The 55,462-nt window shown below is 66.8% G+C and carries 53 protein-coding genes and 1 pseudogene (1 of these 54 cut by a window edge); 26 read left to right on the plus strand and 28 right to left on the minus strand.

From position 1 onward, the window contains the following. Positions 1-82 precede the first annotated feature (82 nt). Together AC06FA_RS17150 and AC06FA_RS17155 are read right to left on the minus strand one after the other, a co-directional pair. On the minus strand, positions 83-1,039 hold the full coding sequence (locus tag AC06FA_RS17150; protein WP_478069338.1) for a sodium:calcium antiporter: 957 nt from the start codon (positions 1,037-1,039) through the stop codon (positions 83-85). A gap of 72 nt (positions 1,040-1,111) precedes the next feature. Then, complete coding sequence (locus AC06FA_RS17155; RefSeq protein WP_478069339.1) at positions 1,112-1,753, minus strand: hypothetical protein; 642 nt, start codon at positions 1,751-1,753, stop codon at positions 1,112-1,114. A 122-nt stretch (positions 1,754-1,875) separates the two neighbouring features. Here AC06FA_RS17155 and AC06FA_RS17160 point away from each other — a divergent pair, with 122 nt between their 5' ends. After that, positions 1,876-2,394 (plus strand): hypothetical protein, encoded by a 519-nt coding sequence (locus AC06FA_RS17160; RefSeq protein ID WP_478069340.1) that lies wholly within the window; start codon positions 1,876-1,878, stop codon positions 2,392-2,394. A gap of 90 nt (positions 2,395-2,484) precedes the next feature. Here AC06FA_RS17160 and hmgA read toward each other — a convergent pair whose 3' ends face one another. After that, positions 2,485-3,789 (minus strand): homogentisate 1,2-dioxygenase, encoded by a 1,305-nt coding sequence (gene hmgA, locus AC06FA_RS17165; RefSeq protein WP_478069341.1) that lies wholly within the window; start codon positions 3,787-3,789, stop codon positions 2,485-2,487. Positions 3,790-3,893: 104 nt separating this feature from the next. After that, a complete protein-coding gene (gene hppD / locus AC06FA_RS17170) occupies positions 3,894-5,006 on the minus strand; it encodes a 4-hydroxyphenylpyruvate dioxygenase (RefSeq protein WP_478069342.1) in 1,113 nt (370 codons plus the stop codon). 129 nt (positions 5,007-5,135) lie between these two features. On the opposite strand from hppD, the gene AC06FA_RS17175 reads away from it, so the two are divergent. Further along, positions 5,136-5,630, plus strand: a complete 495-nt coding sequence (locus tag AC06FA_RS17175) for a MarR family winged helix-turn-helix transcriptional regulator (RefSeq protein WP_108751109.1) — start codon at positions 5,136-5,138, stop codon at positions 5,628-5,630. Positions 5,631-5,701: 71 nt separating this feature from the next. Here the strand turns inward: AC06FA_RS17175 and AC06FA_RS17180 are convergent, their stop codons facing one another. The 4 genes from AC06FA_RS17180 to AC06FA_RS17195 form a co-directional block, all read right to left on the minus strand. Beyond that, on the minus strand, positions 5,702-6,841 hold the full coding sequence (locus AC06FA_RS17180; protein WP_478069343.1) for a hypothetical protein: 1,140 nt from the start codon (positions 6,839-6,841) through the stop codon (positions 5,702-5,704). Positions 6,842-7,012: 171 nt separating this feature from the next. Beyond that, a complete protein-coding gene (locus tag AC06FA_RS17185) occupies positions 7,013-7,624 on the minus strand; it encodes a thioredoxin family protein (protein ID WP_478069344.1) in 612 nt (203 codons plus the stop codon). A 17-nt stretch (positions 7,625-7,641) separates the two neighbouring features. Next, positions 7,642-9,141, minus strand: a complete 1,500-nt coding sequence (locus tag AC06FA_RS17190; RefSeq protein WP_478069345.1) for a peptide MFS transporter — start codon at positions 9,139-9,141, stop codon at positions 7,642-7,644. 180 nt (positions 9,142-9,321) lie between these two features. Continuing rightward, a complete protein-coding gene (locus AC06FA_RS17195) occupies positions 9,322-10,197 on the minus strand; it encodes a tryptophan 2,3-dioxygenase (RefSeq protein ID WP_478069346.1) in 876 nt (291 codons plus the stop codon). 335 nt (positions 10,198-10,532) lie between these two features. Between AC06FA_RS17195 and pdhA the strand changes: the two genes are divergently transcribed. The 5 genes from pdhA to AC06FA_RS17220 all read left to right on the plus strand — a co-directional run bounded on the left by pdhA (position 10,533) and on the right by AC06FA_RS17220 (position 15,880). After that, positions 10,533-11,615 carry a pyruvate dehydrogenase (acetyl-transferring) E1 component subunit alpha gene (gene pdhA / locus AC06FA_RS17200; RefSeq protein WP_478069347.1) on the plus strand — a complete coding sequence of 361 codons (1,083 nt, stop codon included), beginning with the start codon at positions 10,533-10,535 and terminating at the stop codon, positions 11,613-11,615. Beyond that, positions 11,608-12,675: an alpha-ketoacid dehydrogenase subunit beta gene (locus tag AC06FA_RS17205; RefSeq protein WP_108751115.1), complete on the plus strand. Its 1,068-nt coding sequence runs from the start codon at positions 11,608-11,610 to the stop codon at positions 12,673-12,675. Before pdhA ends, AC06FA_RS17205 begins: the two co-directional genes overlap by 8 nt. Before the next feature lies 1 nt (position 12,676). Beyond that, positions 12,677-13,030: an SH3 domain-containing protein gene (locus AC06FA_RS17210; RefSeq protein ID WP_478069348.1), complete on the plus strand. Its 354-nt coding sequence runs from the start codon at positions 12,677-12,679 to the stop codon at positions 13,028-13,030. After that, positions 13,027-14,421 (plus strand): dihydrolipoamide acetyltransferase family protein, encoded by a 1,395-nt coding sequence (locus tag AC06FA_RS17215; RefSeq protein WP_478069349.1) that lies wholly within the window; start codon positions 13,027-13,029, stop codon positions 14,419-14,421. Before AC06FA_RS17210 ends, AC06FA_RS17215 begins: the two co-directional genes overlap by 4 nt. Positions 14,422-14,884: 463 nt before the next feature. Beyond that, complete coding sequence (locus AC06FA_RS17220; protein ID WP_478069350.1) at positions 14,885-15,880, plus strand: hypothetical protein; 996 nt, start codon at positions 14,885-14,887, stop codon at positions 15,878-15,880. Positions 15,881-15,909: 29 nt separating this feature from the next. Here AC06FA_RS17220 and AC06FA_RS17225 read toward each other — a convergent pair whose 3' ends face one another. The 3 genes from AC06FA_RS17225 to AC06FA_RS17235 all read right to left on the minus strand — a co-directional run bounded on the left by AC06FA_RS17225 (position 15,910) and on the right by AC06FA_RS17235 (position 17,812). Continuing rightward, a complete protein-coding gene (locus tag AC06FA_RS17225; RefSeq protein ID WP_478069351.1) occupies positions 15,910-16,296 on the minus strand; it encodes a VOC family protein in 387 nt (128 codons plus the stop codon). A 167-nt stretch (positions 16,297-16,463) separates the two neighbouring features. Continuing rightward, complete coding sequence (locus tag AC06FA_RS17230; protein ID WP_478069352.1) at positions 16,464-17,177, minus strand: helix-turn-helix transcriptional regulator; 714 nt, start codon at positions 17,175-17,177, stop codon at positions 16,464-16,466. Further along, positions 17,177-17,812, minus strand: coding sequence for an NAD-dependent epimerase/dehydratase family protein (locus AC06FA_RS17235; RefSeq protein ID WP_478069353.1), 636 nt, complete (start codon positions 17,810-17,812; stop codon positions 17,177-17,179). Before AC06FA_RS17235 ends, AC06FA_RS17230 begins: the two co-directional genes overlap by 1 nt. Positions 17,813-17,918: 106 nt before the next feature. Here AC06FA_RS17235 and AC06FA_RS17240 point away from each other — a divergent pair, with 106 nt between their 5' ends. Then, entirely contained in the window at positions 17,919-19,457 is a 1,539-nt protein-coding gene (locus AC06FA_RS17240) for a GGDEF domain-containing protein (RefSeq protein ID WP_478069354.1), read from the plus strand. 73 nt (positions 19,458-19,530) lie between these two features. On the opposite strand, the gene AC06FA_RS17245 is transcribed toward AC06FA_RS17240, so the two are convergent. Beyond that, positions 19,531-20,457, minus strand: a complete 927-nt coding sequence (locus tag AC06FA_RS17245) for a DUF808 domain-containing protein (RefSeq protein WP_478069355.1) — start codon at positions 20,455-20,457, stop codon at positions 19,531-19,533. Between the two features lie 209 nt (positions 20,458-20,666). Between AC06FA_RS17245 and AC06FA_RS17250 the strand changes: the two are divergent. Both AC06FA_RS17250 and AC06FA_RS17255 read left to right on the plus strand, forming a co-directional pair. After that, positions 20,667-22,313, plus strand: a pseudogene (locus tag AC06FA_RS17250) (ABC1 kinase family protein); the annotation flags it as partial. 231 nt (positions 22,314-22,544) lie between these two features. Next, a complete protein-coding gene (locus AC06FA_RS17255) occupies positions 22,545-24,650 on the plus strand; it encodes a phosphoglycerol transferase I (protein WP_478069356.1) in 2,106 nt (701 codons plus the stop codon). 516 nt (positions 24,651-25,166) lie between these two features. Here the strand turns inward: AC06FA_RS17255 and AC06FA_RS17260 are convergent. Together AC06FA_RS17260 and AC06FA_RS17265 are read right to left on the minus strand one after the other, a co-directional pair. Continuing rightward, positions 25,167-27,599 carry a DUF3772 domain-containing protein gene (locus tag AC06FA_RS17260; protein ID WP_478069357.1) on the minus strand — a complete coding sequence of 811 codons (2,433 nt, stop codon included), beginning with the start codon at positions 27,597-27,599 and terminating at the stop codon, positions 25,167-25,169. A 225-nt stretch (positions 27,600-27,824) separates the two neighbouring features. Further along, a complete protein-coding gene (locus AC06FA_RS17265) occupies positions 27,825-28,073 on the minus strand; it encodes a hypothetical protein (protein ID WP_108751125.1) in 249 nt (82 codons plus the stop codon). Positions 28,074-28,256: 183 nt separating this feature from the next. Here AC06FA_RS17265 and AC06FA_RS17270 point away from each other — a divergent pair, with 183 nt between their 5' ends. From AC06FA_RS17270 to AC06FA_RS17280, 3 genes are all read left to right on the plus strand, one after another. After that, positions 28,257-28,751: a lipocalin family protein gene (locus tag AC06FA_RS17270; protein WP_478069358.1), complete on the plus strand. Its 495-nt coding sequence runs from the start codon at positions 28,257-28,259 to the stop codon at positions 28,749-28,751. A 12-nt stretch (positions 28,752-28,763) separates the two neighbouring features. Continuing rightward, positions 28,764-29,972 (plus strand): NAD(P)/FAD-dependent oxidoreductase, encoded by a 1,209-nt coding sequence (locus tag AC06FA_RS17275; RefSeq protein ID WP_478069359.1) that lies wholly within the window; start codon positions 28,764-28,766, stop codon positions 29,970-29,972. A 204-nt stretch (positions 29,973-30,176) separates the two neighbouring features. Further along, positions 30,177-30,665, plus strand: coding sequence for a hypothetical protein (locus tag AC06FA_RS17280; protein ID WP_478069360.1), 489 nt, complete (start codon positions 30,177-30,179; stop codon positions 30,663-30,665). A gap of 73 nt (positions 30,666-30,738) precedes the next feature. On the opposite strand, the gene AC06FA_RS17285 is transcribed toward AC06FA_RS17280, so the two are convergent. Then, entirely contained in the window at positions 30,739-31,173 is a 435-nt protein-coding gene (locus AC06FA_RS17285; protein ID WP_478069361.1) for a PepSY domain-containing protein, read from the minus strand. A gap of 144 nt (positions 31,174-31,317) precedes the next feature. Here AC06FA_RS17285 and AC06FA_RS17290 point away from each other — a divergent pair, with 144 nt between their 5' ends. From AC06FA_RS17290 to AC06FA_RS17300, 3 genes are read left to right on the plus strand one after another with little or no spacing between them, the layout of a single operon-like run. After that, complete coding sequence (locus AC06FA_RS17290; protein ID WP_234412201.1) at positions 31,318-31,614, plus strand: PepSY domain-containing protein; 297 nt, start codon at positions 31,318-31,320, stop codon at positions 31,612-31,614. Beyond that, on the plus strand, positions 31,614-32,273 hold the full coding sequence (locus AC06FA_RS17295; RefSeq protein ID WP_478069362.1) for a response regulator transcription factor: 660 nt from the start codon (positions 31,614-31,616) through the stop codon (positions 32,271-32,273). The genes AC06FA_RS17290 and AC06FA_RS17295 overlap by 1 nt, the downstream gene beginning before the upstream one ends. Next, a complete protein-coding gene (locus tag AC06FA_RS17300) occupies positions 32,270-33,589 on the plus strand; it encodes a sensor histidine kinase (RefSeq protein WP_478069363.1) in 1,320 nt (439 codons plus the stop codon). The genes AC06FA_RS17295 and AC06FA_RS17300 overlap by 4 nt, the downstream gene beginning before the upstream one ends. A gap of 374 nt (positions 33,590-33,963) precedes the next feature. Here AC06FA_RS17300 and AC06FA_RS17305 read toward each other — a convergent pair whose 3' ends face one another. Together AC06FA_RS17305 and speA are read right to left on the minus strand one after the other, a co-directional pair. Next, on the minus strand, positions 33,964-34,284 hold the full coding sequence (locus AC06FA_RS17305) for a DUF6122 family protein (protein ID WP_478069364.1): 321 nt from the start codon (positions 34,282-34,284) through the stop codon (positions 33,964-33,966). A 43-nt stretch (positions 34,285-34,327) separates the two neighbouring features. Further along, positions 34,328-36,217, minus strand: a complete 1,890-nt coding sequence (gene speA / locus AC06FA_RS17310) for an arginine decarboxylase (RefSeq protein WP_478069365.1) — start codon at positions 36,215-36,217, stop codon at positions 34,328-34,330. Positions 36,218-36,396: 179 nt separating this feature from the next. On the opposite strand from speA, the gene speE reads away from it, so the two are divergent. Continuing rightward, positions 36,397-37,251: a polyamine aminopropyltransferase gene (speE, locus tag AC06FA_RS17315; RefSeq protein ID WP_478069366.1), complete on the plus strand. Its 855-nt coding sequence runs from the start codon at positions 36,397-36,399 to the stop codon at positions 37,249-37,251. 128 nt (positions 37,252-37,379) lie between these two features. Here speE and AC06FA_RS17320 read toward each other — a convergent pair whose 3' ends face one another. Beyond that, a complete protein-coding gene (locus AC06FA_RS17320) occupies positions 37,380-38,285 on the minus strand; it encodes an aspartyl/asparaginyl beta-hydroxylase domain-containing protein (protein WP_205515562.1) in 906 nt (301 codons plus the stop codon). Between the two features lie 223 nt (positions 38,286-38,508). On the opposite strand from AC06FA_RS17320, the gene AC06FA_RS17325 reads away from it, so the two are divergent. The 3 genes from AC06FA_RS17325 to AC06FA_RS17335 all read left to right on the plus strand — a co-directional run bounded on the left by AC06FA_RS17325 (position 38,509) and on the right by AC06FA_RS17335 (position 42,060). Further along, on the plus strand, positions 38,509-39,435 hold the full coding sequence (locus AC06FA_RS17325) for an alpha/beta fold hydrolase (protein WP_478069367.1): 927 nt from the start codon (positions 38,509-38,511) through the stop codon (positions 39,433-39,435). Positions 39,436-39,641: 206 nt separating this feature from the next. Continuing rightward, positions 39,642-40,301, plus strand: coding sequence for an RIO1 family regulatory kinase/ATPase domain-containing protein (locus tag AC06FA_RS17330; protein ID WP_108757406.1), 660 nt, complete (start codon positions 39,642-39,644; stop codon positions 40,299-40,301). Positions 40,302-40,821: 520 nt separating this feature from the next. Beyond that, positions 40,822-42,060, plus strand: a complete 1,239-nt coding sequence (locus AC06FA_RS17335) for an alkaline phosphatase family protein (protein ID WP_478069368.1) — start codon at positions 40,822-40,824, stop codon at positions 42,058-42,060. 237 nt (positions 42,061-42,297) lie between these two features. Here AC06FA_RS17335 and AC06FA_RS17340 read toward each other — a convergent pair whose 3' ends face one another. Further along, positions 42,298-42,636, minus strand: a complete 339-nt coding sequence (locus AC06FA_RS17340; RefSeq protein WP_108751139.1) for a P-II family nitrogen regulator — start codon at positions 42,634-42,636, stop codon at positions 42,298-42,300. Positions 42,637-42,772: 136 nt separating this feature from the next. Between AC06FA_RS17340 and ubiK the strand changes: the two genes are divergently transcribed. Then, positions 42,773-43,024 carry a ubiquinone biosynthesis accessory factor UbiK gene (gene ubiK / locus AC06FA_RS17345; RefSeq protein ID WP_108754433.1) on the plus strand — a complete coding sequence of 84 codons (252 nt, stop codon included), beginning with the start codon at positions 42,773-42,775 and terminating at the stop codon, positions 43,022-43,024. 72 nt (positions 43,025-43,096) lie between these two features. Here ubiK and AC06FA_RS17350 read toward each other — a convergent pair whose 3' ends face one another. Then, positions 43,097-43,426, minus strand: a complete 330-nt coding sequence (locus tag AC06FA_RS17350) for a hypothetical protein (RefSeq protein WP_478069369.1) — start codon at positions 43,424-43,426, stop codon at positions 43,097-43,099. Positions 43,427-43,630: 204 nt separating this feature from the next. On the opposite strand from AC06FA_RS17350, the gene AC06FA_RS17355 reads away from it, so the two are divergent. Continuing rightward, on the plus strand, positions 43,631-45,136 hold the full coding sequence (locus tag AC06FA_RS17355) for a YifB family Mg chelatase-like AAA ATPase (protein WP_478069370.1): 1,506 nt from the start codon (positions 43,631-43,633) through the stop codon (positions 45,134-45,136). Between the two features lie 42 nt (positions 45,137-45,178). Here the strand turns inward: AC06FA_RS17355 and AC06FA_RS17360 are convergent, their stop codons facing one another. Genes AC06FA_RS17360 through AC06FA_RS17370 form a run of 3 tightly spaced genes read right to left on the minus strand, consistent with a single transcriptional unit; the run spans position 45,179 to position 48,357 of the window. After that, the gene (locus AC06FA_RS17360) at positions 45,179-45,898 is read right to left on the minus strand and encodes a tyrosine-protein phosphatase (RefSeq protein ID WP_478069371.1); all 720 of its coding nucleotides are present in this window, start codon (positions 45,896-45,898) and stop codon (positions 45,179-45,181) included. A gap of 12 nt (positions 45,899-45,910) precedes the next feature. Further along, positions 45,911-46,075: a hypothetical protein gene (locus AC06FA_RS17365; RefSeq protein WP_478069372.1), complete on the minus strand. Its 165-nt coding sequence runs from the start codon at positions 46,073-46,075 to the stop codon at positions 45,911-45,913. 17 nt (positions 46,076-46,092) lie between these two features. Then, positions 46,093-48,357, minus strand: a complete 2,265-nt coding sequence (locus AC06FA_RS17370) for a TonB-dependent receptor (RefSeq protein WP_478069373.1) — start codon at positions 48,355-48,357, stop codon at positions 46,093-46,095. Positions 48,358-48,511: 154 nt separating this feature from the next. Between AC06FA_RS17370 and AC06FA_RS17375 the strand changes: the two genes are divergently transcribed. Continuing rightward, a complete protein-coding gene (locus AC06FA_RS17375; protein WP_478069374.1) occupies positions 48,512-49,195 on the plus strand; it encodes a TetR/AcrR family transcriptional regulator in 684 nt (227 codons plus the stop codon). Positions 49,196-49,237: 42 nt separating this feature from the next. Here the strand turns inward: AC06FA_RS17375 and AC06FA_RS17380 are convergent, their stop codons facing one another. From AC06FA_RS17380 to AC06FA_RS17400, 5 genes are all read right to left on the minus strand, one after another. Further along, a complete protein-coding gene (locus AC06FA_RS17380; RefSeq protein ID WP_478069375.1) occupies positions 49,238-49,717 on the minus strand; it encodes an SMI1/KNR4 family protein in 480 nt (159 codons plus the stop codon). Positions 49,718-49,726: 9 nt separating this feature from the next. After that, positions 49,727-50,446 carry a GNAT family N-acetyltransferase gene (locus tag AC06FA_RS17385; RefSeq protein ID WP_478069376.1) on the minus strand — a complete coding sequence of 240 codons (720 nt, stop codon included), beginning with the start codon at positions 50,444-50,446 and terminating at the stop codon, positions 49,727-49,729. 43 nt (positions 50,447-50,489) lie between these two features. After that, positions 50,490-51,011: a DUF6622 family protein gene (locus AC06FA_RS17390; RefSeq protein WP_478069377.1), complete on the minus strand. Its 522-nt coding sequence runs from the start codon at positions 51,009-51,011 to the stop codon at positions 50,490-50,492. 102 nt (positions 51,012-51,113) lie between these two features. After that, on the minus strand, positions 51,114-51,977 hold the full coding sequence (locus tag AC06FA_RS17395) for a methylenetetrahydrofolate reductase (RefSeq protein WP_478069378.1): 864 nt from the start codon (positions 51,975-51,977) through the stop codon (positions 51,114-51,116). Further along, on the minus strand, positions 51,977-52,888 hold the full coding sequence (locus tag AC06FA_RS17400) for a LysR family transcriptional regulator (protein ID WP_478069379.1): 912 nt from the start codon (positions 52,886-52,888) through the stop codon (positions 51,977-51,979). Before AC06FA_RS17400 ends, AC06FA_RS17395 begins: the two co-directional genes overlap by 1 nt. Positions 52,889-52,963: 75 nt before the next feature. On the opposite strand from AC06FA_RS17400, the gene msuE reads away from it, so the two are divergent. The 3 genes in view from msuE to AC06FA_RS17415 are tightly spaced (at most 48 nt apart) and all read left to right on the plus strand, a layout consistent with a single transcriptional unit that may run on beyond the window. After that, positions 52,964-53,554 (plus strand): FMN reductase, encoded by a 591-nt coding sequence (gene msuE / locus AC06FA_RS17405; RefSeq protein WP_478069380.1) that lies wholly within the window; start codon positions 52,964-52,966, stop codon positions 53,552-53,554. A 15-nt stretch (positions 53,555-53,569) separates the two neighbouring features. Next, a complete protein-coding gene (locus AC06FA_RS17410; RefSeq protein ID WP_478069381.1) occupies positions 53,570-54,547 on the plus strand; it encodes a DUF1852 domain-containing protein in 978 nt (325 codons plus the stop codon). A 48-nt stretch (positions 54,548-54,595) separates the two neighbouring features. Continuing rightward, a protein-coding gene (locus AC06FA_RS17415) for a methionine synthase (RefSeq protein WP_478069382.1) crosses the window boundary here: on the plus strand, positions 54,596-55,462 show its 5' portion. It continues 168 nt past the right edge of the window; 867 of the gene's 1,035 nt are visible here — the first part of the coding sequence; the start codon lies at positions 54,596-54,598; its stop codon lies off the right edge, out of view.

Raw genomic sequence — 55,462 nt, forward strand, 5'->3', positions numbered from 1 at the left:
CCCGCCGCCGGAACCGGAGCGGGAAGAGGAAACCAGCGCGCGTTGAGGGTAGGTGCCGACCGTTGGTCCGCACGCTCCTGGATCACGCGCTGGTCAGGGCGATTTCCAACCCCACCCATGCCACCAGCGCGCCCAGCAGGATCGCGCCTTCCACGCGGCTGATCTTCAGGTCGCCGCGCAGCATGGGGTACAGCACCAGCGCGAAGGCCAGCAGCGCCGGCAATTCCAGGCGCACGAACGAGGCCGGCAGGGCCAGCGGCTGCAGCAGACCCATCGCGCCGATCACCAGCAGCAGGTTCACCACGCTGGACCCCAGCACGTGGCCCAGCACCATGTCGCCCTGGCCACGACGCGCGGCGGCGATGGCCGCGGCCACCTCCGGCAGTGCGGTGCCGATCGCCACGGGCAGCAGGCCCACCAGCAACGGGGACCAGCCCAGGGCGGTGCCGAAGTCCGCCGCTGCACCGACCACCAGGCGCGCGCCCCAGTACAGCGTCAGCGCAGCGATCAACACCCGCAGCACGTTCAACGGCAGGCTGGTGCGGCTGAGCGCGGATTCGGCGATGACCGCCTGCACCTCAGGGCCTTCCAGGCGCCCACGGCGCAGCAGCACGGCCTGCACGACGACGAAGCCAGCCACCAGCACGCCGGCCTCCCAGCGCTGCAAGCGGCCATCCAGGCCGAACACGATCAGAAGCAACGCCGCAGCCAGCAAGGACCACCACAGCACGGCCTGCAGGCGCGCGCGCAGCAGCAACGGTGCGGCAATGGCGGCCACCGCCAGGGTCAGGCCCAGGTTGGCAATGCTGCTGCCCACCGCGTTGCCCAGCGCCAGCTCAGGCTGGCCGACCCACAGCGCGCGCGCATTGACCGCCAGCTCCGGCAGCGAGGTAGCGATGCCGAGCAGCAACAGGCCGGCGGTGAAGGCACTGGCGCCGAAGCGCTGGGCCAGGCCGGATACGGCCTTGACGATGGAGTCCCCACCCAGGGCCAGCAACAGCAGGCCGAGCAGGAACCAGGCAATGGCTATGACGATCATCGAGCACTCCCCAGCGGTCGTGGCGCGATTCTACGCGCAGCGCCCCGCTACAGGGGCGCCGCGGCGCAAGCATCAGCCGCAGCCTTCGGCGTAGTCCACCTGCGGGGTCTTGCCAACGCGCCACGCGCCCACCTTGCCATCGGCGCCCAGCGCGAAGTCGACCACCGCCCCACCCTCCTGCGCCGGCCGCACGCGCAGGTGCTGGGCCTTGTCGTCGTACTTGTCCGGCACCACGTCGCCGCGATCCGGGTACAAGGTCTGCAGTTCCCCCAGGGTCATGCCCACCCGGCCACCGCCCGGCGCCACGATGGCGCTGCTGCGCACGTCGTAGCGCACCAGCTTGCGACCTTCGATCATCAGGCGCGGGTCTTCGGCATCCTGCGGGCGCAGGAAGTAGCAGCCGTCATTGCTGTCATCGGCCGGCAGCGGCTTTCCAGCGGCATCGGTGCCCAACCCCTGCAGGGGGCTTCCATAGCCACTGCGGACCTCGGCAATGCCGGCGCCCAGCGCCACCCCGCCGAAGCCATCCAGCCGCGCCGGGCTGTCAGTGCGCGGGTCCACCGGCGAGGCGGTGGCCAGGTCAGCATCGGCGGGCACCGAGGCGTCCTTGGCCGGAGCGGTGGCGGCAGGCTCGGAAGGTGCGGCCGGTTCCGGCGTGCGGTTGCAGGCGGCCAGCGACAACAGCAGCAGGCCAGCCAGGGGCAGGTGTTTCATGGGTGGTTTCCTGGGCACGGTGTGCAGGCACGCTAGCGCAGCGCGCGTGCAGGCGCTGCATTGTCATCGCCGTTTCATGCCGCCCGTTCAGGCTCGGCGTGCACCGACTTGGCTGTCCTTCCATGCAACCGCGCAAGACCGACCTCGCCCGAACCGCGCTGCAGGCCCACCGCGCGCCGCTGGACATGCGCCAGCGCCGGTTGCTGATCCTGTGCGACGGCCAGCGCAGCATTGCCGATCTGACCGCCCTGATCGGCCAGGAGGCGCCGGCGATGGTGATCCAGCTGATCCAGGGCGGCTATCTGCAGACAGGGCCGGAAGCGGCGGTTGCTGTGGCGCCGGCGGTAACTGCCGCGCGTGACCCTGCTCCGGCCATGGCCGGAATCGAGCGCCGCCGCTCGTTGGCGGCCGCGCGCATCTACCTGCTGGGCATCCTGGAAATGCAGCGCAATGCACAGGCGGCGGCGTTGTTCCGCGACCTGCAGCAGGCGCGCGCGGAAGACCAGGTGCTGGCGGTGCTGCGCGCCGCGCTGGGCGTGCTGCCCGGCATGACCTCGGCAGGCTATTGCGAGCGCGTGCGGCAGCGGTTGTTGGAAGCGCTGCCGTTGGAGCATTGCGTGGGGTTTGCGGCCACGGCGTAGGTAGAGTCGACCGTTGGTCGACTGCGCTTGCCTGAAAATCCCGCGCTGCGCGCGTTAGTCGACCAACGGTCGACTCTACCCCGCCGGCCCCTACGCCGAACGGAAATTGTTGCGCAAGCCGTTCCAGCACTGCTGGTAATCGCCCTGGCGATGCGCGGCGGCCAGCGCCTGTGCGCTGGGGCGTATCACCGCGCGGGTCTCGAACATGAAGGCCATGGTGTCCTTGATGACATCGGCATTGGACAGGTCGGCGTTGGACGCCTTGTCGAAGGTCGGCGCATCGGGGCCGTGGCCGCTCATGCAGTTGTGCAGCGACGCACCGCCAGGCACGAACCCTTCGGCCTTGGCGTCGTAGGCACCGTGCACCAGGCCCATGAATTCGCTGGCGATGTTGCGGTGGAACCACGGCGGGCGGAACGTGTTCTGCGCCACCAGCCAGCGCGGCGGGAAGATGGCGAAATCCATGTTGCTGGTGCCGGGCGTGTCGCTGGGCGAGTGCAGCACCAGGAAGATGGACGGGTCCGGGTGGTCGTAGCTGATCGAGCCGATGGTGTTGAAGCGGCGCAGGTCGTAGCGGTACGGCGCGTAATTGCCGTGCCAGGCCACCACGTCCAGCGGTGAATGGTCGATCGGCGCGCGCCACAGGCGGCCGTCGAACTTGGCGATCAGTTCGAAATCGCCGTCGATGTCTTCGAAGGCGGCATGCGGGGTCTCGAAGTCGCGCGGGTTGGCCAGGCCGTTGGCACCGATCGGGCCCAGGTCCGGCAGCTTCAGCAGTGCACCATGGTTCTCGCAGACATAGCCACGGCTGGGGCCGTCGGGCAGCTCGACGCGAAAGCGCACGCCGCGCGGGATCACCGCGATCTGCTGCGGCTCGATCTCGATCACGCCCAGCTCGGTCAGCAGGCGCAGCGCGCCCAGCTGCGGCACGATCAGCAGTTCGCCATCGGCGCTGTAGAAATAGCGGCCCACCATGTCCCGGTTGGCGGCATACAGGTGGATGCCCACACCGGCGTGCGCATCGGGTGAGCCGTTGCCACCCATCGTGTACAGGCCTTCGACGAAGTCGGTCGGCAGTTCCGGCAGCGGCAGCGGGCTCCAGCGCAGCTGGTTCGGCGATGCCGGCTGCGCGTTGTAATCGCATTGCAGCCGCGACTGCGCGAACGGGGTGAACTCGCCATGGGTCACTGCCGGGCGGATGCGGTACAGCCAGCTGCGGCGGTTGCTGCCGCGCGGCGCGGTGAACGCCGTACCCGACAGCTGTTCGGCGTACAGGCCGTGGGCCACTTTCTGCGGCGAGTTCTGCCCGACCGGCAGCGCACCCGGCACGGCTTCGCTGGCAAATTCGTTGCCGAAGCCGGACTGGTAGCCGCGGGCGGTGATGGCGGTGGACATGGGGAGCTCCTGGTAGCTGCGCGGCCGGAACGGGAAACAGCCGAGCATGGCTCGGCTCTACAGGTGAGCAGACGCCGGGCATGGCCCGGCGCTACTGTCGAACGTTACAGCACGCCGCGGCGGATCTGGTCGCGCTCGATGCTCTCGAACAGCGCGGTGAAGTTGCCTTCGCCGAAGCCTTCGTTGCCCTTGCGCTGGATGATCTCGAAGAAGATCGGGCCGATGCAGTTCTGGGTGAAGATCTGCAGCAGCTTGCGCTGGTGGGTTTCCGGGTCGGCGTCGATCAGGATCTTGTTCTTCGCCAGGCGCGCCACGTCTTCACCGTGGTTGGGCACGCGCTGGTCGATCACGTCGAAGTAGGTTTCCGGCGTATCGAGGAAATCCACGCCCTGCGCACGCATGGCTTCGACGGTTTCGTAGATGTTGTCGGTGAAGCAGGCGATGTGCTGGATGCCCTCGCCCTTGTAGGCGTCCAGGTATTCGTTGATCTGGCTCTTCGGATCGGACGATTCGTTCAACGGAATGCGCACGATGCCGTCCGGCGCGGTCATCGCCTTGGACACCAGGCCGGTCTTCAGGCCCTTGATGTCGAAGTAGCGGATTTCGCGGAAGTTGAACAGGCGCTCGTAGTAGTCCGACCACTGCTGCATGTTGCCGAAGTACAGGTTGTGGGTCAGGTGGTCGATGAAGGTCAGGCCGAAGCCGAACGGATGCAGGTCGGCACCGGCCACGGCTTCGTAGTCGCCATCGAAGATGCTGCCGGCGGCGCCGTAGCGGTCCACCAGGTACAGCATGCAATCGCCGATGCCCTTGATGACCGGTGCGTTGACCGCCTTGCTGTCCGGCTTGAACGCCACCGCTTCGGCGCCATTGCCCAGCGCGGTCTGGTAGACCTCAGCGCCCGGCTTCTGGAAGCGGATGGCGAAGCCGCAGGCGCAGGGACCGTGCTTTTCGGCGAAGTCGGCGGCGAACGAATCGGGGTCTTCATTGACCAGGAAGTTGACGTCGCCCTGGCGATAGACGGTAATCGGGCGCTGCTTGTGCTTGAGCACCGCGCTGAAGCCCATCCTGCGGAAGTAGTCGTGCAGTTCCTGGCCACGGCCGGCCGGGGCGGCGAATTCGACGAACTCGAAACCGTCGATGCCCATCGGGTTTTCGAAGGTGGTGACCTGCATGCCGGGGTTCGGGTGCGAGGCGGTCGGGACGGCGGTATTCATGGCGTGGCTCCGAATCGGTGCCGCATCGGCACAAACCAGGTGCGGGCGGGGTTGGACCCGGCGAGAATGCAGGGTACGGACCCAACCTTTATAGTTACAACTGAAACCACCAGCAAGGTGCACCGCAGCATGAACCCAGCCGATCCCGCCTCCACCCGCGTGCGTGCCTCGCACGTCCTGCTCGACCTGGAACAGTTCCTGCCATATCGGCTGAGCGTGCTGTCCAACCGGGTCAGCGGCAACATCGCCAAGCTGTACGGCGACCGCTATGGCCTGGCCATTCCCGAGTGGCGGGTGATCACCATCCTGGCCCTGTACCCGGGCTCGTCGGCCAGCGAAGTGTCCGACCGCACGGCGATGGACAAGGTCGCGGTCAGCCGGGCCGTGGCGCGGCTGCTGGAGCGTGGCTTCATCAAGCGCGAGACCCATGGTGACGACCGCCGCCGTTCGGTGCTGGCGCTGTCGGCGGCCGGCTTCGAGGTGTACGAGACGATTGCACCGCTGGTGATCGAGATCACCCGCAAGCTGATGTCGGTGCTGAGCGAGGAAGAAGAGCAGGTGCTGGAAAAGCTGATCCTGCGGCTGGCCGGGGACGGCCTGGAGCGGATGGGCGAAGGGGTGTAACCGCACCGATCCTGCCGCTGTTCCGGGGTCAGAGCCCTTTCCTGCGGAAAGGGATCCGACCCCGAGCGGGCTCAGCTCAGGTGCTTGCGCCGGGCGTGGATCCACGGCACCGCCAATGCGGCGATGGCGCCGCCGGCGAACCCCAGCGAGGCGGCGACGGTCGCCGCTTCCACCGCGCCCGGCAGGGCCAGCGCGGCGGTCACCAGCAGCAGCGAGGGCAGGCCGACGAAGGTGCCCAGGAAGAAGGTCCAGCGCGGCGACCAGGTGTTGAGCTGCAACAGGCTGACAGGCTGCCAGGCGTCCCCCGCCGTGTCTTCGGCAATCTTCGCCACCACCTTGGCCAGGTCCACTTCCGGCACCAGCTTGCCGGGGCGGGCCGCGGCAATCGCTTCGGCCACCGCATCCACCGGCGGGAAACTGGCCGGCCACGCCGCCGGCGCAGCCACGCCGTAGGCGGTCAGCAAGGGCACGCTCAACCATGGCGCCAGCAACGGCCGCAGCTTGCGCCGGCCGTACACGCACCAGATCTGCGGCTGGCCGTGGGCGGTCACGCTGTACAGCGCCAGTTCCCCCGGCGGCGGATAGCCGAGCATGGTCACCCGCGCGGCCAGACTGTCCTGGTCCATGGCGCGCAGGAAGCCGGGGCGGCTGCGCCCTTCCTGCATCCAGGCCAGGCCCAGTGCGCCGACCAGCCACGCTTCGGCCACGTCCTTGCTGCCCGCGCTGGCGCGCTCATCACTGGCCAGGTACCAGGCCAGCGATTTCGGTTCGGCCACGTCCTGCACACCCCACCGGCTGTCATCGCCCAGCACGTGGCGCACCGGCAGGCGGGCGGGGGCGGTCTCGCCGCGTTCGCCAGTCTGCAGGAACGGCAGCACGCCCTGGATGAAGCTGGACAGATCGATGGCGCGCAGGCCGGTGCCCTGCCATTCGGCGGGCAGCAGGCCGGTCAGCTGGCCTTCGGCGGCAAGCCGGTCGAGGCGGGCCTTCTGCTCCACCAGCTTCTGCACGGCGCCCTTCAGCACCACGTTGTCGGGCAGCGCGATCTGCGGCAGGCGGTAGCGCGGCGGCGCCAGGTCCAGCGGGTCTTCGCCGGTACCGGCATCGTCCAGCAGGGTTTCCTGCGCGGGCAGGCCTACGCCTTCGGAAGCCGCGCCGTCGGCCGGTGTGCTGGCGGGGTCGGGCGATCGGGTGGCGTGGTCGCTGTGCATGGGCGCTCCTGCGGGTGGGGGCCGCAGTCGATTCGACTGAGGTCCTTGCCGTTAGCGGCCATGGGGGGGATTTCTGTAACCGCTTGGCAGTCGAGCATGCACGGTCGTCGAGCAAGCACGGCAGTCGAGCATGCAGAGCAGTCGAGCAAGCTCGACTCTACGGATTCGGGGTCAGCGGGGGGGCGCCCACTTTTCCAGGAAGGCGATGAAGCGGGCGCGGCTGTAGCCCTTGCCGTCGGCCTTGGGCTTTTCCAGTTCGCCGGTGAACTGCGACTGCAGCAGGGTGCCGTCGGCATCCAGCACGAACAGGTGCGGGTAGCCCTTCACCTGCGGGTACTGCGACAGGAACGCGGTGTTCTCGTTCTCTTCGCTGTAGTGCACCTTCATCCAGACGTAGTTGGCATCGCGCAGGCGGCGCACGTCGGCGTCGCCTTCGATGAACTGGTCCATCAGGTGGCACCACGAACACCACTCGCCGCCCACGTCCAGGATGATGCGCTTGTTGCCGCGCTGTGCTTCCACCTTGGCCGTTTCCAGATCGGCCTGCGGGTCGCGGGCCGGATCGAAGCTGGCGTTGAGGCCGGCAATGGCGGCGATATCGGCCGCCGCCGGGGTGTTGCCCGAGGCCACCGGCACGCTGGGGTCAGCGGCCGGTGGCTCGGTGGGGCGGGTATCGAGGGGCTGGGTGGGCTCGCTGGCGGCAGGCGGAGCGGGTTGCGCACAGGCGGCCAACAGCACCGCACTCAACATCGCCACCCCTGCCCCGCCGAAACGCTTGCGCATGCCCACTTTCCTCGCGATTACTTGACGCCGTGCATCAGCTTGTTGATCAGCGGCGCGATCAGGAACAGGACCACGCCCGAACCGATCAACGCCCAGAACCCGAAGGTATACCCCTTCAGGGCCGATTCGATCGTCATGCCGCCTTCACCGCTGACCGCACCGGCGAAGATGCCCGACAGGTTGTTGCCGATGCCGGTGGACAGGAACCAGCCACCCATGCCGAAGCCGACCAGGCGCACCGGGGCCAGCTTGGTCACCATCGACAGGCCGATCGGCGACAGGCACAGCTCACCGACCGACTGGATCACGTAGACCATGAACAGGGTCCAGAACGGGATCTTGCCGTCCACCACCATCTGCGACAGGGCGAACATCAGCAGGGCGAAGGCGGCGCCGTTGAACAGCAGGCCCAGGCCGAACTTGCGCGGAATGGACGGATTGGCGCGGCCCATGGCCACCCAGATCCAGGCAATGATCGGCGCCAGGGTGATGATGGCCACCGAGTTGACCGACTGGAACCACGCGGTCGGGAAGACCCAGTCACCGAACTTGCGGTTGACGATGTTCTCGGCCAGGAAGGTGAAGGAGCTGCCGGCCTGTTCGAAGAACATCCAGAACATCACGTTGAAGGCGAAGATGATCAGCATGGCGATCACGCGGTCGCGCTGCACCTTGCCCTCGCGGATGCCTTCCACCAGCAGCAGGATGGCCAGGGCGGTGAACATGGCGCCCAGGATCCAGGCCAGCGCGGTGGCGCCGGTGGCCAGCAGGAAGTAGGCCACCGGAATGGCGACCACGGCGCCGATCAGCACCATCACGATGCGACCGAAGCCTTCGGCACCGGCCGGCGGTGCGCCAATGCCCTTCAGGCCGGCACGACCGATGTAGAACCACACCAGCGAGATCAGCATGCCCACGCCCGAGGCGATGAACACGATCTTGTACGACGGCATTTCCGAGGTACCGAACACCTTGCGTGCCAGCCATTCGGTCAGCACCGGGGCGATCATCGCGCCGATGTTGATGCCCATGTAGAAGATGGTGAAGCCGGAGTCGCGGCGTTCGTCCTTCAGGCCGTACAGCTTGCCCACCATGGTGGAGATGTTCGGCTTGAACAGCCCGTTGCCGACGATGATCGTGGCCAGGCCGAGCTTGAAGATGTGTTCCTGCGGCAGCGAGATCATGAACAGGCCGGCGGCCATGATGATCGCGCCGGTCAGGATCGAGCGCTGGTAGCCCAGCACCCGGTCGGCCACGTAGCCACCGAAGATGGCCGCGGCGTAGACCAGCGCCAGGTAGGCGCCGTAGATGCGGCTGGCATCGCCTTCACCGGCGGCATTGCCGCTGTAGAACTGCGAGACGATGTACAGCACCAACGCCCAGCGGATGCCGTAGAACGCAAAGCGTTCCCAGAATTCGGTCATGAACAGCATCCACAGCGGGCGCGGGTGGCCCAGCGTGGTCTTGAAGTCCGGCAGCGCCGGTTCTGGGGTGTTCGCAGTGGCGTTTAGGCTCATGCGGGTTTCCTGGTTCGGTGGATGGGCGGCACATCCGCTGTGCGCTGGAGCAACGCGCGAGGATCACCGACTTCTGGCGTTCACGTCAAATACACGCCGTTTGAGGCAGGTCTCGGCCTGCTCGCTGAACTTGCATCTGAAACGATCCAGCCGGTCGCGGCGGACCAAGCTGAATGGGGATCAAGCCTGATCGGCCGGGGGGCCGGCCTGCAGGGTGCTGCGCACCTGGAACAGCTCGGGGAAGAAGGTCAGCTCCAGCGCCTGTCGCAGGAAGCCCACTCCGGACGAGCCGCCGGTGCCGCGCTTGAAGCCGATCACCCGCATCACGGTGCGCATGTGGCGGAAGCGCCAGAGCTGGAACGCGGTTTCCAGGTCCACCAGGTCCTCGCACAGCGAATACTCGCGCCAGTAGCGGTCGGTGTCCTGGTAGATGCGCTCGAATACCGGCTGCAGGGCGTCGTCGGCCACGTGCGGCTGGGTCCAGTCGTGGGTGTCGTACACCGCCGGGACGGCATGGCCGAAGCGGGCCAGGTACTTCAGGAATTCCTCGTACAGGCTGGGCGCTTCCAGCACGGTGCGCAGCTGCGCCTGCCCAGCCGGGTCGTGCTCGAACACCTGCAGCATCTGCGCGTTCTTGTTGCCCAGCAGGAACTCGATGTAGCGGTACTGCAGCGACTGGAAGCCCGAGGACGGGCCCAGCACGTCGCGGAAGCCCATGTATTCGGACGGGGTCAACGTTTCCAGCACCGACCACTGCTCGGTCAGCTGGCGCAGCACCTGCTTGCTGCGGGCCAGCACCTTGCGGCACTGCCACACCTCGTCGCGCTGCAGGAAGCCGATCGCCGCACGCAGCTCGTGGCCCAGCAGCTTCAGCCACAGCTCCGAGGTCTGGTGCTGGATGATGAACAGCATCTCGTCGTGGTGCGGCGGATTGGACAGCGGCTGCTGCGCGCTCAGCAGCTGGTCCAGCCGCAGGTAACCGCCATAGGTCAGGCGCCCCTGCAGATCGGTGTGGATGCCAGCTTCGAGATCGCGTTGGTTGTTGTCGACGGACATGGGCGGGACCAGATCAGGGGCGGCAAGGGTAGCGCGTTGCCGCCGCGCTGGCAGCGGCAGTGACCGTACCGGGGCGTGCGGTGGCCCGTGGAGCCAGCCGCGAGCCCCCGGCTGCGCGTGGAACCGTTTGCGCCGTTGCGCCAGCAGTCAGCCAAAGGCGTATTCTGATGCTTTGCAGCAACGACTGAATACGTTGTTGTTATTGGCCCCCCACCCGTCGGCAGGGGTACAACGGGGAATCGCCGTGTTGCGCCGCAGGAAGGCTATTTCGTACGCCTTCCTTAACATGGCGATTCATATCATTTGTAACTTCTCTGTCGAAGGTGCAGTACGCAATGACGGTAGCCGCCGAGTTCAAGATCGAATACCTGCAGTACCTGGACGCGGACGGCAAGCTCGTCCGCAACGACCTGCCCGCATCCCTGAAGGATCCGGCTGTCCTGGTGCCGCTGTTCAAGCAGATGCTGTACGTGCGCACGTTCGACAGCAAATCCATCGCGCTGCAGCGCACCGGCAAGCTGGGCACCTATGCCGCCTGCCTGGGCCACGAGGCCGCGCACGTGGGCATTGGCGCCGCGATGAAGCAGGGTGACGTGTTCGCCCCCAGCTACCGCGAGTACGGCGCCATGTTCATGCGTGGCGTGCGCCCGTACGACGTGCTGATGTACTGGGGCGGCGACGAGCGCGGCAACGACTACACCGGCAACGCGGTGAAGGACTTCCCGTTCTGCGTGCCGATTTCCACCCAGTGCCTGCATGCCGCCGGTGCTGCGCTGAAGTTCAAGCTGAACAACGAAGCGCAGATCGCGGTGGCGGTGTGCGGCGACGGTGGCAGCTCCAAGACCGACTTCTACGCCGCGCTGAATTCGGCCGGTGCCTACAAGCTGCCGCTGATCCTGTGCATCGTCAACAACGGCTGGGCCATCTCGGTACCGCGCTCGGCCCAGACCGGTGCCGAAACGCTGGCGCAGAAGGGTCTGGCCGGTGGCCTGCACTGCCTGCAGGTGGACGGCAACGACCTGATTGCGGTGCTGGCCGCGATGGAACAGGCACGCGAACGCGGCCTGGCCGGCGAAGGCGGCACGGTGCTGGAACTGATGACCTACCGCCTGTCCGACCACACCACCGCCGACGACGCCCGCCGCTACCGTGACGACGCCGAAGTGAAGGACGCCTGGACCCGCGAGCCGATGCTGCGCCTGCGCAAGTACCTGGTCGCCCAGGGCGTGTGGAGCGAAGAAGAAGAAAAGACCTGGGTCGAGCAGTGCGCGGCCAAGGTGGACGAGGAAGTGAACCAGTACCTCAACACCCCGGTGCAGCCGGTCGAGGCCATGTTCGACTACCTGTATGCCGATCCGCCGGCGGACCTGCTGGCCCAGCGCGCGGCTGCCATTGCCCTGGAGCAGCGCCATGGATGAGATCAAGCACGGCGCTTCCGCTTCCCAGGCCAATGCCGCCGACAGCGCCGCTGTCGCCGGTGGAGACATCGCAATGACCGCTACCCCCATCACCCTGATCGAAGCCATCACCCAGGCGCTTGCCTGGGAGCTGGAACACGACCCGTCGGTGCTGGTGCTGGGCGAGGACGTGGGCGTGAACGGCGGCGTGTTCCGCGCCACCGCCGGCCTGCAGCAGCGCTTCGGTTCGCAGCGCATCCTCGACACCCCGCTGGATGAAACCACCATTGCCGGCCTGACCGTCGGCCTGGCCGCGCAGGGCATGAAGCCGGTGGCCGAAGCCCAGTTCGATGGCTTCGTCTACCCGATGGTGGACCACATCATCTGCCACGCCGCGCGCCTGCGTACCCGCACCCGTGGCCGCCTGCACTGCCCGATGGTGCTGCGCGTGCCGTGGGGCGGTGGCATCCGCGCGCCGGAACACCACAGCGAAGCCAACGAATCGATCTTCACCAACGTGCCGGGCCTGCGCGTGGTGCTGCCGTCCAGCCCGCAACGTGCCTATGGCCTGCTGCTGGCCGCCATGCGCGATCCCGATCCGGTGATCTACATGGAACCCAAGCGCATCTACCGCCAGTACAAGGAAGTGGTCGTCAATGACGGCGAAGCGCTGCCGCTGGACGTGTGCTTCGTGCTGCGCGACGGTACCGACGTGACCCTGGTCGCCTGGGGCGCGCAGGTGAAGGAAGCCCTGGAAGCGGCCGACAAGCTGGCCGGCGAAGGCATCAGCGCCGAGGTGATCGACGTGGCCACCCTGCGCCCGCTGGACTTTGCCACCATCGCCGAATCGGTGGCCAAGACCGGCCGCTGCGTGGTCGTGCAGGAAGCGCCGAAGACCGCTGGTTTCGGTGCCGAGATTGCCGCCCGCCTGGCCGAAGAATCGCTGTATGACCTGCTGGCCCCGGTCGAGCGCGTTACCGGCTACGACACCCACATTCCGCTGTTCCGCCTGGAAATGAAGTACCTGCCCAGCGTGGACCGGATCGTGACCGCGGCCAAGCGCGCGGTGGCGGCGGGCTGACATGCGGGCCCGCCTGCTGGCGGCTTACCGCAGCCAATATTCCAATCCGCTCCGGTTCCGCACCGGCCAGATCGTCGAAGTGGGTGTACGTGACGAGGAATGGCCGGCGTTTGCCTGGGTACGCAGCAACGATGGGCGCGCCGGTTGGGCGCCCGTCGCCTGGCTGCAACCGCTGGACGAAGGTCGCGCCGAAGTCCTGCGCGACTACGACGCCCGCGAGCTGGATGTGGAAAGCGGCGAGATGGTGAAGCTGCATCACGAACATGGTGGGTGGTGGTGGTCCGAGCGCGCCAACGGCGCGACGGGCTGGCTGCCGGCCCGCGAACTGGAACTGCTGGAAGAGAACTGCACATGAGCCAGACCAAGAACTTCAACCTGCCCGACCTGGGCGAAGGCCTGCCGGACGCAACCATCGTGGAATGGTTCGTGAAGGAAGGCGATGTGATCAAGCTGGACGAACCGCTGGTGTCGATGGAAACGGCCAAGGCCGTGGTGGAAGTGCCCTCGCCGGTGTCCGGCAAGGTGCTGAAGCTGTCCGGCGCGGCTGGCGACATCATCCCTACCGGTTCGGTGCTGGCCAGCTTCGAGATCGACCCGAACCTGCCGCAGCGCGCCGATGGCCAGGACACCGGCCACAGCCACGGCCATGCCCCGGCACCGGCTGCTGCCGCGCCGACCCCGCCGCCCATTCCGACGGCAAGCCCGACGGCTGCCCCGTCCGTGGCCGAAGAAGCCAAGGCCGAGCGCGATGATGCCGGCACCGTGGTCGGCGCCATGCAGAGCTCCAACGCGGTGCATACCGAACAGGCGCTGGCCGTCGGTGGCGTCAAGGCCGTGCCGGCCGTGCGTGCCACTGCGCGCAAGCTGGGCGTGGACCTGTCGCGCGTGCGTGCCACCGGCGCCGATGGCGCGGTGACCATGGCCGACGTGAAGCAGGCCGCCGCCAACGGCACCGCCAAGCTGGGCGCCGCCCCGGCACCGGCGGCTGCCGCTGCGTATGCCGCGCCGGCCCCGGCGCAGGTATCGGCCCCGGTGCAGAGCGAAGCCCGCACCCCGCTGTCCGCCGCCGGCAAGCCGATGCGCACCCAGCCGCCGGGCGTAGTCGCCAAGGGCCAGCCGGAACCGCTGAAGGGCGTGCGCCGCAACATGGCGCGGGTGATGGCCGACGCGCACAGCAAGGTCGTGCCGACCACGCTGAACGACGACGCCGACATCCACGCCTGGCTGCCGGGCAACGACGTGACCGCGCGCCTGGTGCGTTCGATCGTGGTGGCCGCGCAGAAGGTGCCGGCCATGAACGCCTGGTTCGACGGTGAAGCGCTGACCCGCACCCTGCACGCGCAGGTGGACATCGGCATTGCCGTGGACACCGACGATGGCCTGTTCGTGCCGGCCCTGCGCAATGCCGACATGCTCGACGCCCGCGGCATCCGCGAGGGCGTGAACCGTCTGCGCGAGCAGGTGGAATCGCGTTCGATCGCCGCCTCGGAACTGAGTGGCTACACCATCTCGCTGTCCAACTTCGGTATGTTCGCCGGCCGCTATGCCACCCCGGTGGTCGTGCCGCCGTGCGTGGCCATCGTCGGTGCCGGCCGTGCCCGCCACCAGATGACCCCGGTGATGGGCGGCGTGGAAGCGCACAAGGTCATCCCGCTGTCGGTCACCTTCGACCACCGCGCGGCGACCGGCGGCGAAGCAGCCCGCTTCCTGCGCGCGATGATGGACGACCTGGCGCTGGCCAGCTGATCGACCCACTGAACGATGGGTGCCAACCTTGGTTGGCACCGGAATTGGAGAAACGCCGGGTACTGCCCGGCGTTTTTTTGTGGGCGAAATGCGGTGATCGACTGCCGCCGCGTGTGCGCTTGCCCTGGCGTGTGCGTGTGCGTGTGCCTTGGCGTGTGCGTTTGCCTTGGCGTTTGCGTTTGCCCTGGCGTTTGCGTTTGCCCTGGCGTTTGCGTTTGCCCTGGCGTTTGCGTTTGCCCTGGCGTTTGCGTTTGCCCTGACGTTTGCCTTGGTAGAGTCGAGCTTGCTCGACTGCTCTTCGCGAAAGGCCAAGGCAGTCGAGCAAGCTCGACTCTACGAAAGGCGAAAGGCGAAAGGCGAAGAGCGAAAATCAGAACCCGTTGTGCAACGCATTTCGGATTAGTTGCATGGAATCCCAGGCCAGGCTCCGTAACATCGAGGCTCTTGCCCTGCGCAATCTCCCATGCCGAATTCAACCGCGATCATTGACGCGTTCCTGGCCCAAGGCGCTCTGCTTCTTCGCGAGCGGCCATTCGGTCCACTGCCATCCCCGGACGAACCGCTGGACCAGCTCCCGATTCCAACACTGATCTATCTGCGCTGGTTGGCCTCCAGGGATGCCTTCATCGATCATTCCGTTGGATCTACCATCGCTGGCTCAGATTCCCCACTGGAACTGGTCGCACACCTGCGGACGAGGTTTCACGAGGCGATTCCTGGCGGTGCGCTCGGCGAGGATGCTCTCAACTTTACGGTCGAGTACTTCAGCCCGCACGCGACCTACCTCTCCGACTTTTTCTCGGTATTCCCTGAAAACACCACGCCGTCGCAGCACGAAATGTGGTCCTGCCAAGCGAAGGTGTGGACGTTGCTGGATGGACGCCATGCGTCATGGCGCAATGGGGAGTCTCCGCGCCGGGCACCTCTCTCTGACGACGAACGAGGAAGCCAAGACGCTGAGTCTCCATCGTCAGGACCAATGGAGGCCAGTGTCTGGATCTCGACCTTGCATGGCTTGTCCAACGCAGCCCGGGACCAGAGGAGCTGCTGGGCGTATGCAGATCACTTCTACACACCTTTGACGGCGACACCCTCAGATGAAGTCGTCCTGGCGGTCATGAGGGAATTCCTTCGGAATCCGCCGCATGATGCGTCGATGATGTGCTCAGCTGAGAGCTTCCTGTCGGACATTCCATTCCTGCATTACATCAGCGCCTATTCCATCCTCGCGCCGGACTTGCTTGACCTTTCACCAGACGCTGCGCTCAGTCTCTTCGACTATCCAGGCTGCGAGTTGACGCCACTTCAGGTCCGGCAGTTCATCCAGGAACTGAGGCGGCGCAATCCAGAGCGCGACGTGGTCGGCGAGCTGGCCAAGCTGGCCATTGCATGGGATGCGGATGAAGACGAGCCGTTCGCAAGCGTGGTCGAAGCAGCGCAGGAGCAACGCCAGGGATAGGGGCCGGCAGGTACCGGCTCCCCCGCACATCAATCGCGCGCGACCATGCCCTCGGCACGGCTGTACACGCGCAGGCGGTGGCCATCGGGGTCGACACCCACGAAGGTGTGGCCGAATTCCAGCGTCACCGGTGCCTGGGTGATCTGCACCCCGAGCGCGCGCCACGCGTCATGCAGCTGCTGCACTTCACCTGGATTGGCGACCACCATCGCCAGTTCGGCGGCGCCGGCCTGCGCGGACACCTGCGGCTGCACATCGTCCCGCTGCCACAGGCCCAGCGCAGCACCGTCACCGAGCAGGAACAGCGCGAAGCCAGGCGAATGCTCGACAGGCGCCGTGCCGAGAACGCCACGGTAGAAGCTGACGCTGGTGGCGACATCGCGCACATACTGCAGCAGAGTACTGGGCTTGAACATGGAGAAGCTCCGTTGTTGGGAGCGTTCATCGTGGTCCAACCCTGCTGACAGTTCCTGTCAGCAGCGCCGAGCTTGCTGGACGGCTATGTACCGTGCCGCTGCCTTGTAGAGGCGAGCTTGCTCGACTGCTCTGCGCAAAGATCAGGAACAGTCGAGCAAGCTCGACTCTACGATGACGAAAGATCCAGCCAGTCCGGCGCGATGCCCTGCGCCTTCTGCCAGCGCCGCAGCAGGGTGGCGCGTGGCACCGGATAGCCTGCTCCAGATGCGCATGGCTGGCAGATGCGGTCCAGGCGAAAGTGGCGGAAGTCCTCGCGCCCCTCGCACCATGCCGCCAGCACCACCACTTCATCGAAGTATCCCAGTGCGAAAGGCCACACGATGCGCTGAGTGCGTTGGCCGCGCGCATCCTGATAGCTGAACTGCAGTCGCTGCTGCGCCCCCACGGCCTCGCGCACCGCTTGCAGCCGCGCCGGTGGCACTGCAGCGTCCATCCGCGATGGGCCCACGCGCAGTCCGTTATCACGCAGCGCTTCACGGCGTGCGGCCGGCAACACGTGGGCGATGCGTGCCAGGGCATCCCGTGCGGCCTCGGCCAATGCCGGTTCGGTGCGTGCAGCCACCCAGCGCAGCCCGAGCACCAGCGCATCGATCTCGGCGGGAGGCAGGGTCAGGGGCGGCAGGACATCGCCGGGTACCAACTGGTAGCCGACACCCGCCTCGCCGCGCAGGTCGGCGCCCTGCGCACGCAGGGTTTCGATATCGCGATAGAGCGTGCGCACGCTGATGCCCAGTGCGTCGGCCAGTACCCGCCCCGACACCGGCCGCCGATATCGGCGCAGCCGTTGCAGCAGTTGGGTCAAGCGCAGCGCACGTGACATCAGCCCACCAGATCCCGCGATGGCACCACATGCTCGCCCGGCGCCGGGGCCAGCGCGGCGTCCACCAGCGCCCGGGCAATGCACTCGGCCGGGTTGATCCGCCAGGCCCGGGGCAGAACCGGATCCAACGCGCCCAGCACCTTCAGCGCGAACGCTTCGCCACGGCGCACCTGCTGGCGATGGCCGCCAATCAAGCCAGGACGCACCAGGGTGAGCGAAGCGAAGTCCAGCGCGCGCAGGTCGCGCTCCAGCTCGCCTTTCACCCGGCTGTAGAACACCGCCGAACGCGGGTTTGCGCCGGCCGCGGAATTCAGCACGAAGGCGCGTGCGCCCTGGGTGCGCGCCACGTTGGCGAAAGCCAGCGGGTAATCGTGGTCGATCCGGTAGAACGCCTCGCGGCTACCGGCCTGGGCCATGGTGCTGCCCAGAGCGCAGATGACCGCGTCCACCTGCGCCCAGTCCGGGGCTTCGGGCAACGCGTCGAAGGACAGCACGGGCGCGTGCAGCTTGGCATCACGCGGGTCCAGTGGCCGCCGCGTGGGGGCCACCACGGCGCGGCAGCGCGGGTCGTCCAGCAGCATCGGCAGCGCCAGCCCCCCTACCAGCCCGGTCGCCCCCAGCAACATCACACGCATACCCACCCCCACTGCTGCATTCTGTGCCCCCATGCTATCCGTTCAAGCCGTGCGCGGCCGCGCCGATATGCTGGAACCAGCCCCTGCCACCCCCGGGATTCGCTCCATGACGGACCAGCCAGACCACCGCCCTGCCCCCGGCACCGCCCTTGGGCCGCCGGCGCGCGTCCGCGCGGTGGTGGACGATGGCCGGGCCGACCGGGTGGTGCTGCAGGGCGGCGGCGGCGTGGCCCTGCAGCAGCTGTTCGCTGGCGCCGACGCGCCCGAGCCGCTGCTGGCCGCCTTCGCCAACGGCATGGCCACCCTGCCCGGCGAGCTGGGCGACATGGGCGATCGCCTGCAGTCGGCCCAGGCCAGCGCCGATTGGCCGCGCTATGGCCGGGCCATGCGCCAGCTGATCGACAAGTACATCCGCACCATCGAACAGCACTCGCCTGATGGCCAGCCCGAAAGCCTGCGCCTGTCCGAACAGCTGCGGCTGCTGCTGGGCGGCGCCGTGGTGGCCCTGCTGCAGCATGACCCCGACCTGCGCGAGCAGGCCCAGGACCTGGCGGCGCGCCTGCGCCAGTGGCAGCCCGGCGTGGCGCTGGAACCCATCGAACAGGGTGTGCGCGAACTCGGCCACCAGGTGGGCGTACGCGCGGAGAGCTGGCAGGAACAGCAGGCCCTGCTGCTGGAACTGTTCGCGCTGCTGCTGGAAAACGTGAGCGAGCTGCTGGACGACCGCAGCTGGCTGCAGGGCCAGATCACCGCCGTGCAGCAGCTGCTGACCGGCCCGCTGGATACTGAAGCGGTGGAGCGCACGCGCGCCGAGCTGCGCGAGGTGATCTACAAGCAGGGGCTGCTGCGCCAGGGTATCGATGAATCCAAGGCCGCCATGCGCGGGCTGATGGGCGAGTTCATCGAACGCATGGATGGCATGGCCACCAGCACCGGCGAATACCACGACCGCATCGGCAGCTACGCACTGCAGTTGCGCGAAGCGCGCAGCATTGCCGACCTGAACCAGCTGCTGCAGGACGTGATGCATGACACCGGCAAGGTGCAGCAGCAGGCCGCGCAGGCGCGCGACCATCTGGCCAGCGCCCGGGCGGAAGTGGAACGCGCCGAGCAGCGCATCACCGAACTGGAACAGGAACTGCGCGAGGCCGGAGACCTGGCCCGCATCGATCCACTGACCCAGGCCCTGAACCGCCGCGGCCTGGACGAACTGCTGCAGCGCGAACTGGCCCGTGCCGCGCGCAACCACACGGCGTTGGGACTGGCGGTGATCGATCTGGACGATTTCCACCAGACCAACGAAGCCCACGGCCATGCAGGTGGCGATGCGCTGCTGCAGCACCTGGTTTCGGTGTGCCGGCTGCTGCTGCGGGCCACCGATGGCGTGGCGCGCCTGGGCGGCGATGAGTTCGTGCTGGTGCTGCCCGATGCGCAGGCGGCCGACAGCATGGCGACCGTGCAGCGCCTGCAGCGTTCACTGGCGCACCGCGTGCTGAGCGTGCGCGACCAGCGCGTGCCGGTGCACTTCAGCGCCGGTCTGGCGCAGTGGCAGCCGGGGGACGATGCGCAGAGCCTGCTGCGGCGCGCCGATGATGCGCTGTACGAGGCCAAGCGCCACGGCAAGAACCGCGTACAGGCGGGATGATGCGAGCCGCCGGGCATGGCCCGGCGCTACCGTACGGGTGGTGGTAGCGCCGGGCCATGCCCGGCGGCCATTGTCAGCGCCCGCGCAGCTTCTGGAAGCCGGTCACCGCGGCCAGCACGATCGCGCCCGCCACGATACCCACCACCATGTTCGCGGCAGCGCTGATCAGCCAGCCCCACTGCCCTTCCCCGCCGATCGCCTGCACCGCGTGGTGCAGCGCCGGGATGTTGTGCACCAGGATGCCGCCGCCCACCAGGAACATGGCGATGGTGCCGGCCACCGACAGGAACTTCATCAGCCACGGCGCCGAGCGCACCAGGCCGCGCCCGAACGCGGCCACCGCCCCGCCCTTGCGCGACAGGTACAGGCCCACGTCGTCCAGCTTCACGATGCCGGCCACCAGGCCGTAGACGAACACCGTCATCGCCAGCGCCACCACCGACAGGGTCAGCACCTGCTGGGTGAACGAGGCCACGGCCACCACGCCCAGGGTCAGCACGATGATTTCGGCCGACAGGATGAAGTCGGTGCGGATCGCGCCCTTCACCTTGTCCTTTTCCCACGCCACCATGTCCACCTGTGCATCGGCCAGCGCCTTGCGGCGTTCGGCCTGGTGCTCGGCATCCTCGTCGGAGGAATGCAGGAAGCGGTGCGCCAGCTTTTCCACGCCTTCAAAGCACAGGAAGGCGCCGCCGATCATCATCAGCGGCACGATCAGCGGCACGTTCCAGCCGCGGCTGTGCAGCCAGGCTTCCAGCGCACTGATCGCCAGCGCCGCCGGCACCAGGATCACCTTGTTCACCAGCGAGCCCTTCGCCACGGCCCACACCACCGGCAGTTCGCGGTTGGCGTTCACGCCGGTCACCTGCTGCGCGTTCAGGGCCAGATCGTCGCCCAGCACGCCGGCGGTCTTCTTCGCGGCAACCTTGGTGAGGATCGAGACGTCGTCCAGCAGGGTGGCGATATCGTCGAGCAGGGCAAACAGACTGGCACCGGCCATGGCACTTCCAGAGAGGGAATGGACCGATTCTGACTGATCAGGGGGAACGGCGGTAGCGGGTTCACCGCGCGCCTACCGCGCTGCGGGGACACTGGGCGCGTAGCCCCTTCCGCCGGGCATGGCCCCGCGCCGCCGGGTATGCCGTCGTCTTCGAGGAGTGTCGTTTGAGCAATCCGTCCACCGCCCCGGGCAATCCACCGCTGGTCAAGGGCATGAACCGGCGCAGCCAGATCCTGCGCCTGCTGATGCGCTATCGCCATTCCGGGGTGTTTTCCGGCATGAACCTGGATGCGGCGGGCAGCCATACCGACGTGCCGCCCGACGGCAACCCCGAACAGTTCGTCAGCGACCTGGAAGCGCTGGGCCCCACCTTCGTCAAGCTGGGCCAGATGCTGTCCACCCGCCCCGACATGGTGCCGGTGGAATTTGCCACCGCGCTGGAGCGCATGCAGGAAAAGGTCGCCGCCATTCCGGTGCAGCGCATCCACGCCATCGTCGAGCAGGAGCTGGGCGCGCCGGTGAACAAGCTGTTCGCCTCGTTCGACCCGGAACCGCTGGGCTGCGCCTCCATCGCCCAGGTCCATCGCGCCGTGCTGCACGACGGCCGCCAGGTGGCGGTGAAGGTGCAGAAGCCGGAAGTGGCCGCGCAACTACGCTCGGACCTGGAAGCGCTGCGCAGCTTCGCCCTGGCCGCCGATCACCTGACCCAGGTGGGCCGCCGCGTGCGCCTGCGCGACTGGCTGAACGAGTTCGCCAAGACCCTGATGCAGGAACTGGATTACCACGCCGAGGCCGAGAACCTGGCGCGCTTCGGCCGTCACCTGAAGCCGTTCCGGCGCCTGTGGGTGCCGCAGCCACTGTGGGATTTCAGCAGCCAGCGCGTGCTGACCATGGAACTGGCCACCGGCGTGCGCGTGGATGCCATTCCCGATGTGCGCCGCACCGAACAGGCAATGGACCCGCTGGCGGCCGCGCTGATCCGCGGCTACCTGGACCAGATCTTCGTGCATGGCGAAATCCATGCCGATCCGCACCCGGGCAACCTGCGCGTGACCCCGGACGGTCGCCTGGCGATCTTTGATCTGGGCATGGTGGCGCACATGCCACCGCGGCTGCGCGAGCGCCTGCTGAAGATCCTGTTCGCCGCCGTCGATGGCCGCGGCGAGGAAGTGGCCGACGATCTGATCAGCATCAGCACGCGGCTGGAGGCGTTCGACGAAGAACGCTACCTGCGCGAGACCGGCCAGCTGATCGCGCGCTACGCCGCCAACGGCAATTTCTCCGAAGGCCGCGTGGTGCTGGACCTGGTGCGCATCGCCACCTCGTGCGGGCTGCGCACGCCGCCGGAGCTGAGCCTGCTGGGCAAGGCACTGCTGAACCTGGAAACGGTCTGCCGCCTGCTGGCGCCGGATCTGGATACACGACGCATCGTCGAACGCCAGCTGCAGCACGTGATGCGCGCGCGCCTGAAAAAATCGTTGTCGGCGGCCAACCTGGCCAGCGAAGCGATGGAGCTGCAGCAGCTGCTGCGCGATGGGCCACGCAAGCTTTCCGACATCATGGCGCTGCTGGCTGAGAACCGCCTGCAGATGAAGGTGACCGGGCTGGAAGAGTCGCGGTTGATGGAAAACCTGCAGAAGATCGCCAACCGCGTGGCGGCCGGCATCATCAGTGCGGCACTCATCATGGCCGCGTCGCTGATGATGAAACTGGAGACCGGCTGGCACGTGTTCGGCTACCCCGCCATTGCCCTGCTGTTGATGCTGATCGGCGTGGTGCTGGGCCTGGGAATCGTTACCAGCGCACTGCTGTTCGATCGCCGTGCACGCGCACGCGAAGAACGCGGGCATCGCTGAAGCGGGCACTGCGTGCGCCGTCTTAATGAAATCGCGTAGCTGTTTTCACGCTGGTTTTACCAATTCGGCGCGATTTCACATCATGTAACGAACAAACATTTCAGTCAGGTTCGCGCAGGCATGATCGGGTCATCGACCTGTCATGTGTGTGTGCTTGCGGCAGCGTCGGTCGAATGGACACGCGTCGGTACGACGTCCATCACCACCACCCCGTCACTGCCGAAGCTGCCTATGCTCTGGATCCTGCTGCTGTCGCTGTTGCTGCTGGCCTGGTTGTTCCTCGCGTCCGATAAGTGGGTGTGGTGGAAGGCTGCCTTGTTCTCGCTGCTGCTGCTGTCGCTCAGTGCCTGGTGGCTGATCGACAAGCTGTCCGGCGATGGCCTCAATGCCGCCACCCTGTACCACCTGGGTGCTGACATGGAAGGTGCCGGCGTCGCGGACTTCAAGGGCTACATCGCCGGCTTCGTGGTGCTGGCACTGGTCTCGCTGCTGCCGCTGCTGGCTACCCGGGTGAAGCGTTTCCGCCGCCCCGGCCGTGGTGCAGCGTGGTTCGCAGGCTTTGCCGTGGTGTGGATGGCAACGATCTTCATCAGCCCGCTGGCGCGCGATGGGCAGCGCCTGTACCAGCAGTTGCGCCCGGTCGACTTCGCACGCATCGCCCCCGAATACCAGGTGCCCACGCAACCGCTGCAACGCCCGCGCAACGTGGTGTGGATCTATGGCGAGAGCCTGGAACGCACCTACCTGGACGAGAACGTATTCCCGGGCCTGATGCCCAACATCAATCGCCTGGCCAGCCAGTCGCTGGATGTGCGCGGTCTGGCCTCGGCCGAAGGCAGCGGCTGGACCATTGCCGGCCTGGTGTCGTCGATGTGCGGCGTGCCGCTGACCACCTCGCCCGGCGATGAGAACAGCATGGACCGCATGGGCAGCTTCCTGCCCAAGGCTGTGTGTCTGGGCGACTACCTGAAGCAGCAGGGCTACACCAACCACTACCTGGGCGGTGCCAACGGCCGCTTCGCTGGCAAGGGTCAGTTCCTGGCCAGCCACGGTTTCGACGAAGTGCACGACCTGGACTGGTTCAAGCAGCAGAAGAAGATCGGCCGTGTGCATTACTCGCCGTGGGGCGTGCATGACGACGTGCTGCTGGATACCGCCTACCAGCGCTTCGAACAGCTCTCGCGCAAGGGCGAGCCGTTCATGCTGACCACGCTGACCATGGATACCCATCACCCGGCCGGGCACCTGCCGGTGGCCTGCAAGGGCCAGCGTTACCAGAGCCAGTACGGCAACATCAACATGCTCAATGCGCTCAAGTGCAGCGACCGGTTGATCTCGCAGCTGGTGCAGCGCATCCAGGCCAGCCCGTATGGCAAGGACACGCTGATCGTGATCGCCTCCGATCACCTGGCCATGCCCAACGACCTGAGCCACATCCTGACCCGGCAGAAGCGCGAGAACCTGCTGCTGTTCCTGGGCGATGGCATTGCCCCGCGCCAGCTGGCCACCGACGCCGGCACCACGCTGGATTCGGGCGCCACCCTGCTCAGCCTGCTGGACCCGAACCTGAAGACCATGGGCTTTGGCCGCTCGCTGATCGACACCGAGCGTGCGCCGAGCGCCAGCGTGGCCACCCGCCGCGATGGCGGCCGCGATTACCCGCAGTACCTGGCCTTCGCCCGTTCGCTGTGGCTGGGCGAGCCCACCCGCGAACTGAAGATCGACGGCGATGACCAGGTAGTGGTGGGCCTGCAGCAGGTGCAGCCGCCGGTGCTGCTGGAGTACGACAAGGACTGGGCGTTGAAGTCCGTATATCTGGAAAACACCTCGCGCCAGTTCGACGATGCCGACCCGGATAACACGCTGGCCTACGTGGACCGCTGCACAGCATTCGAGGACGGTTCGGCCGACGGCGACTGGTGCGCGCTGCTGGTGAACCGCGACAACGGCATCAAGCTGTACCGCGACGACGATCTGCGCGGCGGCATCGCCGTGGACGCGCCGCTGGAAGCTTTCCAGGGCCCGCGCCCGAGCGTGCGCCAGGCACACATGATCACCCAGAAGGGCCGCCGCACCCGCGCCGGGCAGTACATGCTGCAGCTGGTGGCGAGCACGCGCCCGGACCGCGGTTTCTGGATCGAAGCGGTGTCGTCGCAGCGCAAGGTGGTGCTGGCCCAGCAGTGGGTGCAGCCCGATGCCGACGGCAAGATCAACGTCTCCTTCGGTCTGGACCATGAAGTGGACGATCTGGAAATCCGCGCGTGGTTGAACCATGCCGAGAAGCTGGCCGTGGATACCTTCGCCCTGGTGCCCTCGCGGGGCAGACCGCGGGGGTAAAGGGATTTCGGCAGGGCTGCGCCCTGCACCTGCTCAATGCAACGGCAACGGCAACGGCAACGGCAGAAGCGTGCATTACGTGGGATGGTGGGGCGGTGCCCCGCAGCTGTGGGTAGGTGTCGACCTTGGTCGACACATCTGTCAGATAGCGAAATGTTTCTGGGGTCAGATCCGCTTTCCTACGGAAAACGGATTTGACCCCAAGCGCATTCCCCACAGATCGCGGCCAACTGTCGAAGGCGGGGTGGGTCCGGTTGCGGGGGTGTCCGCGGCATGGATGCCGCGGCCAAGCCTACATGGGTGAGGGCGCTTTGCTTGCGAAGCACTGCTTCGCAAGCGCCCGAACGCCCAGCCGCCAGCGGCTGGGCCGGGCCCCGGAGGGGGACTTGCAGCGTCCCCCGCAACCGGACCCACCCCGCCAGCCCACGGATAGCCCGCTGTTGACGTTGCTTCAGTCGAGCATGGCTCGACTCTACAGCAGGTGCAGGGCTGCAAGCCCTGCAAACTAAAACCCACTTACTCCGCCGGGGTGTCGCGTACCAGGTGGATGTCGGTTGGGGTGGACAGCGGAATATCGCGTTCGGCCAGGATCTGCAGCAGGCTGAAATACAGATCGCTGCGCGTGCCGTACACCTGCCGCGGGCTGGCCACGTAGGCGAAGCTGTTGAACGTGATCTGCCCACCGGCAATGCTGTCGATGTACACCGACGGCGCCGGCTGCTGCAGCACCGATTGGTGCGCACCATAGGCGTCCAGCAGCGCCTGCCGCAGGCCCGCCACATCGGTGCTGGTGGGCACCGCGAACTGGATCTGGATCCGGCCCTGGTTGTTGCCCATCGTCATGTTGCGGATCGTCTTGGTGATCAGCTCCGAGTTCGGCACGATCAGCGTGGATTTGTCGCCCACCTGGATCTCGGTCGAACGCACGTTGATGCGGCGGATGTCACCTTCCTGGTCACCCAGCTTCACCCAGTCACCAATCTTCACCGGCCGCTCGGCCAGCAGGATCAGACCGGAAACGAAGTTCTGGATGATCGCCTGCAGGCCAAAACCAATACCCACCGACAGCGCGCTGACCAGCAGCGCCAGGTTCTTCAGGTTCAGGCCCATGGCAGTCAGCGCCCACAGGCCCACCAGGATGATGCCCACGTAGCCGGCAATCGTGCTGATCGAATTGCGCGCGCCCAGGTCCAGCTCGGTCTTGGGCAGGTAGGTGTCGGTCAGCCAGCGCTGCATCAACTGGGTCAACCCCATGCCCACCAGCAGCACCAGCACACCGGTGATGATGCGGCCCGGCTGCAGCGTCAGGTCCTTGTTGATCACGATGCCGTTGGCCAGCGAGGCGATGCGCTCGACGATCGAACCGATGTTGCCGAACGGCGCCGCCAGTGCCAGCAGCGCGATCAGCACGACCAGGGTGCGCAGCATCGCCGACAGCAGCACGCCGGCCTGTTCCAGCCGCGACACGCTCAGGCCGGTGCTGAGCAGGATGGTCTGGCCCACCTTGCTGTCGGCGTTCAGCAGCCACGTGCAGAAGTCATCGACGAACTTGAACAGCAACATGGCGGCCATCACCACGATGGTGCCGCCGATCAGTTGCTGGTTCACGAACTTGGCGAAGTTCACGTAGCCCAGCAGGGTCGCGATGATCGCGGCCACCACCGCCGCGTTGCCGGCTACACGGGCCAGCACCAGCCAGCTGCCGCGGCGCACCGGTGTGGCCACCGTCTGCCCGTCGGCCTGCGCTTCCAGCTTGGCTTCGGCTTCGGCGGTCTGCCGGCGGTGCAGGCGCGCCAGGGTCACCAGCATGGCCATGATCAGGCCCAGGTAGGTCAGGGCGATCACACCGTCCAGCGCAACGGTGGTTACATCGCTGGTGCGCGTGGCACGGTCGATGGCCACCAGCACCGTGCTCAGCCAGGCCAGCGCCGCAGCGCCCCAGGCGTACTTGCGCAGCTTCAGCGCCGCGGTGTCATCCAGGTTCAACAAACGCCACGAGGGGCGCGTGGGCACCAGCAGGCAGGCGCTGAGCGCGGCAATGAAGGCCGCAGCGAAAGTGGCGTGCTGCACGCCTTCGGCCACGGTCTGCAGGCGCGGGGCGATGGCGCCGATGGCATTCAGCGAGGCAATGAACACCACCACCGCGTAACCCGGCAGCAGGGTGCCCACCAGCAGCAACCACATGGCCAGGCCGGAACGGCGCAGGCGCCCATCCGGGGCGCGTTCGGAGGCGGCGAAACGCCGGCCCAGCGCGCGCAGCCACAGGCGCAGCGGGAACATCATCACCAGCGCGGCCAGCAGGCCCAGCAGCGGCGTGCTCCAGCCTTCCTTGCGCAGCGCAGCGGCCAGGGCATCGCGGCCCTGTTCGGCCAACGGCATCACCCGCGCAACATCGATCGGCAGCTGCTTGGCGACCTTGCGCCACAGCGAGGGCGCGAGCGGCGAATCCACCTTCTGGCCCAGTTCCTCGGTGCGCTGCGCGGTGCGCTGCTTGTCGATATCGGCGGCCAACTGCCCCGCCCGCACGGCGCTGGCCTTGGCCTGGGCGATGGACGCGGCAAGCGCATCGCGCTGGCGGGTCAGGTTGCGGCGCTGTGCCGCCAGCTCGGGCAGCTCGGTGGTGCCGTCGGGCACCGGGCCAAGCTGGGTCAGCTGCTCGTCCAGCTGGTCCTTCTGCGGCTGCAGGCTCTTGTCCAGCGCCTCGGCATCGCGACGCGCCTGCGACGCGGTTTCGGACAGCATCGCCAGCGTTTCAATGGCGTCGGCGGCATCGCGCTTGCGCTCCACATCCTTCAGGCTGGCTTCGATGTTGGCCAGCTGCTGCTTCGGCGTGGGATCGTCGTCCTGGGCCAGCACCGGCGCAGACAGCAGCAGCGCACCACACAACAGCAGCGCCAGCGACGGGCCACGTTTCAGGATCGTTCGGAAGAAAGAAAGCAAGCCAGCCACACCGGTTCGCGCGGACCACCGCGCCTGCGCGCGACTATACGGCACAGGGGGTAACGCCCGCGTAGAGTCGAGAAAAGCAGTCGAGCAAGCTCGACTCTACCGACCCTCATGGCCCGCCCCTTCGTAGAGTCGAGCTTGCTCGACTAACGGGATGGTTGGCACCGCGCGAAGAGCAGTCGAGCAAGCTCGACTCTACCCTCTCACGCCGTGGCGCCGCCCGCGCACTCAATACTTCAACCGCAGCTCTTCCACCTGCGGCTGCTGCGCCGCATACCAGTCCTGGAACTCTTCTTCGGTGATCTCATCGGGCGCGTACACCGCGATCGGGTGCCAGGGGTGGTCGGTAGGCAGCGGCTGCCGCGGGCCCGCACGCAGGCTGTAGCTCACGCCCTGGTAATCCACCAGATCATCGACCTGCGGCCACTGCTCGCGCGCGAACGCGGTTTCACTCTTCAACAGAATCACCTGGTACATCGGCACCTCCACGGCCTTGAAATCGGAAAACAACCGGCGCTGGCCGCAGCATACCGCCGTGGCCGGCCCCCACCTGCACCGCCACGGCGACGCAATGTTCTGGACACCACCCTCGCCCCGGCTTCACCCGGCCGTGGCAGCCGCGTCGGCAAGGTGGGGAACCGCTCGCAACCCCGCACGACCATGACCGACCTGGCCCAGCTGAAGACCGTCACCGACCTCAAGCTGCCCCGCTACCTGGGCACCTGGTACGAGATCGCCCGCCTGCCCATGCGCCACGAGCCGGATGGCTGCACCGATGTCTCGGCGCACTACCGCCTGCTGGACAACGGCAACGTGGGGGTGACCAACCGCTGCCGCATGGATGGCGAGGTGGAAGAAGCCAACGGTGAGGCCTGCGCCGTGGACAACGACAGCGCGCGCCTGGAGGTCAGCTTCCTGCCCAAGGGCCTGCGCTGGCTACCGTTCGCCAAGGGCGACTACTGGATCATCCAGGTCGCCCCGGACTACAGCGTCGCCCTGGTCGGCAGCCCCGACCGCAACTACCTGTGGCTGCTGTCCCGCCAGCCGCAGCTCGATGCCACCGTGCGCGACCATTATCTGGCCACCGCGCAGCAGCAGGGCTTCGATCTGTCCGAACTGATCCACACCCCGCATACCGGTCACCCCACTGCCTGAGCCCTGGCCTCCATGGACCTGAAAAGTGGCTATCCGTGGTGGGCCGTGCGCAACGGTCTGCTGCATGCGTTCCCCCCGCTGCAGCAGGACCTGCAATGCGACGTGCTGGTAGTGGGCGGCGGCGTGACCGGTGCGCTGATCGCCGATGAACTGTGCGGCCATGGCCATGATGTAGCGGTAATCGAACAGCGCGACATCGGCTGGGGCAGCACCTCGGCCAGCACCGCGCTGCTGCAGTACGAGATCGATACCCATCTGCTGGAACTGGCCGAGCAGTACGGTGCAGACGCGGCGACGCTGGCCTACCGGGCCTGTGCCGAAGCGCTGCCTGCCCTTCGCGACGCCGCCCGGGGCCTGCGCGACGTGGATTTCCAGCGCATGGACAGCCTGTACCTGGCCAGTCGCCACCGCGACGTGCCGCGCTTGATGGCCGAGGGCGATGCGCGCCGCCGCGCGGGTCTGGATGCCCGCTGGCAGACCGCGCAGCGCCTGCGCGAGCACTTCGGGGTGGACGCCGGGGGCGCCCTGCTGACCCGGCAGGCGGCGCGGGTCGATCCTTACGCACTGACCTATGGGCTGCTGCAGCGCCTGCAGCGGCGCGGCTGTGGTGTGTATGACCGCACCGTGCTGAAGGCCCTGCAGCCCGGCTCACGCGGGGTGACCGCGCGCACCGCCGCTGGCGCGGTCATCAAGGCGCGCCATGTGGTGCTGGCCATGGGCTACGCCACCCAGCACTGGCTGAAACCACGGGTGGCGCGCAACCGCAGCAGCTACGCCTTCATTACCGACCCGATCGATGCGCAGCTGCTGGGCCCCCTGCAGCAGACGATGGTGTGGGAGAGCGCGCGGCCCTATCTGTACCTGCGCGCGACCGGCGAAGGACGCCTGCTGGTGGGCGGGCTGGACGATGCCATCGACGTGCCTGCGCGCCGCGACCGCCGCGTGCAGGGCAAGGCCAAGCAGCTGATGAAGCAGCTGCTGCACTGGTTCCCGCAGTTGCAGCCGACCCCGGCGTTCTCGTGGGCGGGCACGTTCGCCGAAACCGCCGACGGCCTGCCGTTCTTCGGCCCGCACGCGCAGTGGGGGCCACGGGTGCATTTCGCCATGGCCTACGGCGGCAATGGCATTACCTACTCGATGATCGGGGCGGGATTGCTGCGCGCGGGCGTGGAACGGCGGCGGCACCGGCTGCAGGGCCTGTTCGGGTTTGAACGGCTGTAGAGTCGAGCCATGCTCGACTGCTTCTGCCAACGGCAGTCGAGCATGGCTCGACTCTACAAGAGCCGCAGTCGAGCATGGCTCGACTCTACAAGGGCGGCGGTCGCTCGACTCTACGGGCCGGCTACAGGCATCATTCAAGCAACGCCTGCTAGCGTCGGCCTGTACCGCCGCGTGTTGCGCGGCCCCTTGCGTTGGAGCGTCGTGATGATCCGCCCCCTGCCCCTGCTGCTCTGCCTGGCCTGCCTGCCCGGGACCGCTCTGGCCCAGTCCGCCGCTGGCGCCACGGCGCCGCAGTCCAACGGCCTGGACCTGTCGGTGCCGCAGGCGCCGATGCGCTATCTGAACGACCCGTCCCTGCCGCAGGACCCGCCCGGCACCTATTACGGTGACAAGAGCGGTCCGCGCGTGCACGACGATGCCAGGATCGCCGACGTGCAGGACGACAAGCTGAAGGTGTCCGGCAGCTTCACCACCGGCATCGGCTATTCGAAGAACGGCGGCAACAGCCACTACAACGCCGCCACCCTGAACCTGAGCAAGAACTACACCACCGATGAGGGCAAGACCCACGGGGTCAACGTCAACATCCATGTGAGCGAGGGCAAGGGACCGGGTTACTTCGGCCCCTATGGCGGCGGTTACTACGGCGGGGGCCCGGGCTACTGGGATTACCCGCCGCCGTACGGCTGGTAAGCGCATGACCCGGTAGGTGTCGACCTTGGTCGACACGCTCTGCCGACCAAGGTCGGCATCTACCCACGTTCGGTCAATCCAGCCAGCCGTCGCGCTCGCTGTGCAGGATGCGGCCGTCGTAACCGCTCAGGCGCACTTCCACCTTCTGGTTGCGGGCGTTACGCGCTTCCAGCGACCAGGTCGCGCCATCACGTTCCAGCGAATGGATCTCGCGCAGGCCCTGCGCCTGTGCCTTGGCCAGCACCTGTTCGGTGCCCAGCAGCGCACGGCCGTTGTGCTCATCGAAGATTTCGCCGGTCTTGGCATCCACATAGACTTCGCTGAAACGGCCATCGGCACGGCTCACGTCGGCTTCCCACAGGCCGTCATCACGCTCGATCTCGTGAATCTGGGTGTAGCCAGCCTTGCGCAGGGTCTGTTCGACCTGGGCGATGCCCAGCGGGGCAGCCTGCACGGCGGGGGCCAGGGCGAGTGCGGCCACGGTGGCCAGGGTGAGGGACTTCAGCATGGGGGTTCTCCTGTTGGGGCCGGACCAGCCCGGCAACACCAGCTTGCCCACGCCGCCTAACAGCCCCTTAGCCGCGCCTGTTAGTCGATGGTTAGCCAGCGCTGGCACACTCGCGCCATCCTCCCCGACATGTCGCATTTGGCCTTGAACGTCTTCCCCGCCCTGTCCCTGCTGCTGGCCCTGGCCAGCGCCCCCGTTGCCGCCGGGCCCAGCCAGGACCCGGAACAGCAGGTGGCGCGCCGCGCGGTGCAGCAGGGTCGCTACGTGCCGCTGGAAAGCGTGGTGCGCGATGCGCTGAAGCGCCATGCGGGGCAACTGCTGGAAGTGGAGCTGGACGACGGCGTGTACGAGGTCGAGATCCTGCGTGCCGACGGCGTGGTGGTGGAGCTGGACTATGATGCGCGCACCGGCAAGCTGCTGAAGACGGAGCTGGACGACTGATGCGCATCCTGCTGGCCGAGGACGACGAGGCGCTCGCGCAGCGCCTGCAGCCGCTGCTGGAACAGGCGGGCTACGTGGTGCAGGCGGTGGCCGATGGCCGCCAGGCCGAAGAAATCGGGCAGATCGAGGACCTCCAGGCCGCCATCGTCGATCTGGGCCTGCCCGGCCTGGACGGTCTGAGCGTGATCGAGCGCTGGCGCAGCAACGGCCGCACGTTCCCGGTGCTGGTGCTGACCGCACGCGGGCGCTGGCACGACAAGCTGGCCGGGTTCGACGCCGGTGCCGATGACTACCTGACCAAACCCTTCCAGGCCGACGAACTGGTCCTGCGCCTGCGCGCTCTGATCCGCCGCAGCCATGGCCACGCCAGCCCGCGCCTGCAATGCGGGCCACTGCAGCTGGACGTCAATGCCGGGCGCTTCGAGCTGGACGGTGCCGCCCTGGCGCTCAGCCCGCAGGAATTCCGCCTGCTCAGCTGCTTCATCCACCACAGCGGCCAGGTGATCGGCCGCGACCGCCTGGGCGAACACGTATTCGACGGCGGGCTGGACCCCGATTCCAACGCGCTGGACGTGCTGCTGGGCCGGGTGCGGCGCAAGCTGGGGGTGGATCTGATCCAGACCGTGCGCGGCCAGGGCTGGCGGCTGGCCCCCCCATGAGCGGGCAACCCTCGCTGCGGCGCCGCCTGCTGCTGGCCGGTGGCGTGGGGCTGCTGCTGGTCTCGGTGCTGGCCAGCGCGCTGCTGGGCGAGCTGTACCAGCGCAGCGCGCGTGATCGGCTGGACCAGGAACTGCAGCAGGACATGCTGACCCTGCTGGCGCAGGCAGAAATCGGCGCCGACGGCCAGCTGCACCTGCGCCAGGAACCCAACGATGCGCGCTTCCAGCGGGTGTTTTCCGGTGCCTACTGGCAGGTGGCCGATGAAGCCGGCAAGGTGCTGCTGCAGTCGCGTTCGCTGTGGGATGAGACGCTGCCGGTTTCCGCCACAGGCCCGGCCACGCGCGACCTGCCCGGGCCGTTGCAGCAGTCGCTGCGCGCGCGCGTGCAGCAGGTGCGCCTGCCGCGCGCCAGTGGCCCGTACCTGGCCGTGGTGGCCACCGATCGCAGTGCGCTGGATGCCGACGTGGCGACCTTCCGCCAGCGCACCGCCATCGCACTGGCCATCCTGGTGGCGGCGTGGCTGGCGGTGCTGGCCAGCCAGGTGCACTTCGGCCTGCGCCCGCTGCAGCGTCTGGGCGCACAGTTGGAACGCGTGCGCCGCGGTGAGGCGCAGCAGATCGACAGCACCGGTCTGGGTGCGGAAATCGCGCCGCTGGGCGAAGAACTGAACACGCTGCTGGACCATCAGCAGCGCATGGTGGCGCGCGCACGCACCAGCGCACAGGATCTGGCGCACGCGCTGAAGACACCGCTGAGCGTACTGGCGGCCGAAGCGGTCGGCGACGGCCACGATTGGCGCGGCACCCTGCGCGAACAAGGCGCGCGCATGCAGGCCAGCGTGGACCGCTACCTGGCCGCGGGCATCAGTGCCGACCATCGCCAACGCACCGAGGTCGCACCCGTGGTGCAGGCCCTGTGCGGCCTGATGACACGCGTGCACGGCGAACGGGGTGTGGTCTTCGTTGCCGAGGCGATGGCACCGGCGCTGCGGTTTGCGGGTGCGGGCGAAGATCTGGAAGAGATGCTGGGCAACCTGCTGGACAACGCTGGCAAGTGGGCCACGCAGCAAGTGCGCGTTACTGCGACGGCCGAAGACACGCAGCTGCGCATCGACGTGCGCGACGATGGCCCCGGCCTGGCCGCGGAGGCGCTGGCGCGGGTGACCGAGCGCGGCGTGCGCCTGGATGAGCGCGCCGGCAGCAGCGGCCTGGGGCTGGCGATCGTGGGCGATATTGCCGCCAGTTATGGCGGCCGCCTGGCGTTGCAGAACGCACAGCCGGGCCTGCGGGCTACGTTGTGGTTGCCGGTGGGGTGACACCCCGCTGCGCTCGCCCCGCCCACGCCCGGTAGGTGTCGACCTTGGTCGACACACCATGCCGACCAAGGTCGGCATCTACCAAAGCAACGCATCGGCCCCTGCAACGATCGGTAGGTGTCGACCTTGGTCGACACACCATGCCGACCAAGGTCGGCATCTACCAAAGCAACGCAACGGCCCCTGCAACGATCGGTAGGTGTCGACCTTGGTCGACACACCATGCCGACCAAGGTCGGCATCTACCAAAGCAACGCAACGGCTCCTGCAACGATCGGTAGGTGTCGACCTTGGTCGACACACCATGCCGACCAAGGTCGGCATCTACCAAAGCAGTGCAACGGCCCCGCCAACGCATGGAACCGCGTTGGCCGTCAGCGGTGGTGCATCCACCAGCAGTCAATGGCGTCCAGCACGATGTGGATCACCAGCCCGATACCCAGCAGCCGGGTTTTCTTCCGCACGCACAGCCCGGCATACACCGCAATCGCCGGTGCAGTGTGCAGCGGGTGGAAACCGATGCTGCAGCGGTTCGGCGCGTAGATCGGGTCGGCCAGCAGATGGTCCAGGTCGATGATCCAGCCCAGCAGCATCAGCAGCCACGCCGACGCAAAACGCTTGCGCCAGAACAGCCATGCCAGCAGGGCTGGCACGGCGGCATGCAGGAACAGATGGAAGATCGCGCGGGCGCTCATCAGGGCAGGTAGCGCCCGGCCATGCCCGGCGTTCCCATGAACATCACACCAGCGGTTCGTCGGACAGGTAGGTGTAACCGGTCAGGCCCGCTTCCAGCGCTTCGGACAGTTCCTGCGCACGCTCCGGCGACAGATCGGCCGCGGCCACGCGCTGGGCGTAGGCCGCGCGCAGGTCATCCAGCTTGTAGCCCACGTAGTCCAGCATCACGTCGGTGGTATCACCGCGGCGCTGCTGGGTGATCGCGTAGCCATCGGCATCGGCCACCACTTCCACTGCGTCGGTATCGCCGAACAGGTTGTGGATGTCGCCCAGGATTTCCTGGTAGGCACCGACCATGAAGAAACCGATGCGGTAGCTTTCGCCGTGCTTGATCGCGTGCAGCGGCAGCGAGGTGTCCAGGCTTTCGTTCTCGACATAGGTCTTCACCATGCCGTCCGAATCGCAGGTCATGTCGGCGATGATGCCGCGACGGTCCGGCGTTTCGTTCAGGCGCTCGATCGGCACGATCGGGAACACCTGGTCGATCGCCCAGGCATCGGGAATCGATTCGAACACGCTGAAGTTGACGAAATACTTGTCCACCAGGCGTTCGTTCAGTTCGTCCAGCGCCGGGCGGTGGCTCTTTTCGTCGTAGCTCAGGCGCGCACGCACGCCGTGGGCGATGGCGTAGAACAGATCGTCGATGCGTGCACGCTGCGGCAGGTCGATCTGGCCCAGCGCGTAGCTGGCCAGGCCTTCGGCATGGAAATGCTGCGCTTCCTGGAACAGTTCCACCGCCGGGCGCACGTCCAGTTCTTCGTGGATCTCGCGCAGGTGGCGGATCGAGGCCGGCTCGTCGTCGTGCGCGTCGGGCACGCGGCCTTCCTGCGCCTGCTCCACTTCAGACACGTTGGCGATCAGCACCGCGTGGTGCGCGGTCATCGCGCGGCCACACTCGGTCACGATGCGCGGCGGGGTCAGGCCGTGTTCTTCGCAGGCATTGGCCAGCGGCTGCACGATGTTGCTGGCGTAGGAATGCAGGCCGTAGTTGATCGAGCAGAAGCTGCGCGAACGGGTGCCTTCGTAATCCACGCCCAGGCCGCCACCCACGTCCACGTGGGTGATCTTCGCGCCCAGCTGCGACAGCTCGACGAAATAGCGGGTGGCCTCGCGCATGCCGTTGGCGATGTCGCGCACGTTGGAAATCTGCGAGCCCATGTGGAAATGCAGCAGGCTCAGGCAGTCGGCGTATTCGGTATCGCGCAGTGACTTCCACAGGTCCAGCAGCTGGCGCGGGGACAGCCCGAACTTGGCCTTGTCGCCACCACTGTTCTGCCACTTGCCGGCGCCCAGCGAGGCAAGGCGCATGCGCACGCCCAGGCCCGGCTTCACGTCCAGCCCCTTGGATTCCTCCAGCACCAGCTTCAGCTCGGACGGTTTCTCGATCACGATGAAGGTCTGCAGGCCCAGCTTGCGGCCGATCAGGGCCAGGCGGATGTACTCGCGGTCCTTGTAGCCGTTGCAGACGATCAGGCCCCCCGGGCGCGACAGCGCCAGCACGGCCATCAGTTCGGGCTTGCTGCCCGCTTCCAGGCCGAAGCCTTCACCGTGGTGGCTGGCCAGGGTGCCGGCCACGCCGCGGTGCTGGTTCACCTTGATCGGGTACACGGCGGTGTAGCCGCCGGTGTAGTCCCAGTCCTGCTGGGCCTGGGCGAAGGCCGCCTGCAGCTTGCCCAGGCGCTGGCCCAGGATGTCCGGGAAGCGCACCAGCAGCGGCAGCTTGGCGCCGCCTTCACGTGCGGCGTCCACCACCTTGGGCAGCGATACCACCGGGCCGTCCGCCCCGGTCGGTCTCACCACCATGTGCCCGGCCTGATCCACATCGAAGTAACCATCCGCCCAATGCGGGATCGAGTAGGTCTTGCGGGCTTGGTCGAGGGACCAATCGGTCATTGCAGTCGGCCTTGTTGGCAATAAAAGGGGGGGCATGATAACGCCTATATGCCCACAGGTTCGTTATCATGCGCGCCCGCGCCCGTGGCAGGTCTGAACCTGAACGGGCCGATCCGTCCGGAAGCGAGGCACCCCGCCGTCAGCCCGGCTCCATCCCCTCCGAACAGGACCGTATCTCCATGACTGACAGCAGCAACTGGTACATCGAACACTTCGAACGCACTGGCTCGGCCATCGGCTACCGCATCACCGGCAAGCTGGACGAAGTGCAGTCGCCGTTCCAGAAGATCGAAATCTTCCAGACCACCGACTGGGGCAACCTGATGACCATCGACGGGGCCATCATGCTGACCAGCAAGGACAACTTCTTCTACCACGAGATGATCAGCCACCCGGTGCTGTTCACCCATGCCGCCCCCAAGCGCGTGGTCATCATCGGTGGCGGCGACTGCGGCACCCTGCGCGAAGTGCTCAAGCACAGCGGCGTGGAGAGCGTGACCCAGTGCGATATCGACGAGCAGGTCACCGTGATGGCGCGCAAGCACTTCCCGGAACTGTGCGATTCCAACGATGACGCCCGCGCCGAACTGCTGTTCGACGACGGCGTGGCCTACATGGCCAACTGCCCGGCCGGCAGCGTGGACGTGGTGATCGTCGATTCCACCGACCCGGTGGGCCCGGGCGAAGGTCTGTTCAACAAGGCCTTCTACGAAAGCTGCTTCAAGGCCCTGAAGGACGACGGCATCCTGGTGCAGCAGTCCGAATCGCCGCTGATGCAGCTGGACCTCATCAACGAAATGCGCGCGGAAATGGGCAAGGCCGGCTTCGGCTCGTTCAAGACCCTGCCGTTCCCGCAGCCGTGCTACCCCACCGGCTGGTGGAGCGTGACCATGGCCCGCAAGGGCGAGAGCGGCTTCGACTTCCGCCAGGCCGATTCGGCCGCCAAGACCTTCAACACCCTGTACTACACCGCCGCGCTGCACACCGGCGTGCTGGTGACCCCGCCCTTCGTGCAGGCAGCACTGAAGGGTTGATCCAAACAAAAAACCCGCGCTGGCAACAGCGCGGGTTTCTTGTTTCTGTAGAGTCGAGCCATGCTCGACTGCTCTTGCACCCAGCCGTAGAGCAGTCGAGCATGGCTCGACTCTACAAAGGCGTTCGGTCAGATCGCCCAGATACCGGCAATCACCGCCACCACCAGACCCCACTTGATCACCTGGTAGGCAACCACGCTGCGTTCGCGCAGGGCCTTGGCCTTCAGCCGCACCTTGTACAGGCCACCGAAGGCCTTGTTCACGCCGCCGGTCGGGTCACCGGGCAGGTTCGGCGATGCACCGCCGGCCAGCAGGGTGGCCGCCACGGCGCGGTTGAACAGACCCGGCAGGCCGAAGCGCAGCGGGCGGGCGATATCGCAGAACAGAATCACGCGGTCCTGCTCGGTCTCGTTGTGCGCATGGTGGATGTAGGTCTCGTCGAACATCATCCACTCGCCATCGCGCCAGCTCTTCTTCACCCCGTCCACCACGATGTAGCAGCCATCGTCGTTGGGCGTGCTCAGGCCCAGGTGCAGGCGCAGCGAACCGGCGAACGGGTCGCGGTGCGGGCGCAGTTCGCTGCCCGGCGGCAGCTGCGCGAACATCGCCGCGCGCACATCGGGAATCGATTCGATCAGCGCCACGGTCTTCGGGCACATGGCCTTGGCCGACGGGTGCGACGGGCCGTACCACTTCAGATAGAAGCGCTTCCAGCCACGGCGGAAGAACGAATTGAAGCCGGCATCGTTGTAGCTGCTGGAGGCGGCGATCTTCTGCGCATCGCGCAGCGCCAGCGCCTCATCGCGGATCACCTGCCAGTTCTGGCGCAGCGGTTCCAGCTGCGGCAGCTCCTTGCCCGGGTCCAGGAACGGCGTGGTCGGCACCTTCGAGAACAGGTACATGATCACGTTGATCGGGGCCATGAAACTGGAATGGTCCAGCAGCTGGCGCGACCAGCGCGCGCGGACCTTGCCGCGGAAATGGATGTACAGCACGCAGGCCACGAACAGCGCTGCCAGGACAATCTTGATGATCAAAACACTTTCCTCCAGCCGCGGCCGGACAGGGAAACGGGGCGATGCGGGCGCGTGGCCAGCACCAGGGGGGACGCGGCAGGGGGCGGGGACGTGCCGGGTGGGGGCGGCCGCCGATGTCGCGGGTCAACAGCTTATGGTCGGCAGCGCGCGGGCCGGGGTCAAGCTGCCCGTGCGCCCGGTTCAGCATCACGTGGCTGAACGGCTGGCCTACACTTCCCGCATGCCTGCCCGTACGCCCCCCGATTACCCCGCCCTGAGCGCCCGCTACGCGGATTTCTTTCCCGGCCAGCCGCCCGCCGATCCCCGTAGTGAAGCCTTCCGCTGGGCCGGTGGCACCCTGCGCCTGGACCGCCACGGCCCACGCCAGGCGCCACTGACGGTGGTGCTGGTGCATGGCGCCGGCGGCTACGGCCGTATGTTCGCCCCGCTGGCCGCCGCCCTGGCCGACGCCGGCCACGAAGTGCTGGCGCCTGATCTGCCCGGCTACGGCCTGAGCCCCGCGCACTGGGCGCAGGTGGATTACGCGGCCTGGAAGCGCGCCCTGCTGGCGCTGATCGACACCGAGCACGCCCAGCGCGCGCGGCCGATCGTGCTGCTGGGCGCCAGCATTGGCGGCTACCTGGCGTATCTGGTGGCGGCCGAATCACCGTGGGTGCGCGGTCTCGCCGCCACCACACTGGCAGACCCGCGCGATCCGATCGTGCAGGCCGCGCTGGTGCGGCAGCCGTGGATGCGTGCCCTGCTGCCGACGCTGCGGCCACTCAGCCGACTGACCCGTGGGCTGCGGGTGCCGGTGCGCTGGTTCACCCACATGCAGCGCATGTCGCGCGATCCCGCCCTGACGGCCCTGGTCTGCGCCGATCCGCTGGGCGGCGGCAACCGGGTGCCGGTCGGCCTGCTGGCCTCGCTGTTCGGCACCGCCCCGGCCCTGGAGCCCGAACAGTTCCAGCGCTGCCCCGTACTGATGCTGCACCCGGCATGCGATGAGTGGACCCCGGTGGCCATCAGCGACCGCTTCTACCAGCGCCTGGCCGCGCCCAAGCAGCACGTGCTGCTGGACGGCTGCGGCCACTTCCCGGTGGAACAGCCGGGGCTGGACCAGCTGCGCGAGGCCCTGTTGCCGTTCCTGCAACGCATTGATAGGTAAAGACATACTGGATAAGTGAGACGGAATTGTCCGAGCCTGCGCGACGAACTGTTCCAGCCACGACCCCGACATTTCTACGACAAACCGTGGAATAGCGAACTCGGCGGTACTAAAATTGTACTTAACGAAAGTTTAGCTAATCCCCCCAGTCGTACCGGTTCGCTTGACGCTCAGCGCCGCCCACCGGGTCGTCCGAGACCCCGCACATGACCCTCTCTGCCTCCCCCTCCCCGTCCTGCGGCGATGACGCCGTGGCCCCGCTGCTGCTCAAGCGCGGCGATCGTTTCCTGGCCCCGGACGTCTACCGCACCTGCATGGACGGCCGCCCGGCCGTGGTGAAGGACTATTCCCGTTACCGTGGCACGCCCGTTTCGCTGATCGCGCGCCTGATGGTGCGCCGCGAAGCGCGCATGCTGCAGCGCCTGGGCGGCTGGAAGCACGCCCCGGCCCTGCTGGGCACCTTGGGCGGCTTGGCCCTGGGCATGGAATTCATTCCCGGCCAGACCCTGAGCACCGCCCAGGCCGTGGGCAACGACGTGTTCGAACAGCTGCAGCACGCCCTCAGCCGCCTGCACGCCGCCGGCATCACCCACAACGACCTGCACGGCACCAACGTGGTGGTGAGCGCCGGCGTACCGGTGCTGCTGGACTTCACCTCGGCCTGGCGCGTACCGCGCTGGCTGCGCCGCAACCCGCTCAGCCGCCAGCTCAGCCGCAGCGACATGAAGAACCTGCTGAAGATGCGCCAGCGCGTGACCGGCCAGGCCCCGAGCGCCGCCCAGGCTGCACTGGTGGCCGACCCGGGCTGGGTGTCCGCCGTGCGCCAGAGCTGGAAGCGGTTCTATAAGTGGGCAAAGCAGCGTTAAGCGCTGCTTGGCAACCGGGTGGGTGCATGGCCTGGCGGCATGGAATGCCTGGCGGGGATGGAATGCCTGGCGGGGATGGAATGCCTGGCGGGATGGAATGCCTGACGGGATGGAATGCCTGGCGGGATGGAATGCCTGGCGGGATGGAATGCCTGACGGGATGGAATGCCTGACGGGATGGAATGCCTGGCGGGGATGGAATGCCTGGCGGGGATGGAATGCCTGGCGGGGTAGAGTCGACTGGTAGTCGACTATCGCGCGCAGCGCGGGCATTTTGGTCACGGACGGGAAGAGCAGTCGACTGACAGTCGACTCTACCCCGTCGCGGTCCAACACCCCGCCGCGTTCCGACACCCCGCCCCGTTCCGACACCCCGTCGCGGTCCAACACCCCGCCGCGGTCCAACACCCCGTCCCGTTCCGACACCCCGTCGCATTCCGGCATTCCATCGCGTTCGGGCATCCCGTCGCTACCGCCACATCCGTCCAAGCCCTGTCATCACACCGGGCTAGGATGGGCCATGACCCTGCGCCTTCTGTTCTGTTCCATCGCTGCACTGTCCCTGGTGGCCTGCAGCACATCGCCCGCCCACCGCCAGGCTGCTGCACCGTCGTCGCCGCGCCTGCTGCTGGTCTCCATCGACGGCCTGCGTGCCGATGCCCTGGATCGCGGCCTGACCCCCAACATCCAACGGATGATCGACGGCGGCGTGCGCGCACGCTGGATGACGCCGTCCTACCCCTCACTGACGTTCCCCAACCACTACACCCTGGTCACCGGGCTGCGCCCCGGCCACCACGGCATCATCCACAACAGCATGCAGGACCCGCAGCTGGGTGGGTTCGAAATCAGCAACCCGGCCGCCGTCACCGATGCGCGCTGGTGGGGCGGCGAACCCATCTGGGTCAGCGCCGAGAAGGCGGGCGTGCGCACGGCCACTTGGTCGTGGCCCGGCAGCGAGGCCGCCATCGAAGGCATCAGCCCCAGCCAGTGGCAGGTCTACGACCGCAACATCGCGCTGGAAGACCGCGTGCATACCGTGCTGGGCTGGCTGGCGCAGACCGGCCCGCAGGCACCGCGGCTGGCAACGCTGTACATGGAAAACGTCGACAAGGCCGGCCACATGTATGGCCCGGATTCGGCCGAGTACCGACAGGCGATCCAGCGTGCCGATGCCATCGTCGGCCAGGTGCTGGACGGCTTGGATGCACAAGGCCTGGCCGCAGGCACCAACATCGTGCTGGTGTCCGACCACGGCATGGCCGCGCTGCCGGAAGGCCAGGTGCTCAGTACCGAACGCATGGTCGACCCGGCCGTTGCCGTGGCCACCAGCGTGGGCAAGCCGGTAGGTTTCCAGGCCACGCCGGGGCGCGAGCGCGAAGCCGAGCAGGCCTTGTTAGGCCGACACGACCATTACCAATGCTGGAAGCGCGCCGAGCTGCCGCCGCGCTGGCAGTATGGCCAGCGCCCGCGCACGCCGCCCATCGTCTGCGAGATGGACGAAGGCTGGGATGCGCTGACACCCGACATGCTGGCGCGCCATGCCCACGCCTACCGCGGCACGCACGGCTACGACAACACCCTGCCTTCGATGCGCGCGGTGTTCGTGGCTACGGGGCCCTCGTTTGCGGCGGGCAGGACCGTTGAAGGCTTCGACAACGTGGATGTCTACCCGCTGCTGGCCCGGCTGTTGAACGTGCCGGCGGCCGCCAATGATGGCAACCCGGATACGTTTGACGCGGTGCTGCGCCCGCATTGAAATCGCGCTAGCGCTGCAGGCGCCGATTCTACGGCGGAGCGGTCAGGCAACCCGACGGCCAGGCGGCAGAGCCGTAGGGCCTGGTGGCATTGAATGCCTGACGGGGTAGAGTCGACTGTCAGTCGACTATCGCGCGCAGCGCGGGCATTTCGGTCACGGACGGGAAGAGCAGTCGACTGACAGTCGACTCTACCCCGACGCGTTCCAGCATCCCGCCGACCACAGGCCACAGCCCACTTACAGCGCGTCAGCGTCCAGTTCACCCGTACGAATACGCACCACGCTGCCCAGGTCGTACACGAACACCTTGCCGTCGCCAATCTTGCCGGTGCCCGCCGCCTTCACGATCGATTCCACCACGGCCTCCACCTGGTCGTCGGTCACGGCCACTTCCAGCTTCACCTTCGGCAGGAAATCGACCACGTACTCGGCGCCGCGGTACAGCTCGGTATGGCCCTTCTGCCGACCAAAACCCTTCACCTCGGTTACCGTAATACCGGTCACCCCGCGCTCGGCCAGCGCTTCGCGCACGTCGTCGAGCTTGAACGGCTTGATTACCGCCATGACCATCTTCATTGCCAATCTCCTGTATTCCGGCGTGGAGGATAGCGCCTGAACGCGCCCGGTGCGAAACCGCCCACGCCTGTGCGGGCGACCGGCCCGGCAGTATCCTTGTGGCCTGCACGGCCCGCCCGCACCCCGGAGTACCCCCATGATCGACCTGAACCAACTGGATGACCTTGCCCGCCGCCTGAGCGATCTGGTGCCGCCGGGCCTGCGCGAATCGCGCGAGGAACTGCAGGCCACCTTCAAGAGCGCGCTGCAGGCCGGCCTGGCCAAGCTGGATCTGGTCACCCGCGAAGAGTTTGAAGTGCAGCGTGCGGTGCTGTTGAAGACCCGCGAGAAGCTGGATGCGCTGGAAGCCACGGTGCGCGAACTGGAAGGGCGCGGCAGCGCGGAGTGAGAAATGGGGGCGCACTGCGCCTCGCGTTCTCAGCGCAATTCGCGGATGGACCTTGCCATTCCCACACGGAATTCACTCCTCGAACTTCGCAGCACCCAAGGCATGGCGATATTCCCCGCTGCGGACCAGTTCATTGACAGTGTCCCGAATGGTTTCCATCCGAAGATCCTCCACGATGATCATGTCCTTTGACCAGAAGAACCTGCCGGCCAGGCATTCGCCACTCGCTCTGTACCCGGCCATGATGGATTCAATGTTCCTCACCGTGAAGAAGGTCGATGTCCTCGCCTCGCCCTGAGGGAATCTCACGATCACATCGACGTTGTCATCGAGAACATCTGCAACCTCACCGAGAAAAACCACCTCGACGTCTTCCGTTCTATTTCCCATGGGTACTCTCACGCCTTCTCAGAATCTGCCCCGGTTCCGCCTGGAGCGCGGTGCTTGGCTCTGAATCCATGTGTAGCGGACCGGCAGCCTTGTCCGCAAGCCGTGCTGTCCGGTAGCGCATCCCAGAATCCCCCTATCCCCGCCACCCGCAATCCCCGATGGTTTCCCACCCAGCGCTTCCCCCACCATCAAGCGCTCCCCCGCAGGAAACCACACATGAGCCTGGCACTGGTCCACAGCCGCGCCCGCGCCGGGGTCGATGCGCCGCTGGTGCGGGTGGAAGTGCATCTGTCCGGCGGCTTGCCGGTCACCCAGATTGTCGGCCTGGCTGAAGCCAGCGTGCGCGAGTCGCGCGAACGCGTGCGTGCGGCCCTGCTCTGCGCGCGGTTCGACTTTCCGCAGCGGCGCATCACCTTGAACCTGGCCCCGGCCGATCTGCCCAAGGAAGGCGGCCGCTACGATCTGGCCATCGCGCTGGGCATCCTGGCCGCCAGCGGTCAGGTCGATCCGCAATCGCTGCTGCAGTACGAATTCCTTGGCGAGCTTGGACTGACCGGTGAGCTGCGTCCGGTCAGCGGCGCGCTGCCTGCCGCGATTGCCGCTGCCGAAGCGGGCCGCATTCTGGTGGTGCCGCCCGGCAACGCCGCCGAGGCTGCGCTGGCCGAACATGCCGATGTGCGCGTGGCCCGCACCTTGCTGGAATGCTGCGCGGGCCTGAGCAACCCGCGCCTGCTGCCACCGGTGCAGCGCGTGGACACCACGTCGCTGCCGCTGCCCGATCTGGCGGATGTGCGTGGGCAGGCGCATGCACGGCGGGCGTTGGAAGTGGCAGCCGCTGGCGGTCATCATCTGCTGCTGATCGGCAGCCCCGGCTGCGGTAAGACCCTGCTGGCCTCGCGCCTGCCCAGCCTGCTGCCCGATACCGACGAGGCCGAAGCGCTGCAGTTGGCTGCCATTGCCTCGGTCAGCGGCGAAGGCCTGGACCCCCGACGTTGGCGGCAGCGCCCCTTTCGTTCCCCACACCACAGCGCCAGCGCCGCCGCACTGGTGGGTGGCGGCAATCCCCCCTGTCCCGGCGAGATTTCCCTTGCTCATCACGGCGTGCTGTTCCTGGACGAACTGCCCGAGTGGAACCGCAGCGCACTGGAAACCCTGCGCGAGCCGCTGGAGTCGGGCCATATCCGCATCGCGCGTGCGGCGCGCAGTGTGCAGTACCCCGCGCGATTCCAGTTGGTGGCGGCGATGAATCCCTGCCCCTGCGGCTGGGCCGGCGACCGCAGCAATCGCTGCCTGTGCAGCGATGAACGCATTACCCGCTACCGCGCGCGCGTGTCGGGCCCGCTGCTGGATCGTATCGACCTGCATATCAGCGTGTCACGACTGGATGCGGTGGAGCTGCGCGAGAGCACGCCACTTGGCGAACCTAGCGCCACGGTACGCACACGGGTGGAAGCAGCACACGCCAAGCAGCGGGAGCGTGGCGGGCTGAATGCCCATCTGCCGCCTGCCGCGCTGCGCACCTGCACGCGGTTGAGCGAAGCCGACCAGGATCTGCTGGAACAGGCCATCGAACGGCTGCAGCTATCAGCGCGGGCGATGCACCGCATTCTGCGCGTCGCGCGCACCATTGCCGATCTGGCCGACAGTGAAACCATCCAGACCGCGCATCTGGCCGAGGCCATCGGCTACCGGCAGCTGGATCGCGGCAAGGCCAGCAGCTGACAACAAGCGGGCGCCGGCACTACCCGGCGCCCGCTCCCCCACTCAGCCCGCCTGCCCCAAACGCACCTTCAACTGCTGGATTTCCTGCGCGCTCACGCCAATCGACTTTAGGTAGCCCTCGGCGCCACCGTACTGGCTGTGCAGCGCGGCCAGGAACTGCTCCATGTTCTGCGGCGCGGTGCCGGACATGCCGGCCATCTTGCGCGCGATCTCCGGGTGCTGCTCCAGCATCGCCTTGATCTGCGCGTTCATCGCGCTGTCCTTCGGCTGCCCTTCCAGGTAGTGCGCGGAAATGGCGTAGTTGTGCACGATCTGCGCCTTCGGCACCCCGGCCAGGTCCAGCAGCAGGCCGGCGATGATGCCGGTACGGTCCTTGCCCGCCGTGCAGTGGAACAGCACGGTGCCGTCCTGCTGGGCGGCAATGCGCTGGAACACCTGCTTGAACTGCGGCTGGCTGTGGCCCAACCACTGTACATACGCTTCGCCCAGCGAATCGGGGAAGGTGGTCATCATCTTCTGCAGATCCATCTTCTCGGTGCCCATCAGCGAAATGCGCTGGTAGGCGAAGCGCGCGTCATCGGCCAGCAGGTCCGGCGACTGGCTCTGCTCGTCGGCGGTACGCAGGTCGATGTCCAACGTCACCCCGGCCGCGGCCAGTGCGTCGCGGTCGGCGTCGGTCAGGCGGCCGAGATCGGCGGTGCGCACGAAGGCCGTGGCCGGAATCGGGCCATTGCGGCCCTGCAGGTCGGCAAAGCTGCGCACGTTCCATGCGCCCTACAGCGGAATGACGCGCTGCGCGTCGTCGGCGGTGGGCGCCACATTGGCGGTGGCCACCGCGGCGCTGGCGGTGGCGGGGCGCGAGGCATCAGCGGCGAAGGCAGGCGCGGCCAGCGGCAGGGCCAGCATCAGGGCCAGGGTCAGTTCGGTGCTGCGGTTCATGTCGGTCTCCAGTGAATTCAGAAGTTGACGGCCACGTCCAGGCCGAAGGTGCGCGGATCGTTGAAGATGCCGGTCTGGCCCAGCGCGGGACTGTTGAGCTTGTAGAACAGGTGTTCTTCGTCCAGCAGGTTGCGCGCCCACAGCGAGAACGACATGGTCGTGCCGGTGTCGTTCAGCGGCACATCCACCAGTGCCACGCGCGCGTTCACCACGAACGAACTGTCGGTCAGCATCTGGTCGTATTCGCTGGTATAGAAACCGTCGGACCAGTTGCCGTCCAGATGGAACTTCAGCGCGGCGAAGTTGGCGAACGGCACCAGATAGTCCAGCGACAGGCTGCCGGCATTCTCCGGCGCCAGCAGCGGCTGCACGGTAACTGCCACGCCAGCGCCGAACGGGTCGACCGCCGTCTGCGCGTCGATCTTCGTGTAGGCGTAGTTCAAGCCGACGGTCAGGTTCTCGATCGGCATCACGCTGAATTCAAGCTCGGCGCCGCGTGACTTGCCATCGCTCAGCGCGTTGGTGGTCACCATGGTGGTGCGGGTTTCGCCGCTGTTGGGATCGAACGGCAGGGAGAAATCCATCTGCTTGTGCGCGATCTTCGAATCGAACAGCGCCAGGTTCAGGCGTGCGCGGTTATCCCAGAACTGCGATTTGAAACCCAGCTCGTAGGCGGTCACTTCCTCCGGCGCGAAGGCGGTGTAGGTGGTGGAACGCGAGTTCGCGCCACCCGCCTTGAAGCCGGTGCTGTACTTGGCATAGACCATGGCCTGTTCGCCGATGTCATAGGCGATGTTGACCATCGGGTCGAAGCGGCTCCAAGAATCGTTGAACGCCAGCTGGGTGGCCGCGCCATTGACGATGTACAGGCTGCCCTTCTTGTCGTCGCGCGTGTAGCGGCCACCGGCGGTCAGGTGCAGGCGTTCCAGCGCGGCTGGCGTCCAGGTGGCCTGGCCAAACACACCCAGGCTGTCGGTCCACGCTTTGCTGGCGCGGTCGATGCGCACCTTGGAAAGGTCCAGCGGATTGGTGGCCGGGTTCACCGTGTAACTGTTGCCACCCGGGCCCCACACCAGCATGTTCGGGGTCTGCGCGTTGTCGCCGGCGGTCTCGTGGTAGTAGAACGCGCCGCCCAGGAACTGCACCTGCGAGGTGTTGCCGATCAGCTGGAATTCCTGGCTGTACTGGTGCTGGTAGACCTGGGCCAGGCTGTAGCGACCGAACGCCGTGCCGGCACCGCCATATGCGGAAATCGCATCGACCAGGCCCATGTCGAACTGGCCCTGGGTCAGTTCGCGGTACGAGCTGATCGACTTCAGTTCCAACGCGTCACTCAGCGTCCACGACAGGTTGAGCAGATGGCCGCTGGTGCGGCCCACGTTGTCCTCCTGCGGTCCGCCCAGGATGGCGCTGTCACGCCGGTCCTGGCTGGCACCGGCCATCTGCAGCGGGCTGAGGTACGCGCCCGGCACCAGTACCTGGGAGTGATACGGCGTGGTGGCGTCGTAGGAACGGTCGAAGGCATACAGCGCGGAGAAATCATCGCTGGGCTGCCACAGCGCACTCAGGCGCGCACCGCGCTTGTCGTAGCTGTTGAAATCGCGCTCACCGCGCATGGGGTTATCGGTGGTGCCGCCACGGCGGGCCTGCACGGCATCGATCTTGAAGCTGACGTCGCCCACCTTGGGCAGGTCCAAATGCAGCGCGCTGTTATGGCCGCTGAAGTTGGACACGCCCGCACTGACGCTGCCGCCGAACTCCCCGGTGGGCGCCTTGGTCACGATACTGACCGCACCGCCTTCGGTATTGCGGCCAAACAGGGTGCCCTGCGGCCCCTTCAGCACTTCGATGCGCTCCACGTCGTACAGCATGCTGCCCAGGCCCTGCGCGCGGCCCATGAACACGCCATCCACGTAGATACCCACGCCGGCATCGCGAGCCGGCTGGTTCGCATCCCCGGAGGCGCCGATGCCACGGATGCCGATGTTCAGCGCCGAACTGCGCGTGGCAAACGGGGTAACCCGCAGCGAGGGAATGGAGCCGTCGGACAGGCTGCCCAGCGAGATCGCGCTGCGATCCTTCAGCGCCTCGGCATCGACCACCGACACCGAGATGGGCGTTTCCTGCAGGTTGGTAGCGCGCTTCTGCGCGGTCACCACCACCTGGTCCAGGGCCACCACATCGTGGTTGCCGCCGGCGCTGGCTGCCATGTTGGCTTCGGTGGTGGGAAGGTCTTCGGCGTGAGCCACGCCGGCGAGCGTGGCGGCAATAGCGAGGGTCAACAGCTGACGGGGCAACGTGGGGGAGCGCATCGATGTCGGTCGCGGAAGGGAGGAGGCGGCCGCAGTCTGGGTGCGTGAAATGACAGGTGAATGACCGTTCATTCACACATTCGATGACGTAAGATCGGGCCATTGGACGCTTTCAGATCACGCAATGACGCCGACCGACACCCCGCTTGCCAGCGCTGACGACACCGCCACCGCCCATGCCGACGCCCAGCGCCGGAAGATCCTGGATGCGGCGCAACGCTGCTTCATCACCCGCGGCTTCCACGCCGGTTCGATCAGCGAAATCGCGGCCGCGGCGGAAATCAGCCAAGGGCTGATGTACCGCTATTTCGACAACAAGCGTGCGCTGATCCTGGCGCTGATCGAGCGACAACTGGCGCACGATCAGGCGTCGATCCGGCACATGCCCGCCTCGGCCGACCTGGCCGACGGGCTGCTGGCCTGCTACCAGCACTGGGCACGCGGCGAGGTGCTGGACACCCACGCCAATGCCATCGCCAGCGTTGCGCTGTATGCGGAAATCAACGCCGAAGCGCACCGCGACCCGGTGGTAGCCGAGGTGCTGCGCCGGCACGACAAGCAGACCACCGCAGCCATCCATGCCTGGCTGCGCGAGCATGATCGCTCCCGTGGCGTGGCGGTGGAGGAAGGGGCGATCGAGCAGCGCACGCTGCTGCTGCGCCTGCTGGTGGAAGGCCTGGCGATGCGCGCCGTGCGTGACCCGGATCTGCAGGCGGACGCACTGCATGCACTGTTGAGCCGTGCCGTTGCGCGGGTGATGGGAGATGGTGCGGGTGAGCGGAATGACGCTGTTCGGCAGCGGAAATAGGCGCCAAGCCCAAAGGGCTTTCCAGCAAGCGCCCGCAGCCGCCTAGCGCGCTTCCTGCTGCCGCCGCTCGATGCCGTCCATCAGTTCCTCGAAGGACTCTTCGATCAGCATCAGCTCATCGTCTTCCAGCAGATGCAGATAGATGTAACCGTAGTCCTCATCGCGCAGTGACAGCACATAGCAGTTCCCGAAATTGTCTTCGGCGAACGGCACGTACTCGGCCAGATGGGGAAAACCTTGGATGTAATCCCGATGCAGGTTTTCGATGCAGGTGCGGCCATCGCCCACCGCAATCAAAGAAGCCACGCCAGTGGGGTCGGTATCCTCGTCTTCGCCCCGCAGGTAGCCACCGTTGGCGCTGCGGTAGAAGACGAGCATGGCCGGGGGAAGCTTGTTGCCGAAGTAGGCATTGAAACGCGCGAGGGTCGCGTCATCCACCAGCGGCGAAGAGTCGATGAGTTTCAGCATGCGTGTGCGTTCGGCGCGTCCTGTTCTGCGAGCATCCTGCCATGTGCGGCGCACCCTGGCACTCTATGGCGTGCACGCCACTTCCCACTGTCCGTAGGCTTCCAGGCCAAGTGACTGCGCAAGCCGGTTGGAGGCGACGTTGTCAAGCTGGCAACGGTACTGCGCATCGTATCCACGCGTGCCGGCATACTCGATCATGGTTCGCACCAGGGTTGCTGCCAGCCCTTTGCCGCGTGCACGGGGCATGGTCAGCACCCCCATGTCCGCGATTTCCTCCCCACCCCAGGGGTAAAGGCTGGAGACCGCCAGAAGCTCTGCTTCCATGAACGCCCCGAAGGTCGCCCAGTGCCCCAACTCGACTGACGCATCATCCTGGTCAGCCACCGGGGTCTGTGCCATGAATCCCTCAAAAAGCGCGGCATCGTCAGGCACGAGCTGGCGCACCTCGATCACGCTGCTGTTGTGCACGCCCGGCATTCCCTGTTCGCCAACGTGGTAGATGACATCCGGCGCGTGCATCTCGATGCCAGCGCTCAGCAGCGCCTGGCGCAGCCCTTGCAACGACATTGCCGGGCCACCCGATGCAAGCTGCAGCGCACAGGCAACGCGCTCGGATACGGCAGCGCGCGTAGCGCCGTCCGTGGTCACCAGAATCATGGCCCGCCGCTGCTCGGCAAGCTGGGGGTTGATGGCCAGCCGGAACGCATCCACCGTCGGAACGGGAATTCCCGCGTCGAACAGGCCATTCCAGTACTGGGCCACGTTGCAGGTCGGTCTGGACATCGTACGTCTCACATCCTTGTGCAAGCGCTGTTCGGTATTTGAATCACCCCGCCACACCCAGCGCGCCACCACCCGCACCGCGCCGCACCGCCACCACGTACCGGCAGAACTTGCCCAGGAAAATACCGGCAAACCCACCCGAGGTCAGCAGGTATGCCGCAGTGAAACCGACATGGCCCGCCAGCGCGGGCGACACCGCGAATACCACTTCAAACCCGTACTTCACCAGGAAGGTGACCAGCAGCAGCGGCAGCAGGCTGTAATCCGGGCTGCGGCGCAGCTTGCCGGTGGCCGGGTTCAGCGCCAGCGTCGCGCGGCGCAGCAGCAGCCAGCCAAGGGCCGCACCGGCAGCGATGCCGACCAGCCATTCACCCCAGGCCTGCAACGAGCCACCGTAGCGATGGCTGATGGACCATGCGCCCCAGACAAGGAACAGGGCCGGCACGATCGCCAGCCGCACCAGCGAGCTTTCACCCGGCTTCATGGCGGCGATGCCGCGGTACACCAGGAAAGCCAGCAGCGCCCAGACCCAGAGCGGGGTGTGCGAGAGAATCTGCATGATCATTGCGGGGAATTCCTTGTCGGCAGGTTGAGGGCGTGCTGCGGTTATCTGACGCCTCGATTATGGTCCTGCACGAAACCGCCACAAGTGACAGGTGTCAGCCGCTTACCCTGACCGGGCGTTGCGCCGGTACTGCTGCACCCAGTCCAGCGACGGCGCGATGCCGCCGAAGGGAAACAGATGCGGGCTGACCGGGCCAAGCTCGTCGCCCATTCCGGCCAGCAGTTTGTCCACGAACTGGTCCGGCCCTGCCGACCCGAGCAGGCGGCCCAGGGAAATACCGTAGCGGGCCAGCATGGCCGTGCCCGCGCCGACCCCGCACATGGCCGCATAGCGCACCAGCCGGGTCACGCTGGCCGGCCCGGGAATGCCCACCAGCACCGGGTGCGTATTGCCGCGTGCGCGCAGTGTGTTCAACCAGGCCAGCACTATTTCGGCGTCGAAGGCGAACTGGGTGATGATCCACGGCGCCATGCCGCGCGCTTCAATGCGCTGGCACTTGTTTTCCAGCACCTGCCAGCGCTGCGCGGCGGTCATGACCGGGTGGGTTTCCGGGTGCCCGCCCACGGCCACCACTTTGATGCCGGCACGTTCCAGCAGACCGGTTTCGATGATCGCCGTGCTGTCGGCGAACGGACCAGCCGGCTCCGCCAGATCGCCGGCAATCACCAGCCAGCGCTCCACGCCGGCCTCACCCACTGCGCGCTGGATGAAGTGTTCAAGCGCGGCCTGGCTGCCGATACGCCGTGCAGACAGGTGCGGCATCGGCTGGAAGCCCAGCTCGCGAATGGCCCGTGCCGCGGCCAGCCGTGCCGCGTCGTCTTCGCTGGCCAGGTAGGGAATGGAGATGGTGGTGCCCGGCGCGATACGTGCGGCCTCGGCGCGCAGGGCCTGCACGGCCTTCGCGCTCACTTCCCACGAACACGCATCGAGGAAGGCGCGCGCCCTCGCCCCGCTTTCCATGGACATCAGCCACCCCCGTGCGCGCGCGCGACCGCCGAACTGCCGCGTGCCAGGTCCACGAAGGCCCGCAGATAATCGATGGCGGTGTCCGATTCACGCGCGCCCAGGTAGATCTGTTTGGGAATGCCCTTCGCGCCCAGGCGCACCGGCACCACGTCCATGCGTGCGGCGTACTCTTCCACCAGCCAGCGCGGCATGGCCGCCACGCCGCGGCCGCTGGCCACCATCTGCATCATGATGTCGGTGGTTTCAATCGCCTTGTGGCGGCGCGGGGTCACCCCGGCCGGCAGCAGGAACTGGTTGTAGATATCCAGCCGCTCGAACGGCACCGGGTAGCTGATCAGCACTTCCTGGGTCAGCTGGCGCGGCTTTACATGGTCCACCTTGGCCAGCGGATGGTTGCTGGCCACCACCAGCACCTGCTCGTAATCGAACACCGGTACGAAGGTCAGGCCCGGCTTCAGCAGCGGGTCCGGGGTCACCAGCAGATCGATCTCGTAGCCGAACAGGGCGCCGATGCCGCCGAACTGGAACTTCTGCTTCACGTCCACGTCCACGTCGGGCCAGGCGGCCAGGTAGGGCGACACGATCTTCAGCAGCCACTGGTAGCAGGGGTGGCATTCCATGCCGATGCGCAGCGAACCGCGCTCGCCCTGGGCGAACTGGCCCAGCCGCTCTTCGGCCAGGTCCAGCTGCGGCAGCACGCGGTTGGCCACGGCCAGCAGGTACTGGCCGGCCTGGGTCAGGCGCAGGTTGCGGCCCTCGCGCAGCCAGACATCGGTGCCCAGCTGCTGTTCCAGCTTCTTCATGCTGTGGCTCAGGGCCGACTGGGTCAGGTTCAGCACGCCGGCGGCGGCGGTGAGCGAGCCCTGCAGTTCAACCTGCTGAACGATGCTGAGGTGGATGCGTTCCAGCATGTCTATGAGCCCCGCTCATGGATGTGTGAAGTAAAACCATTTTACGTCATGGAACGCCCTGACTAGCATCGGGTCATGCTTTCTCCCCACCGCCCCCTCCGAATCGTTGCCGTGTCCGGCGGCCTGCAGCGCCCCTCACGGGCGGCCACCCTGTGCGAACACCTGCTGGACCTGCTGGGCGACCACCTGCCCAGCCAGCCACAGCTGATTGAGCTGGGCGAACTGGCCCCGCAACTGGCTGGCGCGCTGTGGCGTTCGCAGTTGCCCGACAGCGCCGAACAGGCGCTGGTTGCGGTTGAACAGGCCGATGTGCTGGTGGTCGCCACGCCGGTCTACCGCGGCTCGTACACCGGCCTGTTCAAGCATTTCTTCGATTTCATCCAGCAGGACGCGCTGGTCGACACCCCCATCCTGCTGGCCGCCACCGGCGGCAGCGAGCGCCACGCGCTGATGATCGACCACCAGTTGCGACCGCTTTTCAGCTTCTTCCAGGCCCGCACCCTGCCGCTGGGGGTGTACGCCACCGACAAGGACTTCGCCGACGGCCGCGTACACGACCCGGCCCTGCTGCAGCGCGCCGAACTGGCCGTGCAGCGTGCCCTGCCGCTGCTGGCGCTGTCCCACCGCCCCGCGCCGCTGCCCGCCGCCACCCTTGAAACCCTCTGAACCGGAATGCCGCCCATGAGCACAGACACCTTTACCTTCAGCATCACGCGCATCCCGTTCAACGAGGATTACCAGCCGGCCGACGGCACCCGCATCACCACCAACTTCGCCAACCTGGCACGTGGCGCGGCGCGGCAGCAGAACCTGCGCAACACGCTGAGCATGATCAACAACCGCTGCAACGACCTGGCGCACTGGGACAACCCCAACGCCGATCGCTACGTGGTCGAGCTGGACATCATTTCCGTGGAGATGCACATCGACGGCCGCGATGGCAGCGACCCGTTCCCGCTGATCGAAGTGCTGCGCCCCACCCTGGTGGATACGCACACTGGCGCGCGCACCGAAGGCATCGTCGGCAATAATTTCTCCTCGTACGTGCGTGACTACGATTTCAACGTAGTGCTGCCGGCCAGCAACGAAGGCAAGGAGCGCTTCGCCATTCCCGAAGACTTCGGCGATCTGCACGGCAAGCTGTTCAAGCATTTCCTGCAGTCCGACGCCTACCGCGCGCAGTTCAGCAAGGCGCCGGTCATCTGTATCAGCGTGTCCAGCAGCAAGACCTACCACCGCACCGAAAACCACCACCCCATCCTGGGCGTGGAATACCGCCAAGGCGAGTTCTCGCCCACCGACCAGTACTTCGACAAGATGGGCCTGCAGGTGCGCTACTTCATGCCGCCGGGCAGCGTTGCGCCGCTGGCGTTCTATTTCCAGGGCGACCTGCTGGGCGATTACTCGAACCTGGAACTGATCGGCACCATCAGCGTGATGGAGGCCTTCCAGAAGATCTACCGCCCAGAGATCTACAACGCCAATTCGGTGGCCGGCAAGGTCTACCAGCCCAGCCTGAAGCACCAGGACTATTCGTCCACCCGCATCGTCTACGACCGCGAAGAGCGCAGCCAACTGGCGGTGAAGCAGGGCCGCTTCACCGAAGAACACTTCATCAAGCCCTACCGCAGCGTGCTTGAGCAGTGGGCTGCGCGTTGATCGCTGTTCACTCGATTCCCCTCCCCAGGACACAAGACCCCGATACCGATGAAGAAACTACTGCCGACCTCTACCGCCGGAAGCCTGCCCAAGCCGTCGTGGCTTGCCGAGCCTGAAAAGCTCTGGTCGCCCTGGAAACTGCAGGATGATGTGCTGACCGAGGGCAAGCAGGACGCGCTGCGCCTGTCCCTGCAGGAACAGCAGCACGCCGGCATCGATATCGTGAGCGACGGCGAGCAGACCCGGCAGCACTTCGTCACCACCTTCATCGAACACCTGGACGGCGTGGACTTCGACAAGCGCGAAACCGTGCGCATCCGCAACCGCTACGACGCCAGCGTGCCCACCGTGGTGGGCGCGGTCAGCCGGCCGAAGGCGGTGTTCGTGGAAGACGCGAAGTTCCTGCGCCGGCAGACCGCACAGCCGATCAAGTGGGCCCTGCCCGGCCCGATGACCATGATCGACACGCTGTACGACGCGCACTACAAGAGCCGCGAGAAGCTGGCCTGGGAATTTGCGAAGATCCTCAACGAGGAAGCGAAGGAACTGGAAGCGGCCGGCGTGGATATCATCCAGTTCGACGAACCGGCTTTCAACGTGTTCTTCGACGAAGTGAACGACTGGGGTGTGGCCACCCTGGAGCGCGCTATTGAAGGGCTGAAGTGCCAGACCGCCGTGCACATCTGCTACGGCTACGGCATCAAGGCCAATACCGATTGGAAGCAGACGCTGGGTTCGGAATGGCGGCAGTACGAAGAGTCGTTCCCCAAACTGCAGAAATCCAGCATCGATCTGATCTCGCTGGAATGCCACAACTCGCATGTGCCGATCGACCTGATTGAACTGGTGCGCGGCAAGAAGGTGATGGTGGGCGCGATCGATGTGGCGTCCAGCACGGTGGAAACGCCGGAAGAA

This window comes from Stenotrophomonas sp. Steno-C17 (genome assembly GCF_056393165.1).

Coding starts and splice junctions, on each gene's coding strand:
- AC06FA_RS17150 (WP_478069338.1), bottom strand. CDS start 1,039: ATGATCGTCATAGCCATTGCCTGGTTCCTGCTCGGCCTGCTGTTGCTG.
- AC06FA_RS17155 (WP_478069339.1), bottom strand. CDS start 1,753: ATGAAACACCTGCCCCTGGCTGGCCTGCTGCTGTTGTCGCTGGCCGCC.
- AC06FA_RS17160 (WP_478069340.1), top strand. CDS start 1,876: ATGCAACCGCGCAAGACCGACCTCGCCCGAACCGCGCTGCAGGCCCAC.
- hmgA (WP_478069341.1), bottom strand. CDS start 3,789: ATGTCCACCGCCATCACCGCCCGCGGCTACCAGTCCGGCTTCGGCAAC.
- hppD (WP_478069342.1), bottom strand. CDS start 5,006: ATGAATACCGCCGTCCCGACCGCCTCGCACCCGAACCCCGGCATGCAG.
- AC06FA_RS17175 (WP_108751109.1), top strand. CDS start 5,136: ATGAACCCAGCCGATCCCGCCTCCACCCGCGTGCGTGCCTCGCACGTC.
- AC06FA_RS17180 (WP_478069343.1), bottom strand. CDS start 6,841: ATGCACAGCGACCACGCCACCCGATCGCCCGACCCCGCCAGCACACCG.
- AC06FA_RS17185 (WP_478069344.1), bottom strand. CDS start 7,624: ATGCGCAAGCGTTTCGGCGGGGCAGGGGTGGCGATGTTGAGTGCGGTG.
- AC06FA_RS17190 (WP_478069345.1), bottom strand. CDS start 9,141: ATGAGCCTAAACGCCACTGCGAACACCCCAGAACCGGCGCTGCCGGAC.
- AC06FA_RS17195 (WP_478069346.1), bottom strand. CDS start 10,197: ATGTCCGTCGACAACAACCAACGCGATCTCGAAGCTGGCATCCACACC.
- pdhA (WP_478069347.1), top strand. CDS start 10,533: ATGACGGTAGCCGCCGAGTTCAAGATCGAATACCTGCAGTACCTGGAC.
- AC06FA_RS17205 (WP_108751115.1), top strand. CDS start 11,608: ATGGATGAGATCAAGCACGGCGCTTCCGCTTCCCAGGCCAATGCCGCC.
- AC06FA_RS17210 (WP_478069348.1), top strand. CDS start 12,677: ATGCGGGCCCGCCTGCTGGCGGCTTACCGCAGCCAATATTCCAATCCG.
- AC06FA_RS17215 (WP_478069349.1), top strand. CDS start 13,027: ATGAGCCAGACCAAGAACTTCAACCTGCCCGACCTGGGCGAAGGCCTG.
- AC06FA_RS17220 (WP_478069350.1), top strand. CDS start 14,885: ATGCCGAATTCAACCGCGATCATTGACGCGTTCCTGGCCCAAGGCGCT.
- AC06FA_RS17225 (WP_478069351.1), bottom strand. CDS start 16,296: ATGTTCAAGCCCAGTACTCTGCTGCAGTATGTGCGCGATGTCGCCACC.
- AC06FA_RS17230 (WP_478069352.1), bottom strand. CDS start 17,177: ATGTCACGTGCGCTGCGCTTGACCCAACTGCTGCAACGGCTGCGCCGA.
- AC06FA_RS17235 (WP_478069353.1), bottom strand. CDS start 17,812: ATGCGTGTGATGTTGCTGGGGGCGACCGGGCTGGTAGGGGGGCTGGCG.
- AC06FA_RS17240 (WP_478069354.1), top strand. CDS start 17,919: ATGACGGACCAGCCAGACCACCGCCCTGCCCCCGGCACCGCCCTTGGG.
- AC06FA_RS17245 (WP_478069355.1), bottom strand. CDS start 20,457: ATGGCCGGTGCCAGTCTGTTTGCCCTGCTCGACGATATCGCCACCCTG.
- AC06FA_RS17255 (WP_478069356.1), top strand. CDS start 22,545: ATGCTCTGGATCCTGCTGCTGTCGCTGTTGCTGCTGGCCTGGTTGTTC.
- AC06FA_RS17265 (WP_108751125.1), bottom strand. CDS start 28,073: ATGTACCAGGTGATTCTGTTGAAGAGTGAAACCGCGTTCGCGCGCGAG.
- AC06FA_RS17270 (WP_478069358.1), top strand. CDS start 28,257: ATGACCGACCTGGCCCAGCTGAAGACCGTCACCGACCTCAAGCTGCCC.
- AC06FA_RS17275 (WP_478069359.1), top strand. CDS start 28,764: ATGGACCTGAAAAGTGGCTATCCGTGGTGGGCCGTGCGCAACGGTCTG.
- AC06FA_RS17280 (WP_478069360.1), top strand. CDS start 30,177: ATGATCCGCCCCCTGCCCCTGCTGCTCTGCCTGGCCTGCCTGCCCGGG.
- AC06FA_RS17285 (WP_478069361.1), bottom strand. CDS start 31,173: ATGCTGAAGTCCCTCACCCTGGCCACCGTGGCCGCACTCGCCCTGGCC.
- AC06FA_RS17295 (WP_478069362.1), top strand. CDS start 31,614: ATGCGCATCCTGCTGGCCGAGGACGACGAGGCGCTCGCGCAGCGCCTG.
- AC06FA_RS17300 (WP_478069363.1), top strand. CDS start 32,270: ATGAGCGGGCAACCCTCGCTGCGGCGCCGCCTGCTGCTGGCCGGTGGC.
- AC06FA_RS17305 (WP_478069364.1), bottom strand. CDS start 34,284: ATGAGCGCCCGCGCGATCTTCCATCTGTTCCTGCATGCCGCCGTGCCA.
- speA (WP_478069365.1), bottom strand. CDS start 36,217: ATGACCGATTGGTCCCTCGACCAAGCCCGCAAGACCTACTCGATCCCG.
- speE (WP_478069366.1), top strand. CDS start 36,397: ATGACTGACAGCAGCAACTGGTACATCGAACACTTCGAACGCACTGGC.
- AC06FA_RS17325 (WP_478069367.1), top strand. CDS start 38,509: ATGCCTGCCCGTACGCCCCCCGATTACCCCGCCCTGAGCGCCCGCTAC.
- AC06FA_RS17330 (WP_108757406.1), top strand. CDS start 39,642: ATGACCCTCTCTGCCTCCCCCTCCCCGTCCTGCGGCGATGACGCCGTG.
- AC06FA_RS17335 (WP_478069368.1), top strand. CDS start 40,822: ATGACCCTGCGCCTTCTGTTCTGTTCCATCGCTGCACTGTCCCTGGTG.
- AC06FA_RS17340 (WP_108751139.1), bottom strand. CDS start 42,636: ATGAAGATGGTCATGGCGGTAATCAAGCCGTTCAAGCTCGACGACGTG.
- ubiK (WP_108754433.1), top strand. CDS start 42,773: ATGATCGACCTGAACCAACTGGATGACCTTGCCCGCCGCCTGAGCGAT.
- AC06FA_RS17355 (WP_478069370.1), top strand. CDS start 43,631: ATGAGCCTGGCACTGGTCCACAGCCGCGCCCGCGCCGGGGTCGATGCG.
- AC06FA_RS17365 (WP_478069372.1), bottom strand. CDS start 46,075: ATGAACCGCAGCACCGAACTGACCCTGGCCCTGATGCTGGCCCTGCCG.
- AC06FA_RS17375 (WP_478069374.1), top strand. CDS start 48,512: ATGACGCCGACCGACACCCCGCTTGCCAGCGCTGACGACACCGCCACC.
- AC06FA_RS17385 (WP_478069376.1), bottom strand. CDS start 50,446: ATGTCCAGACCGACCTGCAACGTGGCCCAGTACTGGAATGGCCTGTTC.
- AC06FA_RS17390 (WP_478069377.1), bottom strand. CDS start 51,011: ATGATCATGCAGATTCTCTCGCACACCCCGCTCTGGGTCTGGGCGCTG.
- AC06FA_RS17395 (WP_478069378.1), bottom strand. CDS start 51,977: ATGTCCATGGAAAGCGGGGCGAGGGCGCGCGCCTTCCTCGATGCGTGT.
- AC06FA_RS17400 (WP_478069379.1), bottom strand. CDS start 52,888: ATGCTGGAACGCATCCACCTCAGCATCGTTCAGCAGGTTGAACTGCAG.
- msuE (WP_478069380.1), top strand. CDS start 52,964: ATGCTTTCTCCCCACCGCCCCCTCCGAATCGTTGCCGTGTCCGGCGGC.
- AC06FA_RS17410 (WP_478069381.1), top strand. CDS start 53,570: ATGAGCACAGACACCTTTACCTTCAGCATCACGCGCATCCCGTTCAAC.